At 73.1% G+C, this 55,691-nt stretch carries 48 protein-coding genes and 1 pseudogene; 23 read left to right on the top strand and 26 right to left on the bottom strand.

What is annotated here, in order from left to right; all coding sequences use genetic code 11:
- Positions 1-249: 249 nt before the first annotated feature.
- A complete protein-coding gene (ybiA, locus tag AC3EQ1_RS08900; RefSeq protein ID WP_432093749.1) occupies positions 250-876 on the top strand; it encodes a riboflavin biosynthesis intermediates N-glycosidase in 627 nt (208 codons plus the stop codon).
- A gap of 189 nt (positions 877-1,065) precedes the next feature.
- Here the strand turns inward: ybiA and AC3EQ1_RS08895 are convergent, their stop codons facing one another.
- The 3 genes from AC3EQ1_RS08895 to AC3EQ1_RS08885 form a co-directional block, all read right to left on the bottom strand.
- Entirely contained in the window at positions 1,066-3,213 is a 2,148-nt protein-coding gene (locus AC3EQ1_RS08895) for an ABC1 kinase family protein (protein ID WP_432093748.1), read from the bottom strand.
- Positions 3,214-4,109: 896 nt separating this feature from the next.
- Entirely contained in the window at positions 4,110-4,973 is an 864-nt protein-coding gene (locus AC3EQ1_RS08890) for an alpha/beta fold hydrolase (protein ID WP_432093815.1), read from the bottom strand.
- Between the two features lie 992 nt (positions 4,974-5,965).
- Complete coding sequence (locus tag AC3EQ1_RS08885) at positions 5,966-6,658, bottom strand: iron-dependent transcriptional repressor DtxR (RefSeq protein WP_432093747.1); 693 nt, start codon at positions 6,656-6,658, stop codon at positions 5,966-5,968.
- A gap of 175 nt (positions 6,659-6,833) precedes the next feature.
- Between AC3EQ1_RS08885 and AC3EQ1_RS08880 the strand changes: the two genes are divergently transcribed.
- Positions 6,834-7,610 (top strand): SIS domain-containing protein, encoded by a 777-nt coding sequence (locus AC3EQ1_RS08880; RefSeq protein ID WP_432093746.1) that lies wholly within the window; start codon positions 6,834-6,836, stop codon positions 7,608-7,610.
- Between the two features lie 184 nt (positions 7,611-7,794).
- Here the strand turns inward: AC3EQ1_RS08880 and AC3EQ1_RS08875 are convergent, their stop codons facing one another.
- Together AC3EQ1_RS08875 and pdxH are read right to left on the bottom strand one after the other, a co-directional pair.
- Positions 7,795-9,351 (bottom strand): PAS domain-containing protein, encoded by a 1,557-nt coding sequence (locus AC3EQ1_RS08875; protein ID WP_432093745.1) that lies wholly within the window; start codon positions 9,349-9,351, stop codon positions 7,795-7,797.
- A gap of 499 nt (positions 9,352-9,850) precedes the next feature.
- Positions 9,851-10,477 carry a pyridoxamine 5'-phosphate oxidase gene (pdxH, locus tag AC3EQ1_RS08870; RefSeq protein ID WP_432093814.1) on the bottom strand — a complete coding sequence of 209 codons (627 nt, stop codon included), beginning with the start codon at positions 10,475-10,477 and terminating at the stop codon, positions 9,851-9,853.
- A 519-nt stretch (positions 10,478-10,996) separates the two neighbouring features.
- On the opposite strand from pdxH, the gene AC3EQ1_RS08865 reads away from it, so the two are divergent.
- On the top strand, positions 10,997-12,097 hold the full coding sequence (locus tag AC3EQ1_RS08865) for a citrate synthase 2 (protein ID WP_432093744.1): 1,101 nt from the start codon (positions 10,997-10,999) through the stop codon (positions 12,095-12,097).
- Between the two features lie 232 nt (positions 12,098-12,329).
- Here the strand turns inward: AC3EQ1_RS08865 and AC3EQ1_RS08860 are convergent, their stop codons facing one another.
- The 9 genes and pseudogenes from AC3EQ1_RS08860 to AC3EQ1_RS08820 form a co-directional block, all read right to left on the bottom strand.
- Positions 12,330-12,887, bottom strand: coding sequence for a TetR/AcrR family transcriptional regulator (locus tag AC3EQ1_RS08860; RefSeq protein ID WP_432093813.1), 558 nt, complete (start codon positions 12,885-12,887; stop codon positions 12,330-12,332).
- A 431-nt stretch (positions 12,888-13,318) separates the two neighbouring features.
- Complete coding sequence (locus AC3EQ1_RS08855; protein ID WP_432093743.1) at positions 13,319-14,299, bottom strand: enoyl-CoA hydratase family protein; 981 nt, start codon at positions 14,297-14,299, stop codon at positions 13,319-13,321.
- Positions 14,296-15,894 carry a 4-coumarate--CoA ligase family protein gene (locus tag AC3EQ1_RS08850; protein ID WP_432093742.1) on the bottom strand — a complete coding sequence of 533 codons (1,599 nt, stop codon included), beginning with the start codon at positions 15,892-15,894 and terminating at the stop codon, positions 14,296-14,298. The genes AC3EQ1_RS08855 and AC3EQ1_RS08850 overlap by 4 nt, the downstream gene beginning before the upstream one ends.
- Before the next feature lie 285 nt (positions 15,895-16,179).
- Positions 16,180-17,433 carry an acyl-CoA dehydrogenase family protein gene (locus AC3EQ1_RS08845; protein ID WP_432093741.1) on the bottom strand — a complete coding sequence of 418 codons (1,254 nt, stop codon included), beginning with the start codon at positions 17,431-17,433 and terminating at the stop codon, positions 16,180-16,182.
- Positions 17,434-17,760: 327 nt separating this feature from the next.
- On the bottom strand, positions 17,761-19,824 hold the full coding sequence (locus tag AC3EQ1_RS08840) for an acetyl/propionyl/methylcrotonyl-CoA carboxylase subunit alpha (protein WP_432093740.1): 2,064 nt from the start codon (positions 19,822-19,824) through the stop codon (positions 17,761-17,763).
- 8 nt (positions 19,825-19,832) lie between these two features.
- The gene (locus tag AC3EQ1_RS08835) at positions 19,833-21,428 is read right to left on the bottom strand and encodes an acyl-CoA carboxylase subunit beta (RefSeq protein ID WP_432093739.1); all 1,596 of its coding nucleotides are present in this window, start codon (positions 21,426-21,428) and stop codon (positions 19,833-19,835) included.
- Complete coding sequence (locus AC3EQ1_RS08830) at positions 21,425-23,104, bottom strand: acyclic terpene utilization AtuA family protein (protein WP_432093738.1); 1,680 nt, start codon at positions 23,102-23,104, stop codon at positions 21,425-21,427. The genes AC3EQ1_RS08835 and AC3EQ1_RS08830 overlap by 4 nt, the downstream gene beginning before the upstream one ends.
- On the bottom strand, positions 23,101-23,895 hold the full coding sequence (locus AC3EQ1_RS08825; protein WP_432093737.1) for a TIGR03084 family metal-binding protein: 795 nt from the start codon (positions 23,893-23,895) through the stop codon (positions 23,101-23,103). The genes AC3EQ1_RS08830 and AC3EQ1_RS08825 overlap by 4 nt, the downstream gene beginning before the upstream one ends.
- A gap of 389 nt (positions 23,896-24,284) precedes the next feature.
- Positions 24,285-25,172: pseudogene (locus AC3EQ1_RS08820) on the bottom strand (EamA family transporter); the annotation flags it as partial.
- Positions 25,173-25,301: 129 nt separating this feature from the next.
- On the opposite strand from AC3EQ1_RS08820, the gene AC3EQ1_RS08815 reads away from it, so the two are divergent.
- On the top strand, positions 25,302-26,165 hold the full coding sequence (locus AC3EQ1_RS08815; RefSeq protein WP_432093736.1) for a LysR family transcriptional regulator: 864 nt from the start codon (positions 25,302-25,304) through the stop codon (positions 26,163-26,165).
- Positions 26,166-26,249: 84 nt separating this feature from the next.
- Here AC3EQ1_RS08815 and AC3EQ1_RS08810 read toward each other — a convergent pair whose 3' ends face one another.
- Both AC3EQ1_RS08810 and AC3EQ1_RS08805 read right to left on the bottom strand, forming a co-directional pair.
- Entirely contained in the window at positions 26,250-26,441 is a 192-nt protein-coding gene (locus AC3EQ1_RS08810) for a hypothetical protein (protein WP_432093735.1), read from the bottom strand.
- Positions 26,438-26,809, bottom strand: a complete 372-nt coding sequence (locus AC3EQ1_RS08805) for a DUF6415 family natural product biosynthesis protein (RefSeq protein ID WP_432093734.1) — start codon at positions 26,807-26,809, stop codon at positions 26,438-26,440. The genes AC3EQ1_RS08810 and AC3EQ1_RS08805 overlap by 4 nt, the downstream gene beginning before the upstream one ends.
- Before the next feature lie 133 nt (positions 26,810-26,942).
- On the opposite strand from AC3EQ1_RS08805, the gene AC3EQ1_RS08800 reads away from it, so the two are divergent.
- Positions 26,943-27,689, top strand: coding sequence for a GntR family transcriptional regulator (locus AC3EQ1_RS08800; RefSeq protein ID WP_432093733.1), 747 nt, complete (start codon positions 26,943-26,945; stop codon positions 27,687-27,689).
- A 273-nt stretch (positions 27,690-27,962) separates the two neighbouring features.
- Here AC3EQ1_RS08800 and AC3EQ1_RS08795 read toward each other — a convergent pair whose 3' ends face one another.
- Positions 27,963-28,475: a stress protein gene (locus AC3EQ1_RS08795; RefSeq protein WP_432093732.1), complete on the bottom strand. Its 513-nt coding sequence runs from the start codon at positions 28,473-28,475 to the stop codon at positions 27,963-27,965.
- 365 nt (positions 28,476-28,840) lie between these two features.
- On the opposite strand from AC3EQ1_RS08795, the gene AC3EQ1_RS08790 reads away from it, so the two are divergent.
- Positions 28,841-30,709, top strand: coding sequence for an AfsR/SARP family transcriptional regulator (locus AC3EQ1_RS08790; RefSeq protein WP_432093731.1), 1,869 nt, complete (start codon positions 28,841-28,843; stop codon positions 30,707-30,709).
- Positions 30,710-30,808: 99 nt separating this feature from the next.
- Here the strand turns inward: AC3EQ1_RS08790 and AC3EQ1_RS08785 are convergent, their stop codons facing one another.
- Together AC3EQ1_RS08785 and AC3EQ1_RS08780 are read right to left on the bottom strand one after the other, a co-directional pair.
- Positions 30,809-31,726, bottom strand: coding sequence for a S1 family peptidase (locus AC3EQ1_RS08785; RefSeq protein ID WP_432093730.1), 918 nt, complete (start codon positions 31,724-31,726; stop codon positions 30,809-30,811).
- 606 nt (positions 31,727-32,332) lie between these two features.
- On the bottom strand, positions 32,333-35,194 hold the full coding sequence (locus AC3EQ1_RS08780; protein WP_432093729.1) for an FAD-binding and (Fe-S)-binding domain-containing protein: 2,862 nt from the start codon (positions 35,192-35,194) through the stop codon (positions 32,333-32,335).
- Positions 35,195-35,574: 380 nt separating this feature from the next.
- Between AC3EQ1_RS08780 and serC the strand changes: the two genes are divergently transcribed.
- Positions 35,575-36,693 carry a phosphoserine transaminase gene (gene serC / locus AC3EQ1_RS08775; RefSeq protein WP_432093728.1) on the top strand — a complete coding sequence of 373 codons (1,119 nt, stop codon included), beginning with the start codon at positions 35,575-35,577 and terminating at the stop codon, positions 36,691-36,693.
- 137 nt (positions 36,694-36,830) lie between these two features.
- Here the strand turns inward: serC and AC3EQ1_RS08770 are convergent, their stop codons facing one another.
- Entirely contained in the window at positions 36,831-37,373 is a 543-nt protein-coding gene (locus AC3EQ1_RS08770) for a DUF4232 domain-containing protein (RefSeq protein WP_432093727.1), read from the bottom strand.
- Positions 37,374-37,714: 341 nt separating this feature from the next.
- Here AC3EQ1_RS08770 and AC3EQ1_RS08765 point away from each other — a divergent pair, with 341 nt between their 5' ends.
- The 4 genes from AC3EQ1_RS08765 (at position 37,715) to AC3EQ1_RS08750 (ending at position 41,027) form a co-directional block, all read left to right on the top strand.
- A complete protein-coding gene (locus tag AC3EQ1_RS08765; protein WP_432093726.1) occupies positions 37,715-38,119 on the top strand; it encodes a PPOX class F420-dependent oxidoreductase in 405 nt (134 codons plus the stop codon).
- Between the two features lie 291 nt (positions 38,120-38,410).
- Complete coding sequence (locus tag AC3EQ1_RS08760; RefSeq protein WP_432093725.1) at positions 38,411-39,076, top strand: hypothetical protein; 666 nt, start codon at positions 38,411-38,413, stop codon at positions 39,074-39,076.
- A gap of 65 nt (positions 39,077-39,141) precedes the next feature.
- A complete protein-coding gene (locus AC3EQ1_RS08755) occupies positions 39,142-40,113 on the top strand; it encodes a hypothetical protein (protein ID WP_432093724.1) in 972 nt (323 codons plus the stop codon).
- Positions 40,114-40,364: 251 nt separating this feature from the next.
- Positions 40,365-41,027: a DUF2238 domain-containing protein gene (locus tag AC3EQ1_RS08750; protein ID WP_432093723.1), complete on the top strand. Its 663-nt coding sequence runs from the start codon at positions 40,365-40,367 to the stop codon at positions 41,025-41,027.
- A gap of 169 nt (positions 41,028-41,196) precedes the next feature.
- Here the strand turns inward: AC3EQ1_RS08750 and AC3EQ1_RS08745 are convergent, their stop codons facing one another.
- Positions 41,197-42,204 (bottom strand): hypothetical protein, encoded by a 1,008-nt coding sequence (locus AC3EQ1_RS08745; protein WP_432093722.1) that lies wholly within the window; start codon positions 42,202-42,204, stop codon positions 41,197-41,199.
- Between the two features lie 90 nt (positions 42,205-42,294).
- Between AC3EQ1_RS08745 and AC3EQ1_RS08740 the strand changes: the two genes are divergently transcribed.
- The 6 genes from AC3EQ1_RS08740 to AC3EQ1_RS08715 all read left to right on the top strand — a co-directional run bounded on the left by AC3EQ1_RS08740 (position 42,295) and on the right by AC3EQ1_RS08715 (position 45,806).
- Positions 42,295-43,482 carry a helix-turn-helix domain-containing protein gene (locus AC3EQ1_RS08740; protein WP_432093721.1) on the top strand — a complete coding sequence of 396 codons (1,188 nt, stop codon included), beginning with the start codon at positions 42,295-42,297 and terminating at the stop codon, positions 43,480-43,482.
- Positions 43,483-43,559: 77 nt separating this feature from the next.
- On the top strand, positions 43,560-43,937 hold the full coding sequence (locus AC3EQ1_RS08735) for a DUF6415 family natural product biosynthesis protein (protein ID WP_432093720.1): 378 nt from the start codon (positions 43,560-43,562) through the stop codon (positions 43,935-43,937).
- A complete protein-coding gene (locus tag AC3EQ1_RS08730; protein ID WP_432093719.1) occupies positions 43,934-44,122 on the top strand; it encodes a hypothetical protein in 189 nt (62 codons plus the stop codon). Before AC3EQ1_RS08735 ends, AC3EQ1_RS08730 begins: the two co-directional genes overlap by 4 nt.
- A gap of 167 nt (positions 44,123-44,289) precedes the next feature.
- Entirely contained in the window at positions 44,290-44,412 is a 123-nt protein-coding gene (locus tag AC3EQ1_RS08725; RefSeq protein WP_432093718.1) for a hypothetical protein, read from the top strand.
- Positions 44,413-44,493: 81 nt separating this feature from the next.
- Entirely contained in the window at positions 44,494-44,964 is a 471-nt protein-coding gene (locus tag AC3EQ1_RS08720) for a hypothetical protein (protein ID WP_432093717.1), read from the top strand.
- 158 nt (positions 44,965-45,122) lie between these two features.
- Positions 45,123-45,806, top strand: coding sequence for a GDSL-type esterase/lipase family protein (locus tag AC3EQ1_RS08715; protein WP_432093716.1), 684 nt, complete (start codon positions 45,123-45,125; stop codon positions 45,804-45,806).
- 162 nt (positions 45,807-45,968) lie between these two features.
- On the opposite strand, the gene AC3EQ1_RS08710 is transcribed toward AC3EQ1_RS08715, so the two are convergent.
- Positions 45,969-46,547, bottom strand: coding sequence for a GlcG/HbpS family heme-binding protein (locus AC3EQ1_RS08710; protein ID WP_432093715.1), 579 nt, complete (start codon positions 46,545-46,547; stop codon positions 45,969-45,971).
- A gap of 356 nt (positions 46,548-46,903) precedes the next feature.
- On the opposite strand from AC3EQ1_RS08710, the gene AC3EQ1_RS08705 reads away from it, so the two are divergent.
- From AC3EQ1_RS08705 to AC3EQ1_RS08695, 3 genes are all read left to right on the top strand, one after another.
- Positions 46,904-48,112 (top strand): sensor histidine kinase, encoded by a 1,209-nt coding sequence (locus tag AC3EQ1_RS08705; protein WP_432093714.1) that lies wholly within the window; start codon positions 46,904-46,906, stop codon positions 48,110-48,112.
- Complete coding sequence (locus AC3EQ1_RS08700) at positions 48,109-48,750, top strand: response regulator (RefSeq protein ID WP_432093713.1); 642 nt, start codon at positions 48,109-48,111, stop codon at positions 48,748-48,750. The genes AC3EQ1_RS08705 and AC3EQ1_RS08700 overlap by 4 nt, the downstream gene beginning before the upstream one ends.
- Before the next feature lie 172 nt (positions 48,751-48,922).
- A complete protein-coding gene (locus AC3EQ1_RS08695) occupies positions 48,923-49,915 on the top strand; it encodes an aldo/keto reductase (protein WP_432093712.1) in 993 nt (330 codons plus the stop codon).
- Positions 49,916-50,364: 449 nt separating this feature from the next.
- Here the strand turns inward: AC3EQ1_RS08695 and thpR are convergent, their stop codons facing one another.
- Positions 50,365-50,928, bottom strand: coding sequence for an RNA 2',3'-cyclic phosphodiesterase (gene thpR / locus AC3EQ1_RS08690; RefSeq protein ID WP_432093711.1), 564 nt, complete (start codon positions 50,926-50,928; stop codon positions 50,365-50,367).
- A gap of 132 nt (positions 50,929-51,060) precedes the next feature.
- On the opposite strand from thpR, the gene AC3EQ1_RS08685 reads away from it, so the two are divergent.
- Both AC3EQ1_RS08685 and AC3EQ1_RS08680 read left to right on the top strand, forming a co-directional pair.
- The gene (locus AC3EQ1_RS08685) at positions 51,061-51,312 is read left to right on the top strand and encodes a ribbon-helix-helix protein, CopG family (protein WP_432093710.1); all 252 of its coding nucleotides are present in this window, start codon (positions 51,061-51,063) and stop codon (positions 51,310-51,312) included.
- Positions 51,309-51,680: a fic family toxin-antitoxin system, toxin component gene (locus AC3EQ1_RS08680; RefSeq protein WP_432093709.1), complete on the top strand. Its 372-nt coding sequence runs from the start codon at positions 51,309-51,311 to the stop codon at positions 51,678-51,680. Before AC3EQ1_RS08685 ends, AC3EQ1_RS08680 begins: the two co-directional genes overlap by 4 nt.
- A 134-nt stretch (positions 51,681-51,814) precedes the next feature.
- On the opposite strand, the gene AC3EQ1_RS08675 is transcribed toward AC3EQ1_RS08680, so the two are convergent.
- Positions 51,815-53,179, bottom strand: a complete 1,365-nt coding sequence (locus tag AC3EQ1_RS08675) for an MFS transporter (RefSeq protein ID WP_432093708.1) — start codon at positions 53,177-53,179, stop codon at positions 51,815-51,817.
- An 83-nt stretch (positions 53,180-53,262) separates the two neighbouring features.
- The gene (locus AC3EQ1_RS08670) at positions 53,263-53,736 is read right to left on the bottom strand and encodes a MarR family winged helix-turn-helix transcriptional regulator (protein ID WP_351513287.1); all 474 of its coding nucleotides are present in this window, start codon (positions 53,734-53,736) and stop codon (positions 53,263-53,265) included.
- 133 nt (positions 53,737-53,869) lie between these two features.
- On the opposite strand from AC3EQ1_RS08670, the gene AC3EQ1_RS08665 reads away from it, so the two are divergent.
- Positions 53,870-54,172 carry a hypothetical protein gene (locus tag AC3EQ1_RS08665; RefSeq protein ID WP_432093707.1) on the top strand — a complete coding sequence of 101 codons (303 nt, stop codon included), beginning with the start codon at positions 53,870-53,872 and terminating at the stop codon, positions 54,170-54,172.
- On the opposite strand, the gene AC3EQ1_RS08660 is transcribed toward AC3EQ1_RS08665, so the two are convergent.
- On the bottom strand, positions 54,127-55,596 hold the full coding sequence (locus AC3EQ1_RS08660) for an NCS2 family permease (protein ID WP_432093706.1): 1,470 nt from the start codon (positions 55,594-55,596) through the stop codon (positions 54,127-54,129). The genes AC3EQ1_RS08665 and AC3EQ1_RS08660 overlap by 46 nt on opposite strands.
- Positions 55,597-55,691 lie beyond the last annotated feature (95 nt).

Below are 55,691 nucleotides of genomic sequence, written 5' to 3'. Positions count from 1 at the left end.
TCCGCGGAGCCCTGCCGTAACGCCGAGCCTGCCGTAGAGCGGAACCCTGCCGTAATCCGAGACCTGCCGTCAGTCGGAGTCCCCCGCCGTAAAGCAGTGGACCGCCGGCCCCGGAGTGACCGTTAATGATCGACGGACGGCTGCCTGCGCCCGCCCCGGTCACGGCCGGCGGACGACGGGCGGCGGCACGCCGTCGGTGATGCGCGTCGGCGCGGTGGGGGACGGCGTTCCCAGGGAGGCAGGCAGTCCATGGCGGGCAGACCCCGTTCGGTGGCCGAGGTGGTGGAGGCCGCCCGGCTCGGTCCTCGGCTGAAGTGCGTGTACTTCTGGGGGCACCACCCCCGGCGCGACGGGACCGTCGGTTCAAGTTGTCTCAGCCAGTGGTGGCATGCGCCGTTCACGGTGGACGGCGTGCGCTACCCCACCGCCGAGCACTGGATGATGGCCGGCAAGGCGCGGCTGTTCGGTGACGACGCGGCGCTGGAACGCGTCCTGCTGGCCGGCCATCCCCACGAGGCCAAGGCCGTCGGACGCTCGGTGCGCGGCTTCGACGAGGAGCACTGGCGGGAGCACCGGTACGAACTGGTCGTGCGGGGCAGCATCGCCAAGTTCGCGCACCGTCCGGACCTGCGGACCTTTCTGCTCGGGACGCAGCATCGCATCCTGGTCGAGGCCAGCCCGGTGGACGCGGTGTGGGGCATCGGCCTGGCGGCCGACGACGAGCGCGCACAGGACCCGGCCCGGTGGCGCGGTCTGAACCTGCTCGGCTTCGCACTGATGGACGCCCGGGATGCGCTCGCCGCGGAAGGAGCCGCCGAAGGGGCTGTGGAGGGGGCCGCGGAAGGGGCTGCGGAGGGGGCCGCGGAGGGAGCCTGAGCGGTGCCCGGATCGGGAGCCGAATGCCCCACCTGGGCAGAGCAGCCGGGCCCGGCCGAGCCACCGGGCCCGGCGGAGCGGCCAGCCCTGGCGAAGCGGCGATCCCCGGCGCAGCGCCCGGCGCCGGCCCAGCGGTCGCCCTCGGCCCGGCGACCGTCCCGGGCCGAACCACCGCCGCCCACCGGCCCGTTACGGCGCCCGGCGCATCGCCGCGTAGAGCACGCGCAGCGTGAGGACCGCGCTCACCGCGAGCAGGTTGTAGCCGAGCAGCGGGTAGAGCTCCAAGTGCTCGGTGACGCGCGGCCCTTCGCCCGTGCCCAGGACCAGCATCAGCACGGCCATCAGGCCGGTGCCCGCCGCGAGCAGGGTGATCAGGAGCTGGTGGACCAGGCCGGAGACGAAGCGCCGGTCGCGTTCGTCGGCCAGCAGCCGTACGCGCGCGGAGAGCCGGCCCTGTTCCAGCGAGGCGCTGACGCGTTCCGCGCGGCGCGGCAGCCGGCGGAGCATCGGGAGCAGGGGCAGCAGCTCCTGGGCGACGGTACGGGCCAGGGCCGCGCCGTCGACGGGATCGGCGCCCGCCGGGTCCGCGGAGCCGTGCTCCGAGGAGCCGGCCCAGCGGGCGTAGCTGCGGCCGGCGTGCGCCGCGAGACGGCCCGCCGGTCCGACGGTCAGCCGGTCGGTGACCAGCGCCGTGGCCACCCGCCGGGCCTCCTCGACCAGTTCGAACCCCGGTGAGAGCCGGCTGAGCGTGCCCTCCAGGGTGGCCAGGGCGCGGAAGACGGCCGCGACCTCCGGCGGCACGGTCAGGCCGAAGCGGGTGAGCAGCTGGAACAGCGCGGTGAACATCTCCGCGTCCGGCCGGCTCGACGGGCCGAGATGGCGGGCCATGAACCGGCCCAGCTCCCGCTCCAGCACCAGGGCGTCGAGGGCGGGCGCGTCATGGGTGTCGGGGCGCGGGCCGAGGAGTTCCAGCAGCGCGTCGCACATGCCGGCCGGGTCGCCCCGGTCGACCGCCAGCAGCAGGTACTGGATCGCGTCCCGCACCGTGGCGTCGATCCTGCCCACCGAGCCGAAGTCGAGCAGCCCGATCCGGCCCTTCCCGATGCCGCCGTCGGCGAGCAGCAGCATGTTTCCGGGGTGCGGGTCCGCGTGGAACACGCCGTCGCGCATGATCTGCCGCAGCATGGCGGCCAGCACGGTGCGGGCGAGCGCGTCCCGGTCCAGGCCGCGGGCGTCGGCGTCCGCGCCGGCCCGGTCCAGCGTCACCCCGTCCAGCCACTCCTGCACCATCACCCGCGCCGTGGACAGCTCGTGGTGCACCGCCGGCACCCGGACGGGGGCGTCCGGGTCGCGTCCGTCGCAGGCCGCGGCGACCGCGTCGGCGTTGCGGGCCTCGGTGCGGAAGTCCAGTTCCTCGCGGACGGCGACGGCGAACCCGTCCGCCAGGTCCCGCAGACCGAGCCCCTGTACGGCGCGGGCCCGGACGTGCAGGCCCTGCGCCATGGCGAGCACGATGTCGAGGTCGCGTTCGACGGACTCGCGGATGCCGGGCCGCTGCACCTTGACCACCACCGTGGAGCCGTCGCGGAGGGTGGCCCGGTGCACCTGGGCGATGGACGCGGCGGCGAGCGGCTCGTGATCGAAGTCGGCGAAGACCTCGTCCACCGAGGCGCCGAGCTCCTCCCGCAGAACGGTCTCCACCTCGCGCCAGGGCGCCGGCGGCACATCGCTCTGCAGCCGGCTGAGCTCGTCGACGATGTGCGGGGGCAGCAAGTCGCGGCGGGTGGAGAGGACTTGGCCGAGCTTGATGAACGTCCCGCCGCACTCCTCCAGCGCGAGGCGGAGGGAACGGGCCGCCTCCCGGCCCGCCTCGTCGGCGTGGGCGGCCCGGTCGACGCTGGCCCGCCCGCGGACGTACCGGCCCAGGCCGTGGCGCATGAAGATGCGGCTGATCTGCGAGTAGCGGCGGGCGCGGGAGAGCCGGCGGCGCACGGCGCGCGCCCACTGCACGGGTCGCGGCCAGCTCCCCGAGGGGACCGCGATCTCGACCACGACCAGGAAGGCCATCGCGGCCAGCAGGGAGACGGTGACCGAGACGGTGGAGAGGGCGGCGCGGCTGTCGGTGTCGGCGAGGGAGCGGTTGAACAGCTGGAAGGTGGTCATGCCCACGGCGCAGGCCATGAGCGTGCGCAGGGCGCCGATGCGGATGCCGATCAGGCGCCGGGCGCCGACGGAGATCCCGGTACAGAACACACCGACGGTGACGACGACCAGCAGCGTGGTGAAGATCCAGTGGGTGGCCTGGTCTACGGCGCCGGCGGCCAGTGTCGGCAGCATGTGCGGGGTCCCTCCCGGCGGGAAGCGGCTTCGGTCGGTGAGGGCGACCGGGCGGGTCGGTGCGGAGTACGCGGCGCGGGCCGGTGCGGCCGTGCGGCGCCCACGGGGTTACGGCGTGTGCCGGCCGACGCCCGCCCCCTCGCGCCGTCCGAGTGTCACGGAGCCTATGGCATCACACGGCCCGGGCAGCGAACCAGGCTGGCTGCGCGCGGTCGCCGGCAGGACCCGGGGACGGTGGCCGGTACGGGCCCGGGGAAGGTGGCGGGTACGGGCCCGGGGACGGTGGCCGGTACGGGCCCGGGGAAGGTGGCGGGTACGGGCCCGGGGACGGTGGCCCGCACGGCCCGGGGACAGTGGCCCGCACGGCCCGGGGACGGGGACCGCACGGCCCCGGGACGGGGACCGCACGGCCCGGGGCGATTGCCGGAGACGATGGCGGTACGGCCCGAGCGGGGTACGGGCGGGCCTCATGGGGACGGAGCCGGGGCCCGGAGGGGCCCGGAACGGGGCCTCCTGAGCCAGCGGGGGCGGCACGGGCCGGAAGAGCGGACGGCCTGGGCGGGCGGACGGGGACTGCTCGGGCAGCGCCACCAGCCACGGACGGTAGGGGGAACAGCACGGAAACCGCGTGCGCCGAGGCGCCACCGGAAACCGCGGGCCTTTGTCCACGGACTGAGATCCGGAACTGAACGGGGAGCGGGAAGCGGGAAGCAGGAAGCGGGGGCAGCGTCACCGGGTGACCGGCAACCGGGGACAGGGCCGGGAGCGGGAAGCGGGGGCCAGCGTCACCGGATGGCCGGCAACCGGGGACAGGGCCGGGAGCGGGAAGCGGGGGCCAGCGTCACCGGATGGCCGGCAACCGGGGACAGGCCGAGGCCCGGCCGGCCGGGCCTCGGCTACGCCGGGAGGGCCGTCTCCAGGAATGGCTCGATCGCGGCGCGCCAGTCGTCGGGCCGGTCGTAGTGGACCAGGTGACCGGCGTCCGGGACCTCGGCGTACTCCCCGCGCGGCAGCACCCGGACCATCTCCTGGGCCTCCGCGCGCCCCAGCTCGCCGTCGACCCCGCGCACGACCAGCGCGGGGCACTGGACGAGGGCCAGCTCCTCCCAGTGGGCGTCGTACACCCAGGTCTCACGGGACATCAGCATCTGCCGCCGGGAGAACACCGGGCGCCAGCCGTCGGCCCGTTCGGCCATCACCTCGGCGTAGAACTCGCCGCGGGACGGGCGCGGCCGCTCCAGCGTGGGGTCGTCCTCGCCGAACCACCGGCGGACGTCGCGGAGCGTCGCGAACGGCAGCGGCCAGGTCTTGAACCACTCCTCCCACTCCCGCTGCGACTGGGCCCCGAGCGCCGAGGCCCGCATGTCGCAGACGACCAGCGCCCGCACCAGGTCGGGGCGGCGAGCGGCCAGCTGCCAGGCCGTCAGGGCGCCCATGGAGTGACCGATCAGCGTGACGGGGGCGAGGTCCAGCTGCTCGATGGCGGCCGCGGCGTCGGCCACATACGCCTCGCGGGTGTACGGCCCGTCGGCGGGCTTCTCACTGCGCCCGTGACCCCGCTGGTCGAGACCGATCGCCCGGTACCGGCCGGAGAGCCACCGGGCGGTGCCGGCCCAGTGCGCGGCCCGGCCCATCAGTCCGTGCAGTAAAAGGATTCCGGGGGCCTTCGCGTCGTCCCGGCCACCCTTCGGCGGATCGCCGTACTCCCAGGCGGCGAGCCGCACGCCGTCGGCTCCGGTCACATCGATGCGCCGCACCATGTGTCCTGGCACCCCCAATCCTTCCGGCCGCTCCGCGTCGTCAGCTGCTGAGTCCTCACATACGTACCCGAGTGCGGGGTGGAACACGGCCACATTATCGAACCCCCATTCGATTGGGTGGTTCTGGAACGCAACACCCCACTTTTGAGTGACTGCACTCAAGGGTTGGCGCTCCACGCCGAGGGGAGACAGCTACCGGGAGGCGGACCCTTCGGGGAAGGGGGTCCGCGGGGAACGACCCTGAGAGCTCGGGGCTCCGGGTCGCCACGGGGGGACATGGGGAGGCAGGGCCCCGGTTGCACAGTGCACCGGGGCCCTCGCTCCCGAATCTTCCGCCCCCGCTCCGTACGGCCATCGCAGCCCCCTCCCCTGCCTGCCGGCCGCCCCGTCGGACAGCCGTGAAAGCCCCCGTGCCATATGCCTCAGCGACAGCGTCGCACGAGCCGGAGCGGATCGCTGCCATTCCGGAGCCATCTTCCGGGAAACCGGAGAAGTCCGGCCGACCGCACTCCCCGCCGCACGCCCGACATGCCGCCCGTACCAACCGCGCCCGAGGGAGCGGGAGTCGGAGCGAGGGCGGCCCCACGGCACCCCGCTCTGCCGGATGCCCGGGACACGGCGGAACTCACGGTGCGGGGGCGGAACCGACGGACGGGAGGCGCCCCTGTCGCAGGGCAGCCGAGCCGGGGCCGGCGGTACTGGGCTGGTGGAACTGGATGGGCGGTACTGGCTGGTGGAACTGGGCGGGCGGTACTGGCTGGTGGTACTGGGCAACTGACGCAGGGCAGTTGGTGCAGGGCAACGCCTCGGCCAGGGCCCGACGCCCAGCGGGAACCGGGGCCCAGCGGCAAAGGAGCCCAGCGGGAAGCGAGGCCGGGCGGCGCCCGGAACGCGAAAAGCCGCCCGAGGGGCGGCAGTTCGCGGCGTCGTGTCGGCACACGACTCCGGTATGTGATCCCGGCACCGGCGGGCGATCCCGCGGGCGGGCGGCGTCAGCGCTTGGCGACGAAGACGTGCGAGGCGATGTCCGAGTGCAGCTCCGCGGCCTCACCGCTGCTGCCGACCAGGACTCCGCCCGCCGCCTCCGTCACACTCACCACCGCGCCCGGCTGCACACCGGCCCGGCGGAGCGTGTACATCAGCTGCGCGTCCGTCTGGATGGGCTCGCCGATCCGGCGCACCACCGCGGTGGTGCCGTCCGTCCCGGGGTCGAGGTCCATCAGGCTGACCATGCTCTCGTCGAGGAACGGGTCGGCCTCGGCCTTCTCCCCCAGCTCCTCCAGGCCCGGGATCGGGTTCCCGTACGGCGACTCGGTGGGGTGCCGGAGCAGCTCGAGCACGCGGCGCTCCACCGCCTCGCTCATCACGTGCTCCCAGCGGCAGGCCTCGGCGTGCACCTGCTCCCACTCCAGGCCGATCACGTCGACGAGCAGACACTCGGCGAGCCGGTGCTTGCGCATCACGCGGGTCGCCAGCCGGCGGCCCTCGTCGGTCAGCTCCAGGTGGCGGTCCCCGGCCACGGTGACCAGGCCGTCACGCTCCATGCGTGCCACGGTCTGGCTGACCGTCGGGCCGCTCTGGTCGAGCCGCTCGGCGATCCGGGCGCGCATGGGGACCACGCCTTCTTCTTCCAGCTCCAGAATGGTGCGGAGATACATCTCCGTGGTGTCGATGAGTCCCGACATGCGTGCCCCTCGATCTCTACGTGCGTGGCCCTGACTTCAATTCTGACGCATCCCACCGACAACCGGGGCACGTCCGCCCCTCGCCGTATTGACAGTCGGCCGCCGTGGGCCCCAACGTGATCCGCGCCACCGGGTACGGACCTGTGGAATTCCTACGGAAAGGACCTGAGCGGCCATGAACGACAAGGCGGCGGACACCGGCACGGACCTCGCCGGCCGGTTCCTCGACGCCGCCGCCGACCTGCTGCGACGGGTGCGGGACGAGGAGACCGGGGCCATCGCGGCGGCCGGTTCCGCGATCGCCGGCACCGTCGCCGCCGGCGGCCGGCTCTTCGTCTTCGGCGCCGGGCACTCCTCGCTGCCCGCGCAGGACGTGGTCTACCGGGCGGGCGGGCTCGCGCTGATGAATCTGCTCTCCGTGCCCGGCGTGGTGGGGGTCGACGTCGTTCCGGCCACGCTCGGCAGCGCGCTGGAGCGCGTGGACGGCCTCGCCGCCGCGGTCCTGGACACCAGTCCCGCCCGGGCCGGGGATCTGCTGGTGATCATCTCGCTGTCGGGGCGGAACCCGCTGCCCGTCGAGATGGCGATCAACGCCCGCGCCCTCGGGCTCACCGTGATCGGCGTGACGTCGGTGGCCTACGCGGACGGCACCCGGTCCCGGCACTCCTCCGGCGCCCACCTGCGGGACCACTGCGATCTCGTCCTGGACAGCAAGATCGCGGTCGGGGACGCGGAGCTGACGGCCGACGGCATCGACGCACCCTTCGCCCCGGCCTCCACCGTGGTGACGAGCGCGATGCTGCAGGCCGTGATGGCCGCGGCCGCGGGTGAGCTGGCGGCCCGCGGGATCACTCCGCCCCTGCTGCGCTCGGGCAATGTGGACGGCGGGCACGAGTGGAACGGGCGGGTGCTGGCCGAGTTCGCGGACCGGATCTTCTTCCGGCACTCGTAGGGCCGGTCGTTCGGATCGGGCCGGGTCGGCCGACGCGGATCGGACCGGGTCGGACCGGATCGGGTCGGATCGGGTCGGACCGGATCGGGCGCGGACCGACGCGGATCAGGACAAGCCGCCGCGGATCAGCGCGGGCCGGTCCGGCTCGGCGCGGGCCGGTCCGGCTCGGCGCGGGCCGTCCGGCTCAGCCCCGGCCCCGGCGGCCCAGCTGTTCGGCCAGATCCAGGGCTCCCCCCACCCGGTACGCCACGTCCTCCGCGTACGAGGCGTCCGTGCGGTCGAAGGCGTTCCGGCCGCCCGCGCGCAGGAACGTCGCCACGCCCAGCGTCCGGCCGCGGCTGCGCAGCACGGCGCAGAGCGCGTGCACCGTGTCCTCCGGCCACTGCCGCGCCGCGGCCCACTGCCGCGCCTGGTCGCCGGCCCCGGCCGCGGGTTCGGCGCTCGCGGCGCCGACCCCGGCCGCCGTCGGGCCGGCCGGTCCACGGTCCGTACCGCTCCCCGTCGCGCCCCGCGGGGGCTGCCCGGCGCGGTTCCGCCAGCTGGCCCGGACCGACCCGGCGCGCTCGACCGCCAGGAGGGCGGGGTGGCCCTCGATGTACCGCAGCGGGATGCCGCCGGGCACGACCGGTGAGCAGGGGCCGCCGGAGCCGGCGGGGGTGGCGGCGGCCCGGACCAGGCGGACCGGTTCGCCGTCCGACGTCAGGTCCAGCAGCGCGTGGTCGGCGAAGCCGGCGAGGGCGAAGTCCAGGAAGACGGTCGCCGCCTCCAGGGGGTCCTCGCACTCGGCGGCCGTCCGGGCCGCCCGGTGCAGCTGATTGCCGCGGAAGCGCAGCAGCGAACTCTCCCGTTCGGCCTGCCGGACGTCGGTGACGTCGTGGAAGAACCAGCCGACGCCCAGCGGGACCGGCTCCTCCGCCAGGGGTGACGCCAGCCGCAGGAAACCGCACCGCCAGCAGCGCCGTTCCTCCGCGCCGCCCGCACCGGCCCGGAGCGTCACCCACACGTCGGCCGGAGCGGGCGGCGCCCCCTCGGCCAGGACGTGCTGGAGGGCGCTCTCCAGCTCCTCGACGCCCTGGGAGAGCAGCTCGCCCAGGGGCCGGCCGAGGAGGGCGGCGCGGTCGGTGCGCAGGGCCCGTGCGGCCTGTTCGTTGGCGACGGCCGGGCGCAGATCGGCGTCGACCAGCACCAGCCCCCAGGCCGCGTCCTCGAAGAGCGCCTCGCTCAGGGCGATGGACCGCTCCAGGTCGATCTGGGCGTGCACCTCGCTGAACGCGCAGTACACCCCGGCGGGGCGGCCGTCGGCGCCGCGCACGCCCGCCGACTGGGTACGGACGAGCACCCGGCCGCCGGCCTTGGTGACGAGGGCGAACTCGTGGACCTGCCGGCCCTCGGCCGCCATGACGCCGAGCAGCCGGCCCTGGACCTCGTCGGCGTCCGCCTCGCGGACCGCCCAGCCCGCGAGGCCGTGCCGGCCCACGGCCTCCTCCGCGCTCCAGCCGAGAATGCGCTGGGCCTCGCGGTTCCAGTGGGTGACGACCCCGTCCGCGTCGAACGCGCAGAGGGCGGCGTCCATCCCCTCCAGGAGGGCGGCGAGCAGGTCGGAGTCGTCGCAGTCGGCGGGCGGGGGGAGGCCGTCCCGCGCGGCGGTGCCCTCCTCGCTCGGGGTGTCCGCGGCGCCTTCCGGGCGCTCCGGGCCCGGGCGCGCCGGCCGGGTGGGGCCGGAAGGCCGGGAAGCAGTCACCTGGCACCTCCTGCTGGACGTGGCTGCATGTGCTGCACGCCCGATCATTCAACTGGAACGTGACGCAACCCACAGCGTGTTCCCGGAAATCGGTGCGCACTGCCCACCGGCCGGATCCGGTGACCGCGCTCCGCACCGGGGACCGGTTCCGTGACCGCCGCGGCACACGGTGAAGTCACACGGCGAAGTCACCGGAGGCGCCCGCGGAAAATGGGTTGTAGGGCTCCCGGGCGGTGCCTAGCGTGTGGGGTACACGAGAAGGGAGGTGGTTCGGCAGATGTATGCAATCCGGACGCGTGAGGTGACTGCGGGCTAGCAGTCCGTCGTCGCGCTCTGCGCATCGCCGGACGCGCGCACGCACAGCGTGTCGCAGCCGGCCTATTCCCAAGCAGTCACCCGACCCGCGAGCCGCCGGTACGTCCGACCGGCCCCCGAGCGCCCCTGGGCGCCGGGGAACAGGCTCGCGGGTCGTCTGCGTTCCGGCCCGGCCGCCCCGCCGCTACGGGCAGAGGCGGTCCACCTGCCAGCCGGACCCGGCCCGGACGTAGCGCAGCCGGTCGTGGAGACGGTTCTCCCGGCCCTGCCAGAACTCGACCGTCTCCGGCCGCACCCGGTAGCCGCCCCACTCCGGCGGGACCGGCACCTGCTCCTCGGGCGGGTAGCGGTCCGCCAGCTCCCCGTACAGCCGGTCGAGCTCGGCGCGGGAGGCGACGGTCGAGGACTGCTCGCTCGCCCAGGCGCCCAGCTGGGAGCCGTGCGGCCGGGTCCGGAAGTACGCGGCCGTCTCGTCGCGGCCGGTCCGCTCCGCCACCCCGCCGACGATCACCTGCCGGGCGATCGGGTGCCAGGGGAAGAGCAGCGAGATGGACGGATTGCCGGTCAGCTCGCGGCCCTTGCGGGAGCCGTAGTTCGTGTAGAAGACGAAGCCCCGCTCGTCGTACTGCTTCAGCAGGACGGTGCGGGAGCTGGGCCGGCCGGTGTCCGGGTCGGCGGTGGAGACGATCATGGCGTTGGGTTCGAAGATTCCGCTCGCGGCGGCCTGCTCGAACCACCGGGCGAACTGTTCCATCGGCTCGTCGGCCAGCTCGGCCTCGGCCAGGCCTTCGGCCCGGTAGTGCTCGCGCATGGCGGCCGGGTCGAGGGCGCGCCTGGTCGGTGGGACTACCGGTTGCTGCGGATCGATGTCGGGCACCCGCTCATCTTGACGCATGCGCCGTCCGGCCCGATCGGCCACCCGAGTTTGCCCAGCGCACAGCCTTCGTAACCGCGATCCGCCGAACCCGGCACTGTGCCGGATCTCACGCTTCCCCCGCACCTGCCGGACCCGCGAAAATCATCCGCTGGGCCCCTGTGGCGTCCGGACACCGAGAACCGTCTGTCCGGCCCGCACTGCCCGCAGAACCGTAGTGACCTGCAACGACCGGTGAATCACCCTCGGCGCTCGCGGCCTGACCGACCGCAGGGCCCGCTTCCGTCGGGCCGGCTTTCCGCCGCGACCGGGGTGACCGGCGCCCGCGCGGGGCATCACCGGGGTGACGGAACGGACGCGAGTCGCAGTGTCGCGGCAGCGTGCAGTCTCGGCACCGTACAGAAGTGACATTGAGGTCACAAGCCGCATGTCGACCGTATCTTGAGGAGCCGCCTGATGTCCGACTTCGTCCCCGGACTCGAAGGAGTCGTCGCGTTCGAAACGGAGATCGCCGAACCCGACAAGGAAGGCGGCGCGCTGCGCTACCGAGGGGTCGACATCGAAGACCTGGTCGGCCATGTCTCCTTCGGCCATGTCTGGGGTCTGCTGGTCGACGGCGCGTTCAACCCCGGTCTGCCGCCCGCCGAGCCGTTCCCGATCCCGGTGCACTCCGGCGACATCCGCGTGGACGTGCAGTCCGCGCTCGCCATGCTCGCGCCGGTCTGGGGCCTCAAACCACTGCTGGACATCGACGAGGCGCAGGCCCGTGACGACCTGGCCCGGGCCGCCGTCATGGCCCTCTCCTACGTCGCGCAGTCCGCGCGCGGCCAGGGCCTGCCGATGGTGCCGCAGAAGGAGATCGACAAGGCGGAGACCGTCGTCGAGCGCTTCATGAAGCGCTGGCGGGGCGAGCCCGACCCGAAGCACGTCAAGGCCGTCGACGCGTACTGGACCTCGGCCGCCGAGCACGGGCTCAACGCCTCCACCTTCACCGCCCGGGTGATCGCCTCCACCGGCGCCGACGTGGCCGCGGCCCTGTCGGGCGCGGTCGGCGCCATGTCCGGACCGCTGCACGGCGGCGCGCCCTCCCGCGTGCTCGGCATGATCGAGGAGATCGAGCGCACCGGCGACGCCACGGCCTACGTCAAGCAGGCCCTGGACAAGGGCGAGCGGCTGATGGGCTTCGGGCACCGCGTCTACCGCGCCGAGGACCCGCGGGCGCGGGTGCTGCGCCGTACGGCCAAGGAGCTCGCCGCCCCGCGCTTCGAGATCGCCGAGGCGCTGGAGAAGGCGGCGCTGGAGGAGCTGCACAACCGGCGTCCGGACCGGGTGCTGGCCACCAACGTCGAGTTCTGGGCGGCGATCGTGCTGGACTTCGCGGAGGTCCCGGCGCACATGTTCACCTCGATGTTCACCTGCGCCCGCACCGCCGGGTGGAGCGCGCACATCCTGGAGCAGAAGCGGACGGGCCGGCTCGTCCGGCCGTCGGCCCGCTACATCGGCCCCGAGGCCCGCAACCCGCGCGAGGTCTCCGGCTACGGGGACATCGCGCACTGACGCGAGCAGCGGCGCGGCGCACATGGGTCCGGGCGCGCCGGCGGCTGCGGCCACGCCGCACGGACTCCGCCTCGGGCGCCCGACGGTTCGACCGTCGGGCGCCCGAGGGCGTTCAGCGGGTACGGGCGCCGGGACGGCCCCTGCGGGGAGATGGGCCGGGGCCTGGGGCGTACGTGCTGGTGGGCGCGGGGTACGTGCTGGTGGGCGCGGGCCCACGCCTCGTACGCCCGCCCTACGCCTCGGGGGCCAGCACCTCGTCCAGGACGCGGGCCCACTGCTCCACCACCCGGTCGCGCCGGGGCTTGTCGTCGGTGAGCAGGTTGGCCAGCCCCAGGCCGCGGGCCATGTCGAGCAGCCCCTGGACGGTCTCCCGGACGCCGGGGCGGCCCTCGTCCGCGCCCAGCAGCTCCACCGCCATGCGGTGGGTCTCCCGGCCCACCCGGGCCTCGATCGCCACCACCCGGCGGCGGAGCTCCTCCTCGTTCGAGGCGGCCACCCAGAGCTGGAGCGCCGCGCGGAACAGCGGACCGGTGTAGAGGTCGACCAGTTCCTCGACGACCGCCCAGGTGCGGGCGACCGAGCCCGGCGGCGGCAGGCTCCGGGTGACCGCGCGCAGCGCCCCCGACCGCTTCTCCGCGACGTGCTCGACCGCCGCGGTGAACAGGTCCTCGCGGGTGGGGAAGTGGTGCTGGGCGGCGCCGCGGGAGACGCCGGCCCGCTCGGCGACCACCGTGACCGTGCTGCCGCTCCAGCCGTGCTCGGCCAGGCAGGCCACGGCGGCCTCCAGCAGCCGGAGGCGGGTGGCGCGGCTGCGGTCCTGCTGGGGGCCGCGCTCCTGGCGTCCGTGGCCGGGGCGTTCCCGGCCCGGCCGGCCGCGGGAGGTGGTGCGGGACGTGGTGCGGACGCCGGGCTCCCGCTCCGGGTCCCGGCGCCCCGCCGCGCCGTGGTTCCCTTCCGGGCCCTGGTCCGCATCCGGGCCCTGGCCCCCTTCCGGACCATGTTCGGCTTCCGGACCGTGCTCCTCCGCTCCGGGGGCGCTCGTCGGACCGCCGCCGGGGCCGTCCGCCCGGGGTTCCGTGCCGCGGGCCGGGCCCCCTTCCCGGGGTTCCGTGCCAGGAGCCGGGCCCCCCGCCCGGAGTTCCGGGCCAGGAGCCGGACCTGCCGGGCCTGGGGCCGGGCCCGTAGCGCGAGGAGCCGGGCCCCGGCCCGCGCCGGACGACGTCACCGCGCCCACGCCGGGTCCCGCCGCTCCAGGAACGCCGTCATGCCCTCCCGCGCCTCGTCGGAGGCGAACAGCCGGGCCGACTGCTCGGCCAGGGCGTCGGTGTCCCGGTCGAACCCGCGCAGCACCTCGGCGGTGACCAGCCGCTTGGACTCCGCCAGCCCCTGCGGGGAGGCCCGCCGCAGGCCGTCGAGGACCGGGGCCAGCGCCTCGTCGACCTCGCGGTCGCTCCCGGCGGCCACCGTCACCAAGCCGATCCGGGCCGCCTCCACGGCGTCGAACCGCTCCCCGGTCAGGTAGTAGCGGGACGCGGCCCGCGGGTCGAGGCGCGGCAGCAGCGGCATCGAGATCACCGCCGGGGCCAGGCCGAGCCGCGCCTCGGTGAAGGCGAAGCTCGCGCCGGGCCCGGCCACCGCGATGTCGCACGCGCCCAGCAGGCCGAGCCCGCCGGCCCGGACATGGCCGGTCACCCGGGCGACGACGGGCTTCGGCAGCTCGACGATGGTCCGCAGCAGCCGCGCCAGGCCCAGCGGGGCCGACGCCCCGGAGCCTCCCGGACTCTTCGGACCGCCCGGTGCCGCCTCCCCCGTCGGGGACTGCGAGGCCGAGGAATGGGATGCAGGGGACTGCGAGGCCTGGGACTGGGATGCCGGGGACTGGGACGGGGACTGCGGCGTCGTGTCTTCCGAAGCCGCCGGGCCCGAAGCGGCCGGACCGGATCCCGCGGACCCCGGGGCCGGTGCGGCCGGGGGCGCTGCGGCGGTCGCCTCGCCGAGGTCCGCGCCCGCGCAGAACGTGCCGCCCGTGTGGGTCAGCACGACGGCCCGGATCTCCGGGTCCTTCGCCGCGGCGTCCAGAGCGTCGTACAACTCCTGCACGAGCCGCACCGACAGGGCGTTGCGGTTGTGGGGCGAGTCGAGGGTGAGGGTGGTGACGCCGCGCTCGGAAGCGCGGCGCACCAGCCGTTCGGCAGCTGTCATGAGGGTGCTGAACTCCTTTCCCGGTCCCGCAGTTCACGCCGGAGGATCTTGCCGCTGGCGGCGCGGGGCACGGTCTCCAGGAACGCCACCCGGCGCACCTTCTTGTACGGGGCGACCCGCCCGGCAACGTACGTCATGACCTCCTCCTCGGTGATCTCCGCCCCCGGCTGCGGGACGACGAACGCCTTGGGGATCTCATTGCCGTTCCCGTCGGTGACCCCGATGACCGCGGCGTCGGCGATCCGCTCGTGGGAGAGCAGCACCGCCTCCAGATCCGCGGGAGCCACCTGGTAACCCTTGTATTTGATCAACTCCTTGACCCGGTCGACCACATACAGCCAGCCGTCCGCGTCGACGCGGCCGATGTCGCCGGTGTGCACCCAGCCGTCCGCGTCGACCATCTCGGCGGTCGCCTCCGGTCTGCCGAGGTACCCCTTCATGCGCTGCGGGCCGCGGATGACGATCTCGCCCTCCTCGCCCGCCCCGAGATCCTTCGCCGGGTCGTCGAGGCTCACGATCCGCATCTCGGTGCTGGGCAGCAGCTTGCCGACGGTGCCCGGCGGCGGGGCCGGGGCGCCCTCGACGGGACGCGGCACCGCGTGCGTCCCCGGGGAGAGTTCCGTCATGCCGTAGCCCTGCATGACGGGCGGCACCCCGAGGCGGCGGGAGCACGCCTCGGCCAGGTCCTCGTCGAGCGGGGCCGCCGCGCTCACGATGAACTGCAGGGACGACAGGTCGTGCGACGCCACCGCCGGGTGCTTGGCCAGCGCCAGCACGATCGGCGGCGCCACGTAGAGGGCGGTGACCCGGTGCTTCTCGATCGTCGCCAGGAACTGTTCGAGGTCGAAGCGCGGCAGCACGACCACCGTCGACCCGTTGCGCAGCGGGGCGTTCATCAGGGCGGCGAGACCGTAGATGTGGAAGAAGGGCAGCACCGCCAGCACCCGGTCCGCCGGGCCGCTCTCGACGAGGGCGTGCAGCTGCGACAGGTTGGTGGCCATGCTGCGGTGGGTCAGCATGACCCCCTTGGGGGTGCCGGTCGTCCCGGAGGAGTACGGCAGCGCGGCCACGTCCTCGGCGGGATCGAAGGCCACCACGGGCTCGGGAGCGGTGGAACCCAGCAGGTCCAGCACGGAACGGTGGCCCTCCGCGCGGTCGCAGACGAAGATCTCCGCGATCGCGCCGCCGCCCGCCGCCTCGGCCGCGGCACGGGCGGTGTCCAGCAGCGGGGAGACGGTGACGATCCATCGCGCCCCGCAGTCCCGGAGCTGCCGGCCGAACTCCTCCGCGGTGGCGAGCGGGTGGATGGTGGTGACGGTCGCGCCGGCGCGGGTCGCGGCGTAGAAGACGACGGGGTAGGCGAGCGTGTTGGGGCTGTGCAGGGCCAGCACGTCCCCCTTGCGGACGCCCGCCTCGGCCAGGCCGGCCGCCACGCGGCGGTGAAAGCTGTCCAGCTGGGCGTAGCTGAGGGTGGTGCCGTCGACGCCGTCGATCAGCGCGGGCAGTTCGCCGAACTCGGCGGCCCGGCCGAGGACGACGTCGTGGATGGGCCGGTCGACGACGGGGATGTCCGCGTACTCACTGTGGAACACCATGGCGGTCCCTTCTGGGGCTGTCGTTCCTCCATCGCTGTGGCCCGGGGGCGCGGCGGGGCCTGCGGACGGCTCTGGGCCGGCCGTCCCGAGCGGTTCCGGGCGGTCCGGCCGGTCGGGCCGGTCGGGCCGGTCGGGCCGAGCCGGTCGGACCGGTCGGTCTCACGGGCCCTGCCGGCCGGTCCGGGCGGTCCGGTCCGGCTGTCCGGTGCGCAGGTCCCGGCGTCCGGCCGGTCCGTCCCGCAGGGCCCGCCGCGTGGTGGGCACAGCCCTTCAGGGTCGCGTGTTTCAGTACGACTTGGGGAGACCCAGGGACTGATGGGACACGAAGTTGAGGATCATCTCCCGGCTGACCGGCGCGATCCTCGCCACCCGGGACGCCGTGATCATCGATGCGAGGCCGTACTCCCGGGTGAGGCCGTTGCCCCCGAGTGTGTGGACGGCCTGGTCGACGGCGTGTGCCGCGGCCTCGGCGGCGGCGTACTTCGCCATGTTCGCCGCCTCCCCCGCCGCCATGTCGTCGCCCGCGTCGTAGAGGTGGGCGGCCTTCTGCGTCATCAGCCGGGCCAGTTCGATCTCGATGTGGACCTGGGCGAGCGGGTGCGCGATGGCCTGGTGGGCACCGATCGGGGCCTTCCACACCGTGCGGGTCCGGGCGTAGTCGACGGCCTTGGCGAGCGCGTACCGTCCCATGCCCAGCGCGAAGGCGGCCGTCATGATCCGCTCGGGGTTCAGGCCGGCGAAGAGTTGGAGCAGACCCGCGTCCTCTCCGCCTCCGGCGTGGGAGGGGCCGCCGCCGACCAGCGCGTCGGCCGGGAGCCGCACGTCGTCGAGCACGAGTTCGAACTGCTTCTCCGGGGCGGCGAGTTCCATGTCGATCCGATTGCGCGAGAAGCCGGGGGTGTCCCGGGGGACGATGAACAGGCAGGCCTTGAGCCTGCCGGTCCGGGCGTCCTCCGTGCGGCCGACGATCAGTGTGGCGTCGGCGATGTCCACCCCGGAGACGAACACCTTCCGGCCGGTCAGCAGCCAGTCGCCGGTCGCCGGGTCGCGGCGGGCCGTGGTGGTGATCCGGTGCGAGTTGGAGCCGGCGTCGGGCTCGGTGATCCCGAACGCCATCTTCCGGCTGCCGTCCGCGAGGCCCGGCAGCCACTGCTGCTTCTGCTCGGTGGTGCCGAAGCGGGCGATGACAGTGCCGCAGATGGCGGGCGAGACGACCATCATGAGGAGCGGGCAGCCGGCGGCGCCCAGCTCTTCGAGCACGATGGAGAGTTCGGTGATGCCGCAGCCCCCGCCGCCGTACTCGGTGGGGAGGTTCACCCCGAGGTAGCCGAGCTTGGCCGCCTCGGTCCAGAGCTCGTCGGTCTGCTGTCCGTCGCGGGCGACGGCGGCGAAGTACTCGCGGCCGTAGCGGGCGCCCAGGGCGGAGACGGCTGCGCGGAGGTCGCGGTGGTCCTGGGGCTCGATGACGGGGGGTTCGCTGGGGGCGTTGGGGGTGGGGGCGTTGGGGGCGGCGTTGGGGGCGTCGGGGGCGTCGGGCATGGCGGGGCCTCCTCGGGCGGGGTGTACGGGGTTGGTGCGGGGCGGGTCCTGTTCTTCGGGGTTGGGTGGGGGCGGGGTCCGCTGGATGCGGGGTCCGCTGGATGCGGGGTCCGCTGGATGCGGGTTCCGGTTCTGCGGGGTTCGGGGTGTTGCCGAGGTGTGGGGTGCGCTGGCGTCGGTGCCGTTCTCCGCTGGTGCGGCTGGGTGGGGCGGGTGCGGCTCGCCCGTGGGTGCGGGGGCGAGGCTTCCGGGGTGGGGGGTTCCGGAACGTATATTTACGTGCCTGGCGGCCCACAAATACACGGAAGCTTCCGGAACCCCCCACCCCTACAGCCCCGCCCCCTCCCGCCGGTGGCCCGCCTCGGGATCCCCGCGGTCGGTGGCGCCATTCCGGTGAGCCGCCTCGGGATCCCCCTGGTCGGTGTCGGGTTGCCGGTGGCCCGCCTCGGGGTCCTCGTGGTCGGTTTCGGGTTGCCGGGGCGCCGCCTCGGGATTCCGCTGGTCGGCGTCCTCGGTCACGACCGCCAGGAGGGTGCCCAGTTCGACCTGGGTGCCTTGGGTGGCGTGGAGTTCGGTGAGGGTTCCTGCGGTGGGGGCGGAGATGCGGTGTTCCATCTTCATCGCCTCCAGCCAGAGGAGCGGCTGGTCCGCCGTGACCCGGTCGCCGATCGTCAGGTCGGCGACGCGGATCACCGTGCCCGGCATCGGGGCCAGGAGGGAGCCCGGTTCGGTGTGGGCCGTGGGGTCGGGGAAGCGGGGCAGGGCGGTGAAGGTGTGGGCGCCCAGCGGTGAGTCGACGTGGATGCGGCTGCCGTAGGCGGCGATCTCGAAGGTACGGCGGATGCCGTCCAGTTCGAGGACCACCTGATCTGCGGTTGTCCGGAGGACGCGGATGCCGCCGTCCTCCGGGACCGGGCCGCCGCGGGTGTGGCGGTAGCGGATCTCGTGTTCGGTGCCGTCCGGTTCCGAGCGGTAGGTCTTGGTGTGCGGCTGGGACGGTACGTTGCGCCAGCCGCCGAAGCGGGACCGGCCCGAGGAGTCGGCGAGGGCCACGGCGAGGGCCGAGATCTTGCTGTGTTCGTCGGTGGGTGCGGTCAGGTCGGGGAGGTGGCGGTCGTAGAAGCCGGTGTCCAGGCGGGCCGCGGTGAAGTCCGGGTGCCGGAGCGAGCGCACGAGCAGGTCGCGGTTGGTGACCGGGCCGTGGATCCGGGCCCGTTCGAGGGCGCGGGCCAGCTTGCGGACGGCTTCGGCGCGGGTCGGCGCGTGGGTGATGACCTTGGCGAGCATCGGGTCGTAGTGGACGCCGATGTCCATCCCGTCGGCCACTCCGGAGTCCAGCCGGGCACCCGGGATGTCCAGGCGGTGCAGGGTTCCGGTCTGGGGCTGCCAGCCGCGGGAAGGGTCCTCGGCGTAGAGGCGGGCCTCGACGGCGTGGCCGGAGGGTTCGGGGAGGTTCGTCAGTTCGTCGCCCTCGGCGATGCGGATCTGGAGGGCCACCAGGTCGATGCCGTAGACGGCTTCGGTGACCGGGTGTTCGACCTGGAGGCGGGTGTTCATCTCCAGGAAGTACGGGCGCCCGTCGGCCGAGACCAGGAACTCGACGGTGCCCGCGCCGGTGTAGCCGACGGCGCGGGCCGCGTCGGTGGCGGCGTTGTGGAGGGTGCGGCGCAGTTCGTCGTCCAGGCCGGGGGCCGGGGCCTCCTCGATGACCTTCTGGTGCCGGCGCTGGAGGGAGCAGTCGCGGGTGCCGAGGGCCCATACGGTGCCGTGGTGGTCGGCGAGGATCTGGACCTCGACGTGCCGGCCGCATTCCACGTAGGGCTCGGCGAAAACCTCGCCGTCGCCGAACGCGGAGGCCGCCTCGGTGCTCGCGGCCGCCCAGGCGTCCGGGAGCTCGGCGAGGTCGCGGACCAGGCGCATGCCGCGGCCCCCGCCGCCCGCCGCCGCCTTGATCAGCAGGGGCAGGTCCGCGCTGGTGGCCTGGTCGGGGTCGACGGGGGCGAGGAGCGGCACCCCGGAGGAGGCCATGAGGTCCTTGGCGCGGGTCTTCGACGCCATGGCCTCGATGACCTCTGGCGGCGGCCCGACCCACAGCAGCCCGGCGTCGAGGACCGCGCGGGCGAACTCGGCGTTCTCGGAGAGGAAGCCGTAGCCGGGGTGCACGGCGTCCGCGCCGGAGGCCAGGGCCGCCTTCACGATGAGGTCGCCGCGCAGGTAGGTGTCGGCCGGTGCGTTGCCGGGGAGCCGTACGGCCGCGTCGGCCTCCCGGGTGTGCGGGGCGTCCGCGTCGGCGTCGGAGTGCACGGCGACGGTGGCGATGCCCAGCTCGCGGCAGGTGCGGAACACGCGGCGGGCGATCTCTCCGCGGTTGGCGACCAGGAGCGATTCCATGTTCGTCCTCACATCCGGAAGATGCCGAAGCTGCGGGTTCCCTCGACCGGGGCGGTGTGGATCGCCGACAGGCAGAGGCCCAGCACGGTGCGGGTGTCGCGGGGGTCGATGACGCCGTCGTCGTAGAGCCGGCCCGACAGGAACGCGGGCACCGACTCGGACTCGATCTGCTGCTCCACCATGGCGCGCAGTGCGGCGTCCGACTCCTCGTCGTACGGCTTGCCCTTGGCCGCGGCCGAGGAGCGGGCGACCAGGGAGAGGACGCCGGCGAGCTGCTGCGGCCCCATGACGGCCGATTTGGCGCTGGGCCAGGCGAAGAGGAACCGCGGGTCGTACGCCCGGCCGCACATGCCGTAGTGGCCCGCCCCGTAGGAGGCGCCCATGAGGACGGAGAGGTGCGGGACGGTCGAGTTGGAGACCGCGTTGATCATCATGGCGCCGTGTTTGATGATGCCGCCCTGCTCGTACTCCTTGCCGACCATGTAGCCGGTGGTGTTGTGGAGGAAGAGGAGGGGGATGTCCCGCTGGTTGGCGAGCTGGATGAACTGGGCGGCCTTCTGCGACTCGGGGCTGAAGAGGACGCCCTGGGCGTTGGCGAGGATGCCGACCGGGTAGCCGTGCAGGGTCGCCCAGCCGGTGGCCAGGCTGGGGCCGTAGAGCGGTTTGAACTCGTCGAAGTCGGAGCCGTCGACGATCCGGGCGATGACCTCGCGCGGGTCGAACGGCACCTTGAGGTCGCCGGGGACGATGCCGAGGAGCTCCTCCGCGTCGTACTTCGGCGGCTCGGCCGGTGCCGGGTCGGGGTGCGCCTTGCGCCAGTTGAGGCGGGCGACCACCCGGCGGGCGAGGCGCAGGGCGTCCGGCTCGTCGGCGGCGAAGTAGTCGGCGAGACCGGAGGTGCGGGCGTGCATCCCGGCGCCGCCGAGGGATTCGTCGTCGCTCTCCTCCCCGGTGGCCATCTTGACCAGGGGCGGGCCGCCGAGGAAGACCTTGGAGCGCTCCTTGACCATGATCACGTGGTCGGACATGCCGGGGACGTACGCCCCGCCGGCCGTGGAGTTGCCGAACACCACGGCGAGCGTGGGGATTCCGGCGGCCGAGAGCCGGGTCAGGTCCCGGAAGATCGCCCCGCCCGGGATGAAGATCTCCTTCTGGCTGGGCAGGTCGGCCCCGCCCGACTCCACCAGGCTGACCAGCGGCAGCCGGTTGGCGAACGCGATCTCGTGGGCGCGCAGCGCCTTCTTGAGGGTCCACGGGTTGCTGGCCCCGCCGCGCACGGTCGGGTCGTTGGCCGTGATGAGGCATTCGACGCCCTCGATGACGCCGATCCCGGTGACCATGGACGCCCCGACGGGGTAGTCGCTGCCCCAGGCGGCGAGGGGGGACAGCTCCAGGAACGGGGTGTCGGGGTCGACCAGCAGCTCGATGCGTTCCCGGGCGAGGAGCTTGCCGCGGTCGCGGTGGCGGGCGACGTACTTCTCGCCGCCTCCCGCCGTCGCCTTGGCGTGCTCGGCATCCAGGTCGGTGAGTCGCGCGAGCATCGCCGTGCGGTGGGCCGTGTGGTCGGGGCTCGTGGGGTCGAGGGCGGACGCGAGCACGGTCACAGCAGCATCTCCGGAATCTCCAGGTGACGGGAGCGCAGCCACTCCCCCAGGGCCTTGGCCTGCGGGTCGAAGCGGGCCTGTGCGCCGACGCCCTCGCCGAGCAGGCCGTCGACGGTGAAGTTCAGCGCGCGGAGGTTGGGCAGGACGTGACGGGTGACGGTCAGCGGACGGGTCTCCGGGAGGAGTTCCTGGAAGCGGCGGACGGTGAGGGTGTGCGCCAGCCAGCGCCAGGCGTCCTCACTGCGGGCCCAGAGGCCGACGTTGGCGCTGCCGCCCTTGTCGCCGCTGCGCGCCCCGGCGACCATGCCCAGCGGCACGCGGCGGGTGGGCCCCGGCGGCAGCGGCTCGGGCAGCGGGGGTTCGGGCAGTTCGGCGAGTTCCGCGGTCCGTGCCGGGGGCGGGACGGGGATCCGGCGGCCGTCGTCCAGCACCGCCGTGTGCGGCACGCTCCCCGCGGCGACGTACGCCGCCTCGAACACCCCGTACGGGGCGCCCTTGCCGGGCGGCGCGGTGAGATGGAAGCCGGGGTAGCCGGCGAGGCCGAGCTCCACCGCCGCGCTGCTGACCGCCCGGCCGACGGTCTCCGGGTCCGGGTCGCGCACCACCAGTCGCAGCAGGGCGCTCGCCTCCTCCTCCACCGCAGCGTCGGCGCGGTCGGTCCGGGCGAGGGTCCACCGGACCTCGGCGGGGCGGGTTTTCGCGAGCGCCCGTTCCATCTGCTCCCGGACCAGCGCCGCCTTGGCCTCGATGTTCAGCCCGGTGAGGACGAAGACCACCTCGTTGCGGTGGCCGCCGAGCCGGTTCAGCCCCACCTTGAGGGTGGGCGGCGGCGCCTCGCCGCGCACCCCGTCGATCCGCACCCGGTCCCGGTCGAGCCGGGTGAGCCGGGCGGTGTCCAGGCGGGCGGTGACGTCCGGGCCCGCGTACCGTCCGCCGGCCGTCTCGTACAGCAGTTGCGCGGTCACCGTCCCGACCGTCACCGCGCCGCCGGTGCCGGAGTGTTTGGAGATCACCGAGGAGCCGTCGGCGTGGATCTCCGCGACCGGGAAGCCCGGATGGACGATGTCGTGCTCGGTGAAGAAGGAGTAGTTGCCGCCGGTGGCCTGGGTGCCGCACTCCAGGACGTGCCCGGCGACGACCGCCCCGGCGAGCGCGTCCCGGTCCTCGGCGGTCCAGCCGAAGTGGGCGACGGCCGGGCCGGTGACCAGCGCGGCGTCGGTGACCCGGCCCGCCACCACCACGTCGGCACCGGAGCGCAGGCACTCGGCGATGCCGGCGCCGCCGAGGTAGGCGTGGGCGGCCACCACGCCCGGGCCCCAGCCGCGGTCCAGCAGGTCGTCGCCCTCGACGTGCGCCACCCGGACGGGGACGCCGACCCGGTCCGACAGCTCCCGCACGGCGTCGGCGAGCGCGGCCGGGTTGAGGCCGCCCGCGTTGGTGACGATCCGCACCCCGCGCTCGGCCGCCAGTCCGAGGCCCTCCTCCAGCTGGCGGAGGAAGGTGCGGGCGTAGCCGAGCCTCGGGTCCCGGGCCCGGTCCCGGGCCAGGATGAGCATGGTCAGTTCGGCGAGGTAGTCCCCGGTGAGGACGTCGAGGGGGCCGCCGGTGAGCATCTCCCGGACGGCGTCGAACCGGTCGCCGTAGAAGCCGGAGGCGTTGCCGATGCGCAGGGTCACGCCGCACCTCCCGAGGGCGCCCGGCCGGGTCCGGGCGGGCCGGCGAAGGACTGGGCGATATCCAGCCAGCGGTCCGCGTCCGGCCCCTCGGCGCGTACGGCGAGGTCGCCGCGGTGGGCGCGCTGGGTGACCAGCAGACAGAAGTCGAGGGCGGGGCCGGTGACGCGCTGCGCGGCGTCCGCCGGGCCGAACTCCCACATCTCCCCGTCCGGGCCGGTGAGTTCGACCCGGAACTCCTCGCCCGGTGACGGCAGTCCGCGGGCCAGGTAGGCGAAGTCCCGGGCGCGCACCCCGATCCGGGCCACATGCCGGAGCCGGGCCGTCGGGGTGCGCTTCACCCCGAGCGCGTCGGCGACGTCCTGGCCGTGCGCCCAGGTCTCCATCAGCCGCCCGGTCGCCATCGAGGCGACGCTCATCGGCGGCCCGAACCAGGGCAGCCGCGCGCCCGCGGGCTGCCCGGCGAGGGCCCGCCGCACGGCCGCCCGGCCCTCCCGCCAGTGCTCCAGCAGTGCGGCGGGCGGGCGGGCCGCGCCGCGCTCGGCGGCGTCGTCGACGAAGGTGTCCGGGGCGCTGAGGGCCGTCGCGGCCTGCCGGGTGAAGGCCTCGGGGTCGGTGGCGGAGAGCACCGCCTGCTCGTCGGTCCAGGCCAGATGGGCGATCTGGTGGGCGATCGTCCAGCGCGGTGCGGGAGTCGGGGTCGCCCAGGCCTCCGGTGGGAGTCCGGCCACGAGCCCGTCGAGCTCCTCCCCCTCGCTCAGCAGGTCGTCGAGCACGGCACCGGGATCGGCCACGGTGCGCTCCCTTCATGGGTTGACGTGTCGTCAGCGCGTTCCGAGCCCTCCGAGCGTGGCAGCGGCCACAGAAACAATCAAGCGTGCCTGCATGATTTCTCGCCACGGTCCCGGGCGGCGGGGGCCCCAAGCTCGGGGGCCCCGTCCTCCGGGCTCGCGTTCTCGGGACTCACGTTCTCGGGACTCGCGTTCTCGGGACTCCCGCCCGCGGGGCTCGCGGCGAGGCCGCCGCGGTCCCGGCCGCTGTCGCTCTGGTGCCGACCGCTGTCGCCGTGGTCCCGACCGCTGCCGTCCTGCTCCCCGCCACTGCCGCTCTGCTCTCCGCCGCTGCCGCCGTGCTCCCCGCCGCAGCCGCGCAGCCGGCGGCGGAGACTGCCGCGCACCCGGTCACGCGCCCGGTCGCGCCGGTCCGGCATCCCGACCGCCCCGGCGCTCGCGGCCACGACCAGCGCGATGGCGAGCCCGTCGGTGAGGGTGAGCTCCTGGCCGAGGACCAGGTATCCGGCGAGGGCGGCGACGGCCGGCTCCAGGCTCAGCAGGACGGCGAAGGCGGCCTCGGGGAGGCTGCGCAGGGCGAGCAGTTCGAGGGTGTAGGGCAGCACCGAGGAGAGCAGGGCGACCGACGCGGCCAGGCCGAACAGCACGGGGTCGGTCAGCGCCACCCGGGCCTGCCCGGCACCGAACGGCAGGGCGAGCAGGGCCCCGACGGCCATGGCGATGGCGAGGCCGTCGGCGCGCGGGAAGCGGCGGCCGGTACGGGCGCCCAGCAGGATGTACCCGGCCCACAGCACGCCCGCGGCCAGCGCGAAGCCGACTCCGGCCGGATCCAGCCGGTCGAACCCGCCCCGGCCGAGCAGGAACACCCCGCACAGCGCCAGCGCCGCCCACAGCAGACTCGCCACCCGGCGGGAGGCGAGCACCGACAGGGCGAGCGGGCCGAGCACCTCCAGGGTGACCACGGTGCCCAGCGGCAGGCGGTCCAGCGCCTGGTAGAAGAGGGTGTTCAGGCCCGCCAGTGCGGCGCCGAAGCCGCACACCACGGCCCAGTCGGCACGGCTGTGACCGCGGATCCGGGGGCGGCACACCACCAGCAGGACGACGGCGGCGACGACGAGGCGCAGCGTGACCATTCCGAGCGGGCCGGTCCGCGGGAACAGCAGCGCAGCCACGGCGGAGCCGAGCTGGAGCGAGACCGCTCCGCCCGCCACCATCGCCACCCCGGCCGACCGGGGCAGCCGGGAGGCCGGCGCGGACGCCGGGCCGGACGCGGCATCCATGGGGGCGGACGCGGCGGACGGAGAGGGGGCGGGGGCAACGAGGGTGCTGTCTTCGCTCACCCCTGCACGCTAAGGAGGCGATCTTCGCCCCGTGAAATGCCGGATTCCCTGTTGTTATGCTTCGAACGCATGACCGTCGAGCTGCGTCATCTCCGCTGCTTCCTCGCCATCGCCGAGGAGGGGAGCATCACGCGCGCCGCCGCCCGGCTCCACCTCACCCAGCCCGCCGTCTCCCGCACCCTGAGCCGGCTGGAACTCGCGCTGGGCGTGCGTCTGGTGGACCGGTCGACCCACCATCTGGAGCTCACCACCGAGGGCCGGGCGTTCCGCGACAAGGCCGCGGCGGCCGTCGCCGCCTTCGACGAGGCGGTCCTCCCGGCCCGGCTGCGGCAGTGGCCGCTGCGGCTGGGGCACCCCTGGTCGGCGGCGGGCGAGTACACGACGCCGCTGCTGCGCCGGTGGAGCGAGGCGCACCCGGAGACCCCGCTGGAGCTGCTGCGCATCGACGACCGGACGGCCGGGCTGACCCGGGGCGCGGTCGACATCGCGGTGCTCCGCGGCCGGGTCGACGCCCCCGGTGTGATCACGGAGCAGCTGTACACCGAGCCGCGGGTGGCGACCGTGCCCTCCGACAGCCCGCTGGCCGCCCGGCCGGAGCTGACCCCGGCGGACATCGCCGGGGAGACGGTCGTCCTGAACAGCGTCTCCGGCCTCACCACACCGGACCTGTGGCCGGGCGGCCCGCGCCCGGCGGCGACCCTGACCGTGGCCAACACCGACGACTGGCTGGCGGCGATCGCGGCCGGCCGGGGCGTGGGCGTCACCGCGGCGGCCACCACCCGGATCCACGCGCACCCCGGGGTGACCTACGTCCCGGTCACCGGCGCGCCGGACGTCCCGGTGTTCCTGGCCTGGCGGGACACGGCGGGCCACCCGGCCATCCCGTCCCTGGTGGCCCTGGCCCGCGAGGTGGTGGCGGAGAGCGGGGGGTGAGGCCCCTTTACCCCGGGATTTCGCAGGGGCAGGGGGATGCAGCGGGCAGCCGACGGAGGGGGGACGTCCGCCGGCTGCCCTGTCTCAGGTACGGCGGCGCCCGTAAACGGGACAGCCGCTCAGGACGGGATCGAAGGGCCGGAGCCGGTAGATGCTCATGCACTCCGGACAGGCGTACTGGATCGCGCCGGGCCCGCTGCCGGTCTCGATGAGCGCAATCAGGGTGGGCCGGCCGGTGTAGCCCTGGTGCCAGGTGCACCACCGCACGGCGCTCATGCGCGCTCCCGGTGCTGGTGGTGGACCAGGAGCCACTGACAGTCGCTCGCCAGGGTCGAGACCTGGATGTGCGCGGAGAGCGGGCCGTCGCCCACCCCCTGCTTCACCTGGCGGTGGATGCCGTCGAGCTTGGCGCGGGCCGTGTACCACGTAAGGCTGCCGCGCCAGAGCCGGTCGACGGCGGCTTCGGCGTCGGGGAGCAGGAGCTGAATGTGCCCGAGGAGGAGTTCCTCGACGGCGGTCAGCTCATCCATGTCAAGACGGCCGGTTCCGGTCCGTAAGGCCCGTTCGATGGTCGCCTGGATGGTGACTTCGTCAATGGGAGCGGTGGCGTCCGGCGCGGACGTGCCCCCGGGTGGTTCGTTCATTGCGGCAGCACTCACAGTGCACGCCTCTCAACTAGGAGTAGTGAGCTGCCTCAAGGTTAGAGAGTGAGCTAGCGCAAGACAAGCCATTGGAGTGGACTAGCTCACACTCCAACTGGCGTGCGATGCTCCAGATATGACCAGTACTCAGCCCCGCATCCGAATCGCCGAGTTCTACCGGCAGCTCATCCGGGACGGGCATATCGTCCCCGGCGACCGACTGCCCACCGTTCGTGAAATGTCCGAGCAGCACAGCGCCGCCACCGCCACCGTGCGGGCCGCCATGGGATGGCTCCGCGTTGAGGGATGGATCGTCACCACCCAGCGCGGCTCATTCGTGGCCGAGCAGACCACCAACGCCGCCTCACCCCGGGACCGGCTCGACCGCGTCCGCCGCAGGGGCAGTGTCCTGGCCGATGGCGAGACCAAGCGGGTCGTCGGCGCGGACCTGATCGTGCCGCCGCTCTACGTCGCCGAACTGTTCGACCAGGACCCGGGCGCCCAGGTAGTGCGCCGCGAGTACGTCGTCGGCTCCGGCGCCCAGCGCCTGGCCCTTGAGGTGGACTGGTATCCGGCAGAGTTCGCCGAACTCGTCCCCGACCTTCTGGAGACGGTGCCGGGACAGAGGATCGGCGACCAGCCTGGCCGCGGTGACGACCTGCTGGCGCTGATCGAGGCAGCCACGGGCCGCACGGTGCGGCACGGCAGGGATGCCATGCACGGCCGGGCCGCGGACCAGCGCGAGGCCAACCACCTCGGCATCCCGACCGGGGCGCCGATCCTGGCGGGCACACACGAGTGGTCCGACGACGACGGGGTGATGGTGTACGGGGAGTGGTGCCTGCCGCAGCGGCTGACGATCGGGTACGAGTACCAGCTCTGACTCTGAACCCGCGAAGGTGCCCCCGCCGGCCGGAGCCGAACGGGGGCACTTTGCTGACCAAGGAGCGGCGTTGAGGGCGGCTGCGCGGGGGCAGCCGGCTACGCAGGAACCCGGAAGCCGGAAGCCCGGACCCGATCGGCACCCGGCCCACGCGCCCCGCCTTCCGTCTCCCGCCCTCTCGGAAAGGAACACGGAAAACGTGAAACGGCCCGCCGGAAATTCCGACGGGCCGTCACCACGGAAGCAATGGCCGAAATGTATCCGGCCGGCGCATCAGGCGTGGCGGAAGAACTTCACGTAACCGCCGTTGTCCGGGCGCTCCCACAGGCCCTTGAAGGCCCAGTTGATGTAACCGCCGTCGCCGGTGTTGGTGAATTCGCCGTCCTCGAAGACCCAGATGCCGTAGACGACACCGTCGTAGGTGGCCGAGCCGTAGCCCTGGACCCCGTTGAGGTGCTCCTCGTAGCCCTGGCTGAGGTTCATCACCATGACGTTGTACTTCTGGCCGCTGGCGTAGAACGCCGACTCCATGAGGTTCTTGACGAAGCCCTCACGGTTCTGGGCGGTCTTGATCGACGCCTCGATCTTGTTGGCGATGCCGAGGACGTCGACGTTCATGTTCAGGTTGGCGTTCGCGCCGACGCTGACCGGCGACTCGCCGGCCGCGGCGGCCGCCGCGGCCGGGGACGCCGAGGCGGTCGCCGGGAAGGCGACGGCGGTCGCGGTGAGCGCGGCACACAGCGTCACGGCGGCGAGGCTCTTCTTCACAATGCTGCGGGGGGACATGGTTCTCCTCGTTCTCTGCGGGACTGCGGAGCCATTTATCCGACTCACCGGTAACACAACTGGCGAGTAACGGAGATGGGTCCGGAATCGTGCGGGATTGGTCCGCTCGGTCCGAACGGGAACGATGCTTCGACGCCCCGCTCATGATCGGCTCACAGCCCGCTCACACCACCCCGAAAGCCCTTCTTCGGCGTTCCGCTTACGATGTCGTCCAGATGGCGAGATAACCGGGTACCCCGAAGCAACCCTGCTCTCTCCGGAACGTCTTTCGAGGCACAAGACCGTTTCGGCGCAAGCCTGTTCAGCAAGAGGGAACTCGAGGCACGATGGTTCAGTTTCGGCTACTGGGGCCGGTTGAAATCGAGATGAACAATGGCCGGCTGATCCCGCTGGGTTCGGGGCGGATCCGCACCGTGGCGGCGGTGCTGATGAGCGAGGTCAATCAGGTCGTCCCGGTGGGCCGGCTGATCGACCTCGCCTGGGACGCGGAGCCGCCGGCCCGGGCGCGGGGCGTCGTCCACAACCATGTGCACCGACTGCGGCAGTTGCTGGCCGGACACGCCGAACTCGTCACCCGGGGCACGGGATACGCACTGGCGGCCGACCCCGTCACGGTGGACGCCACCCGGTTCCGGCACCTGGTGGCCGCCGCGCGCGGCGCCGAGCCGCACCGGGCCGTGCCGGTGCTGCGCCAGGCCCTCGGGCTCTGGCGCGGGGACGCCCTGGCCGACGTCCCCGGCGAACGGGTGCGCCGGATGCTCGGCGTGGGGCTGACCCAGTCGCGGGTCGCGGCCCTCCAGGACCTCGGACGGCATCTGCTGCACCTCGGCCGGCACGGCGAGCTGATCACCGAACTCACCGCGGGAGTGGCGGAACACCCGCTGCACGAGGAGCTGACCGCGCTGCTCATCCGCGCCCTGCAGGCCGACGGACGGCAGGCCGAGGCACTCGACCAGTACTACCGCGCGAAGCGGCAGCTCAACGACGAACTCGGCATCGACCCCGGGCCCGCGCTGCACGGCGCTTATCTCGCGGTGCTCGGCGGGGAGACGGTGCCGGCGCGGCCGGTTCCCGCCCCCGGGCGCCGGGCACCGGTCCGCGCCGCGTCCGCCGGCCCGTTGACCGTACGCGGCGGGCCCGCGCCCGGCGGGCCCTGGCACGACCGGATCGCCGGCGTCCGCAGCGGGCCGGCCCCCGCCGACGACGTCTGGCGCCCGCCGGCATCCGTCGCCGCCGCCGCACCGATGCCCGGCCCCGTACCGGACTTCTGCGGCCGGGAGCGGGAACTCGCCGCCCTGGACCGGGCCGCCGCGCCGCCCGGCGCCGGGTGCGTGGTCCTGGCGGGCGGGGCCGGCACGGGCAAGACCACCCTGGCGGTGGAGTGGGCGCACCGGCGCCGGTCCGACTTCCCCGACGGTCAGTTCTTCCTCGGCCTGCGGGGACTCGGCCCGGAGCCCCGCGAGCCCGGGGCGGCCCTGTCCCTGCTGCTCACCGCCCTCGGCGTGCCGGAGGAATCGATTCCGCCCGCTGGGGAGGACCGTTCGGCGCTGTACCGGTCGCTGGTCGCCGGCCGCCGGATCCTGGTGGTCCTGGACGACGCGGGCACCGTCGGCCGGGTGCGCCCCCTGCTGCCCGCCGCCCCGGGCTGTCTGACGGTGGTCACCAGCCGCAGACGGCTGACCCCGCTGGCGGTCCGGGACGGCGCCACCCTGGTGACGGTGGGCCCGCTCGCCCCGGACGACGCGCTGGCGATGCTGGGCTCCGCGCTGGGCCCGCCGCGGATCGCCGCCGAGGTGGACGCGGCCCGGCGGGTCGTCGGCCTCTGCGACCGGCTGCCGCTGGCGCTGCGGATCTCCGCCGCCCGGCTCATGGCCCACCCCGACTGGAGCCTGGAGTGCTGGGGCCTGCGGCTGACGGACGAGCGGCGGCGGCTGACCGAACTGTCCGCGCCCGGCGAGGACTCGGCCATGGACGCCGCGCTCCGCCTCAGCCATGACGCGCTCTCGCCCGGCGCCGCGGGGCTGTTCCGCGTCCTCGGGCTGCTCCCCGGCCCCCGGATCGAGGTCTCCCGGGCCGCCGAACTCGCCGGGCAGGACCTGGACCGCACCCGCCGCGAACTCGCCGAGCTGTGCGACGCGCATCTGCTCCAGGAGCACGTCACGGGCCACTACCTCCGGTCCGACCTGGTCCGGATCTATGCGCGGCAGCTGGCTCTCCCCGGCCCGGCCGCATGAGGGCCGGGCCGGGGACGGAGCGTCAGGTGCCGCCGCGGCTGCGGTCGGCGAGAAGTCGGCGGCCGGGATGCGCGAACACCGGCCGCCCGCCCGAGCGGGTCAGCGGCCCAGGTTCTCCTTCACCCGCTTGCCCTCGGCGGACTCGCCCAGGGTCTTCCACAGCTTGGCGGAGCTGAGGGAGGTGTAGACGCCGGGGGCGCCCTGCGCCGCGCAGCCGTCGCCGTAGGAGACGATGCCGGTCTGGATGGGCTCCTCGCGGCCGGGCACCGTGCGGAAGATCGGGCCGCCGCTGTCGCCCTGGCAGGAGTCCTTGCCCTCCACGCCGGCGCAGAAGTTGACCTTGGAGTTGTACTCCTTGTAGCTCACCTGGCACTCGGCGTGCGAGAGCACCGGAACCTTCACCTCACGGAGCCGGTCCGGGGTGTGCGGGATATCCGTGTCGGTGTTGCCCCAGCCGATGACGGTGGCCTTGGCGCCCGGGCGGATCAGCGCGTCCGTGCCCGAGGTCGGCATCTTGGCGGGGGCGATGCCCTTGACCGGCTCGGCCAGTTCGATGAAGGCCATGTCGTAGGCCGCGTCGCCCTTGCTGTAGCGGGGGTGCACCACGAGACCGGAGTCGCCGGGACCCTCGGACTTCCGGACGTTCCGGACCTGGCCCTGCTCGGAGTCGGAGAGCACCGTGCGGCCGACGGCGACCTGGAGCTTCTTCGGATTCTCGCCCTCGACGCAGTGCGCCGCGGTCATGACGACGTTCGGCGCGATGAGGCTGCCGCCGCAGAACTGCCGCTTGAGGGCGTTCCCGGAGCCCTTGTGCAGCAGGGCGGCCATGAACGGGTACGCGTCGTTGGACGCGCCGCTGCCGCCGACGATCCGCGTGCTGGGGCGCGAGCGCTCGCCGGACGGGGCGTCGGCCTGGGCCGCCGGCGCGGCCGTCGCGACGAGGGCCGCAACCGCGGCGGACGCCATACCGGCGGCGGCTATTCTCCGGGCGTTGCGACGGGAGGAAGAAATGCGCATGGGGGGTCTCCTCTGTGCGTAACGAAACTCCGGCAAGCGGAAATGGGGGCTCGCGGAATCGAGCCCGACATGCTTGGGGAGAAGCGACGTTGAGCAACCCTAGAAGTCGCCCGGCGGTCGCGTCAAAGAATTCCCGGAGGAATTCCGGTTGTTCGGCACAGGGAATGCGATGGGAACGCGGCGGGCCATTCTTCACGCCGCTCACTCAGACGCGGAACCGGCTCCCGAGGTTGATCCGGAATCCGAAGTTCTTGGTACGGGACGGGCTTTGTGCGGGGCGGGCTTGTACGGGGCGGGCTTTGTACGGGTGGGCTTTGTACGGGTGGGCTTCGTACGGGGTGGGCTTCGTACGGGGCGGAGGCGGCCGGTGACCGGCAGGGCGCGGAGCGGGCGTGCGGGATTCCCCGGGGAGTTCGGCGGGAACCGCCCCGGGCGTTCGGCGGGAAGCCCCGGCCGTTCGGCGGGAACCGCCCCGGGCGTTCCGTGGGAAGCCGCCCCGGGGTCCGCGGGCGTCACCGGGCCGACGGCACGCGTGCCCCGGGCGTCCCGGCACCCGGCACCCGGCACCCGGCACCCGGCACCCGGCAGGAGGTTTCCCCCTGCCCCTCACAAGTGCTCCGCGAGCACCTCCGCGAGGTGCCGCCCGCGGCGGCCGGACAGCTGGTCGAGCTGGGTGCGGCAGGAGAAGCCGTCCGCGAGGATCTCCGTCCCGGCGGGCGCGGACCGCACCGACGGCAGCAGCTGTTCCTCCGCGCAGGCCACCGACACGTCGTAATGGCCGTGCTCGAAGCCGAAGTTGCCCGCCAGGCCGCAGCAGCCGCCGCTCAGCTCACCGGTCAGCCCGGCCCGTTCCCGCAGCCTCCGCTCCGCCGCGTCCCCGAGGACCGCGTGCTGGTGGCAGTGGGTCTGGCCGGCCACCGGGCGGTCCAGCCGCGGCGGCTCCCAGTCCGGCGCGTACTGGTCCAGGGCCTGCGCGAAGGTCCGCACGGACGAGGCGAGTTGCGCGGCGCGCGGATCGTCGTCCACCAGCTCCGGGAGGTCCGTCTGCAGGGCCGCCGCACAGCTCGGCTCCAGCACCACGAGCGGCAGCCCGGAGCCGAGCACCGGCGCCAGCGCGCCCAGGGTGCGCCGCATGACCTTCCGCGCCCGGTCGAGCTGCCCGGTCGACACCCAGGTCAGCCCGCAGCACAGCGCTCCGCGCCGGGGCGCGGGCGGCAGCACGACCCGCAGCCCGGCCGCCTCCAGCACGGCCACCGCCGACCGGCCGACCGACGGCGCGAGGTGCTCGGTGAAGGTGTCCGGCCACAGGACGACCGTCCGGCCCCGCTCCGCCCCGGCCTGCCCGCTGCCGGGCGGACCCTCCCGCTTCCGCCACCACCGGGTGAACGGCTCGGGCGCCAGCTCCGGAACGCTCCGCTCCGGCGCGATGCCGCCGAGCCGTTTGCCGATACCACCCAGCGGACCGCGCGCCGCCGCGTTGAGCAGCGGGGCCGACCGCAGTGCCGCCGCCGAGCGCAGCCACACCGGCAGCCACCCCATCGCGTAGTGGGCCGCCGGGCGTACCCGCCCCTCGTAGTGGTGGTGCAGGAACTCCGCCTTGTAGGTGGCCATGTCCACCCCGACCGGGCAGTCGCTGCGGCACCCCTTGCAGCTCAGACAGAGGTCCAGGGCGTCCCGCACCTCCGTGGAGCGCCAGCCGTCGGTGACGACCTCGCCCGCGAGCATCTCGTGCAGCAGCCGCGCCCGGCCCCGGGTGGAGTGCTGCTCCTCGCCCGTCGCCCGGAACGACGGGCACATCACCCCGGCCCCGGAGACCGCGGTGGTACGGCACTTGGCGACGCCCACGCACCGGCGCACCGCCGCGGAGAAGTCGCCGCTGTCGTGCGGGTAGCCGAACTCCACGTCGACCGGCTTCCGGGGCAGCGACGCGAAGCGCAGGTTCTCGTCGAGCCGGTCCGGCCGGGCCAGGATGCCCGGGTTGAGCCCGCCCGCCGGGTCCCACAGGTCCTTGAACTCCTCGAACGCGCCGACCAGTTCGGTCCCGTACATCCGCGGCAGCAGCTCCGCCCGCGCCTGCCCGTCACCGTGCTCCCCGGAGAGCGAACCCCCGTGCTCCACCACCAGGTCGGCGAGGTCCTCGGAGAAGTGCCGGAAGCGCCGCACGCCGTCCCGGGTCAGCAGGTCGAAGTCGATCCGGACGTGGATGCAGCCGTCGCCGAAGTGCCCGTACGGCGTGCCGCGCAGCCCGTGCTCGGCCATCAGAGCGCGGAAGTCCCGCAGATAGCCGCCGAGCCGGGCGGGCGGCACCGCGCAGTCCTCCCAGCCCGGCCAGGCCTCGCTGCCGTCGGGCATCCGGGTCGCGGTCCCCGAGGCGTCCTCGCGGATCCGCCACAGGGCGCGCTGCCGGGCCGCGTCGGTGACCACGTCGTGGTCGGTGGTGCCGTCCGCGGCGGCCCGGCACAGTGCGTCGGCCCGCGCCCGCGCCTCCGCCGCGTCGGCGCCGCCGACCTCGACGAACAGCCAGGCGCCGCCCTTGGGCAGCCGGGCCGCCGCGGCGCCGGGCACCAGGTCGGAGGCCATGCCCTCGACGGTCAGCGGCCCGTGCGGCAGCAGGGTGTGCGCGGCGTCGGCGGCCGCGCCCTCGTCCTCGTAGCCCAGCACCGCCAGGACCCGCGCGCCGGGCGCCTCGACGAGCCGGACGCTCGCCTCGGTGAGCACCCCGAGCGTGCCCTCGCTGCCGGTGAAGGCCCGCGCCCAGTCGGCCCCCTTCTCCGGCAGCAGCTCGTCCAGGGCGTAGCCGGAGATCCGGCGGGGCAGCTCGGGGAAGCCGGTGCGCAGCAGCGCGAGGCGCGCGGCGACCAGGGCCTCGGTGCCGTCCCGCAGCCGTGCCGGGAGCCCCGCGGTCCGCTCGCCGCGGCCCAGCCGGACGCGCTCGCCGCCGTGGGTCAGGACGTCCAGCTCGTGCACGCTGTCGGCGGTGGTGCCCCAGGCGACGGAGTGCGAGCCGCAGGAGTTGTTGCCGATCATCCCGCCGAGGGTGCAGCGGGCGTGGGTGGACGGGTCGGCGCCGAAGGTGAGCCCGTGCGCGCCCGCCGCCCGGCGCAGCTCGTCGAGGATCACCCCGGGCTGGACGACGGCGGTCCGGTTGTCCGGGTCGACGGACACGATGCGGTTCATGTGCCGGGTGAAGTCCAGCACCACGCCCACCCCGGTGGCCTGCCCGGCGATCGACGTCCCGCCGCCGCGGGGGACGACCGGCAGCCGGTGCTCGCGGCAGACGGCGAGCGCGGCGGCGACGTCGTCGGCGTCCCGCGGCGCGACGACGGCGTCCGGGACCCGCCGGTAGTTCGACGCGTCCATGGTCATCAGTGCCCGGCTCGTGGAGTCGAAGGAGACCTCGCCACGGACCGCTGTCCGCAGCGCCCGCGCCGCGTCCGGGGAGAGCTCGCTGTCCCTGCGCCTGTCCATGGGCCCAGCCTGCCCGAAACCCGGCCGCCTTCACCTGTGCGGACGGTGAAGGATCCGTAGGGCGGACGGGTGACGGGGCCATTGTGGGGACGGCGGAGGGGCCGTCGTACGGACGGTGACGGGGCCGCCGGGGCCGCCGGAGGGGAGACGGTGAAGGGGCCGCCGGAGCCCGCCGTGGGGACGGTGAAGGGCCTGTCGGCGCCGCACCACGTTCAGCCACCCGGGGCCCCGGCCTGCGCATCCCTCGCCGGCGCCGGCCCCGGACCCGCGCCCTCCGCACGGCGCCGCGCCCCCGGCGGCCCCCTCGCAAAGCGGAACGGTATGTCTCATCCGCTGGACTCGGCCCTGCCACCCCGCCCGGACGGACTAGGCTGCCCACCGTGGCTGAGATCCAGATTCCCGCTGACATCAAGCCCGCCGACGGTCGTTTCGGCTCGGGCCCGTCCAAGGTGCGTACGGAGGCGCTCAGCGCCCTGGCGGCCACCGGAGACTCCCTCCTCGGCACGTCCCACCGCCAGGCCCCGGTGAAGAACCTGGTCGGCCGGGTGCGCGACGGCGTCCGCTCCCTGTTCTCCCTGCCCGAGGGCTACGAGGTGGTGCTCGGCAACGGCGGCTCCACCGCCTTCTGGGACATCGCGACCCACGGACTGATCGAGAACAAGTCCCAGCACCTGTCCTTCGGCGAGTTCTCCTCCAAGTTCGCCAAGGCCGCGGGGCTCGCCCCCTGGCTGGCGGACCCCACCGTCATCGCCTCCGACCCCGGCACCCACCCCGAGCCGCGGGCCGAGGCCGGTGTCGACGTCTACGGCCTCACCCACAACGAGACCTCCACCGGTGTCGCCGCCCCCATCAAGCGGGTCGCGGGCGCCGACGAGGGCTCCCTGGTCCTGGCGGACGCCACCTCCGGCGCCGGCGGCCTGCCCGTCGACATCACCGAGACCGACGTCTACTACTTCGCACCGCAGAAGTCCTTCGCCGCGGACGGCGGTCTCTGGCTCGCCGCCTTCTCCCCCGCCGCCCTGGAGCGCGCCGCCCGGATCCACGCCTCCGGCCGCCACATCCCCGAGTTCTTCTCGCTGCCCACCGCGATCGACAACTCGCTGAAGAACCAGACGTACAACACCCCGGCCCTGGCCACGCTCTTCCTCCTCGCCGACCAGCTGGACTGGATGAACGGCAACGGCGGCCTGGACTGGGCCGTCGAGCGCACCGCCGACTCCTCCTCCCGCCTCTACGGCTGGGCCGAGAAGTCCCCGCACGCCACCCCGTTCGTCACCGACCCGGCCAAGCGCTCCCAGGTCGTCGGCACCATCGACTTCAACGACGACATCGACGCCGCCGCCATCGCCAAGGTGCTGCGCGCGAACGGCATCGTGGACACCGACCCCTACCGCAAGCTGGGCCGCAACCAGCTCCGGGTCGCCATGTTCCCCGCCGTCACCCCCGCCGACGTCGAGGCCCTGACCGCCTGCATCGACTACGTCATCGACAAGCTCTGAGGCGTCACCGCACCTCGTTCTCCGTCGCACGGGCCCCGGAATCCGCGTTCACCGCGGATTCCGGGGCCCGTACGCGTGCGCGGCCACGCCGCACGGCTACCCCGGCTCGCAGGGAAGCTCAGCGGCTGTCCCGTCGGTCACAGCCCGACCGGGTTGAGGTAGGTGGCCGGGTGGGTGGCGCCGTCCTGCTTGAGGATCTGGCCGCCGAACGGCCACTTCAGGGTGAAGTGCTCCGTCTCGTTCGGCGGGGTGACCAGGAACTTCGCCGGAACGAACTTCTCCTTCTGCGGCGTGGACCCGGCCACCGGGAGCAGGGTGATGCTGAAGTCCACCGTGTCCCCCTTCTCCAGGGTCATCTTCTCGGGCCGCTTGGAGGAGCGCGCCAGCGACCAGGTGCCGTCGGTCCCCTGAGCGCCGACCATGTCGACACCGGCGAAGCCGGACAGGGTGCAGGTGCGGTTGCTCCGGTTGCTGAACCAGATGTGGGCCTGGGTCTGCTTCTCGGTCTGCTCCATCTCCGGCCTCGCGTCCTCCCCCATGGCGAAGCCGGCCTTCAGGTCGGCGGTGTGGCAACGGGTCGGCTGGGCCTTGGCCGGGGCGGCCGCGGCCGGGACGGCGGTAGCGGCGGTGCCGGCGACGACGACGGCCGCAAGGGCCACGGCGGTCAGCTTGCTCTTCATGTCGGGTTCCCCTCCGATACGAATCGGCGCACGAGGTCATTGCGCGCCGTACGCACCTGAAGATGCGCAAGGCCCGGGGGAGGTTCGGTGCGCCGAGGAACCTTTTCAGGACAAACCGGGGAACCTTTTCACGACAAAAGGGGGCGCGGCTCACGACGCATGGGGGCGCGCGGCCCGTTGTGGCGCCGCGGGGAGGACACCGCGATCACTTGCCATCCCGGGCACGCCGACCCGGTTCACCCCAGACTGGGCGACCTACGCTGCGGTGAAGGCGCAGCGGCGCACGGGGCTGCGCCGACCCTCCGGATGACGTCCGCACCGCTCTGTGCCTCCATGGAGGCATGGCCACACCAGGACTCGCACCGTTCGTGCGGCAGGGCTGCGTCCTGCTGACCACGCACAAGCGGGACGGCACGTCCGTGGGGACGCCCGTCCACATCGCCGTCGAGGGCGACCACGCCTACATCCGCACCTTCGGCAAGGCCGGCAAGGTCAAGCGGATGCGCAACTTCCCCGAGGTGGAGATCGCCCCGTGCACCCGCTTCGGCAAACCGACCGGCCGCACCCGCCGCGCCCGGGTCCGCCTGCTCGACGCCGGAGGCGGCGAGAACGCCCACGCCGGCGCCCTGATCGAACGCAAGTACCCGGTGGTGCAGCGCTACCTCGTCCCGGCGGCCCACCGCATCCAGCGCGACCGGACGCTCCACTACGAGCTGCGGCTGGTGGAGGGCGAATCGGCATCCTGACCCGCGGCCGTGCACACCAGCGAGCGCCGGCTCAGCTCCGTCGGCCCGGTGTCGTCTGCGTTCTTACGGGGCGCATCTCGGCAGTCGGCAAGCCCAGCACCACATCCCCCGTGTACTGGACAGCCATAGTCATCGACCCACCACGCAGGAACGTCACTGTCGGTATATCCCGGTGACGGCGGACCCCGTCCTCTCAAGTCATCACCCTGCGCGGTGAATCCATGACGGATTGGTGCACACCGCTGTAGCGTCCAGACGTACATGACAACTTCACCATCCAGGGAGCACACCGTGCGCCGTCGCACCACGTCCGCCCTCTCCGTGGCGGCCGCAGCCTTCCTTCTCGCCGCCTGCGGCGGCGGGACGGAAAAGAAGAGCGACGAGATCTCCGGCGCGAACAAGGGCCAACCCTCGGCTTCATCGAGCACCTCAACGGCCGACGACCACGTCAAGCGACCGAAGATGCCATTCCCCGGCGACTACAAGTCGATTGCCGACTGGAAGGCGCCGACGGATTCTCAACAGGCAGCCGCGCTGAAAGACGCCCTGAACTTTTCAGTGGCCATCCGTCACGGCGTCATCGAGCAGGATGCGAATGATCCGGCATACCTCTTCTATGCAGCCCCCGGAAGCGCGAAAGAATACGCCAAGGATCAAATTCAGAAGCACATCGACGGGGGCTGGACGCTGACCGGCACCGAGCGCTGGAGCCGACCCGAAGTCAGAGTTTCCCCGGACGGCAAAAGGGCAGCCGTAAGCTTCTGCCATGACCAGTCGAAACTGTACGGCAGGGAAGTAAAGACCAAGAAGGTTCTCCGGACGAAGGAGAGCGACAAGGACTACTCCGTCTTCGAGCTGGTGATGGAGCGCGCCCCCGAGGAAAATCTTTGGCGGGCCAAGTCGATTGAGGTCAAGGGGGAGGCCACACAGTGCAAGGACGTTTCGCAACAAGACTGACCGTCTCCGGACTACTGGCTGTCTCGTTAGCCTGCCCGGCAGCCCCGGCGTTCGCCGGGGACCCGGTGGACATCACCACCCCCGCCAAGGGAGGGCGGAAGGACGACACACTCTACGCCCAGGCCGCGAAGATCTCCTACGACACCTCGAAGAACGGATCGGGGCGTTCGACGGGCGGCCTGACCGTGTCCGGAAGCAATTGGACTCCGCCTCCCTGCTGGTACGCACCGTTATGGAACCCCAAGGAATTCGCGAAGAAGACCGAGAAGGAGTACAAGGAAACCCTCAACTACCCCGGACAGGCGAACTACGCGAAACGGGCCGTTGACGAGTATCGCCGGGAGTACAAGGACGGCAAGTACAAGAACTACAACAAGGACAAGCAAGGAAAGGGCATGTGGTGGGCCGCGGTGGAGAACCCCGCGGAGCCGGATGTCCTCAAAAGGGGATCCTGTGACCGGCTGCCATTCTGGGCAGACAACGGTAAGACCCCGAACGTCGAGAACGCAATCGATCCGGAAATCCTTGCCGGGCTGGCATACCAGCAGATCAAGGTCCCCGAAAGCAGAATCGAGCTCAATCCGGACGACCGTCAGACGGTCAACCTCGCGACCTGGGCCTGGCTGGACAGAGCCACCTTCAAGCCAATTTCGGTCACGGCCTCTGTCACCGGGGGACTCAACATTCAGGCGACCACCACCGCAACGCCGGTCGCACTCAAGCTGGATGCGGGAACCAAGGACGTCGAATTGCACCCGTCATCCGGCGAATGCCCGATCGGCAAGGACGGCAGCATCGGCCGGCCCTACTCCAAGGGAAACGCCGAACGGACTCCCCCGTGCGGACTGACCTATCTGCGAGCCACATCGGGCACCGCGCCGTACAAGCTCAGAGCGACCATTTCCTGGAAGGTCGAGTGGAAGGGGACCGGGGGCACGGGCGAACGGCTGCCGGACGGAGCCTTCGGCACCGACCAGGAAGTCACCGTGCAGGAAGCCCAGGCCGTCGTCGGCTCACGCAGCGGCACCGGTTCATGACCTCTGCACCAGCGGCCTGAACAGGGTCCGCGCCGCGGGGCAGGCCAGTCGCAGACCGGTGGGTGCCGGGCCGTCCGCCCGAGGCCCGGTACCCACGGTGTGAGGCCGCCAATCTGGGGTCCCGTACTCATGACAGCGCCCCGGCCCGCCCCTGATGCTGGCCTGGCCCGGCGCTCCTCGCGCCGGTCCGTACCGATGTCTCATCCGTACCGATGTCTCCGTCCGTACCGATGTCTACGAGGGCTGATCGAATGGGTGCCGTGTCCGTCCCCCGAGCGCTGCCCCCGGCGCTGGCCGCCGGCGTGCTCTGCGCGCTGGTCCTCTCCGGGCTCCAGCCGCACGACCGGCTGACCTGGGTCCTGGAGACGTTCTGGGTGATCGTCGGCCTGCCACTGCTGGTGCTGCTGTGGAGGCGGTTCCCGCTCACCCCGCTGCTGTGCTGTCTGCTCGCCGCGCACGCGCTGGTCCTGATCGTCGGCGGGCACTACACCTACGCCGAGGTCCCGTTCGGGCACTGGCTGCAGGACACCCTCGGCCTGGAGCGCAACCCCTACGACCGGATCGGCCACCTCACGCAGGGCTTCGTGCCCGCGATCCTCGTCCGCGAACTGCTGGTCCGCACCTCGCCGCTGCGCGGCAGCGCCTGGCTGGCGCCGCTCACGGTCTGCGGCTGCCTGGCGTTCAGCGCTTTCTTCGAGATGATCGAGTGGTGGGCGGCGCTGGCGGGCGGCGCGTCGGCCGACGCCTTCCTCGCTACCCAGGGGGACGAGTGGGACACCCAGTGGGACATGGCCTGTGCGCTGATCGGGGCAGTGCTCGCGCTGACCCTTCTCAGCCGGTTCCATGACCGCCAATTGGCCCGCCTCACGGCCCCGGCCGACGCCCCGGCTGCCCCGCCCGCGGTCCCGGCCTGATCCCGCTGCGGCCGGCCGCACCACAGGCCCACCGGCGCACCACAGCCCCATCGCCGCACCACGAGGCCGGGCGCCGCGCCCCGAAGCCTGGCACCGCACCACGACGCCTGGAACCGACCACGAGCCCGGCCGCCTGGGCTGCGGTGCCGCCGGGGCTGCGGCGCGGCCGTCACCGTCGGCGGAAGATCCGGCCCAGCCCCAGCAGCAGCACGGCCACCCCGGCCACCAACAGCGCGCCCACCACCAGATTGAGGTCGGATTCGAGACTGCTGTCGCTGTCGTTCCGGTCCCGCGCGCCGGAGGAGCCCTTGCCGTCCTCGGACTCCTCCTGCTCCGCCGAGTCGGGCAGCAGCTCGCTCCGCAGATCCACCCGCGTCACCCGGGACCGGGCGCCCTCCGTGCCGTACATCAGCGCCCGGCCGTCGGGCGTGAAGGTCACCGACTCGCCCTGCCGCTGTATCGGCAGGCTGGGCTGCCCGAGACGCTCCGGGGCGCCGTCCTTCCAGCGGTACTCCAGCGCCGAGAAGTAGCTGCGGACGGCGAGCCGGCTGCCGTCGGGCGAGAAAGCGGCGTCGGTGGCCCACAGGTCGATGTCGGCGATTCGCTCGAAGGTGTTCACCCCGGACGCCGACATCCGCTTCGGCCCCGCGAACAGCCCGCCGCCGTCCTCGTGCTTGCTGATGATGTAGACCCGGCCGGTCTTCGGGTGGACCAGCAGCGACTCCGCGTCGCGCGGCCCCCCGTCGTAGCGGACGGTGTAGCGCACCGGGGTGACCGTGGTGTCCCGCAGCTCCTTCGGCTCCTGGAACTGGTAGATCCACACCTCGGGCCAGCCACCGCCCAGGTTGTCGCCGATGTCCCCCACGTAGACCCGGCCGCCGGGCCCGACGGAGATCGCCTCGACGTCCCGGGTGTCGATGCCGCTGAGCGTGACGGTGGCGACGGTGCGGCCCGTGGCGCTGTCGACCGCGTAGACGTACGGGCCGTCGTCGCTGTCGTTGTGCGTCCAGTAGATCCCGGGGTGCTCGCGGCTGGCGGCCAGCCCGCTGGACTCGGTGATCCGTTGGTCCTCGATGCTGAACGAGGACGGGCCGTCGGGATCGGCGGCCGCCGCGGGCACGGCGGCCGGAACCACAACCAGGGCAGCGGCGCCGAGGGCGCACAGAAGCGAACGCATCCCTCAAGATTGCCACCTGCCGGACATCCGCGGTGCCACGCGAACCGGCCGGGAGTACCGTTCTGATGTCGAGTCAGAACGGAGTTCAGTATGCCCGAGCACACTGACATGCACATCGGCACTCGTCTTCGCGAGGTGCGCAAGCGCCGCGGGATGACCCAACGGGACCTCGCCGGAGCCTCGAAGGTCTCCCTCTCCCTGATCCGGAAGCTGGAGCAGGGAGAGGTGTCCGACACGCGGATGGAGACCGCGCGCCGTCTCGCTGCCGCCCTTCGCATCCCCACCACAACCCTGCTCACCCGCGACGCTGCCCCGGCAGCCCGCGGCGTCGCCGACCAGTGGGCTCCCGTGCGCGCCGCACTGGGCGCGCCTCACACCTGGACCGGACCGGACGATGAGCCGACGGTAGCCGGAGTCTCCGACGCGCTCACCGCCGCTCTCCCGCTCTTCTCCGGCGACAAGTTCGCCGAACTGGCTGTCGTTCTCCCTGCCTTGCTGCGCGACGCGGATGCCGTGGCGGAGACCGATCCCGAGGGGCGAGCGGTCCGCGTCCGGCTCCTCCAGCTCACGGGCTGGCTCCTCACCCAGACACGGCAGTACGACACGGCGAGCGAGGCCCTGGCTCGCTCACTCGATGACGCCGGCGACCGGCTGCAAGGAGCCGCGTCGGTCAACACTTTGTGCTGGCTACTACTCCGCCAGGGAAAAGTCGCCGAGGCCCGGGAGCTGGCGACTCGATGGGCGGACGACACCGAGCCGCGCCTCTCCCGGGCGACGCCGGCTGAACTGAGCGCGTGGGGCTGGATGCTGCTCCGCATTTCGGCGTCCGCGGTCCGGGACAACCGTGAGGGGGAGGCCTCAGACGCGCTCCGACTCGCCCGCTCGGCGGCCGTCGCGCTCGGCCGTGAGTATGCGCCCCGCCACGACTTCCTCCGCACCTTCGGCCCGGTGACGGTGGCCATGAAGCGGACGGAGAACGCCGCCGTCAAGGACCGCCCCGACCGTGTGCTGAGCCTCGCGTCGACGCTGCCCACAGACCGCCTGCACCCCACGTCGAGCAACCGGAACAGGCACCGCCTCGATGTCGCGAGCGCGCACACCTCGATGCGTCAGTACGCCGAGGCCGTCGGCGTCCTGGCCGAGATCCGGGAGGAGTCGCCGGAATGGCTGCCGCAGCAGCAGTACGCGCGGGACATCCTCAGCCGGATCGTGGCGCGTCGGCGGACGCTGACGCCTGAGATGCGGTCACTCGCGGACGCAGTCGCGTTGCCGCTGTAACTCCCCTGGGTACTTCCGGGCCTGACACCGCGTGAGTGCCATGGTGACCCCCGCCACACCGCCCGTACCGTAACGGCATGAACACAGACCGTGTCTGCGGGCGAGGTGACGGGGACGCAGTCATGTCCTCGCCATCCGTCGACGAGGCCGCGATCCAGGACACCGTGGTCCGGTCCTTACGAACCGCCACCGGCCGGATCGACATGGACGAGCTGCGCCGCCTCGAACAGCAGCTCCTCGCCCACATCGCGCTGCTCTACCCCGCCGCCGACGCCGCGACCGACAGGCTCTGGCGCGGCAGCATCGGCTGGTACACCCGACGCGCCACCCTCGACGGCATACGACGACAGGCCGAACAGGGCCTCGGGGACGGCCCCCTCGCCGCACACATCCAGGTCTCCGCCCTGGCCCGCGACTGCCAATGGCTCCTCACCCAGCACCGGGAGGGCCGATGACGCGCCAGGTGTGCCACTGGCACCAGGGCCACACGGACCGGCCCACCCTCATCGCCCTCATCGAGACCGGCAGCGGTCCCGGCGCGATCCTCTACGCCTGCCCCGACTGCATGCACGTCCACCAGCTCCTGCCCTTCGCCCCGGCCGCGAGCGGCGCGCCCGTCTGCCCCCGGCGCCCCACCTGAGACAGGGCCGTCGGCGGCCGGTTCCCCCTCGCCGCCGACGGCCCGTACGACCCCCGTCCCGGTCTCCGGGATCCGTGGACAGGTCAAGAGAGCAGGGCGGGGCGCAAGTGCACGACGTCGCGAGGACGGTCCTCACGGCGGAACCGCACACGAAGGGATCACCGACCATGAACCCGGAGAAGCTGGCCGTCCTGTACGGCGACGAGGAGAACTCCCAGGGGGAGACCGGCGCTGGCTCGGACGGCCAGGAAGGCAACCCGAACCAGGGCTGCGGCGACAGCAATCGCTGACCGGCTGGATATCTGAACCGGGGCGCCCCGCTCGTGGAAGAGTGAGCGGGGCCCCCACCCACCCCCGCGGAGGACAGGACCATGGCTCGACGAATCACCGGCATCAGCCGCGTCATCATCGCTCCCTTCACCGTGCAGTGGCCCAGCGGCCGGTGCCTCCTGGCGTACGCGCGCGAGGGCGAAATGGCAGTCGTCGCAACGGTCCCCTCTCCCGAGCACGAGCACGGCGACACGTCGCTGTGGGACGTCGCGGCCCGGCACCTTCCGACGAATGTCCTCGACCAGAACGAGGGTTACACCAAATGGCTGATGAATCACGGGTGGGGCATGTCGGTCACCCCGCCGACCGGAAGCCGGGGCCTGGATGTGAATGGTTCGCCCTGGACGGTCGAGGTCTACAAGTCTCACGTCCTCAAGAGCCCGTGCTATTCGTCGGACGGCGCGCATATCGGGCGACTCACGTTCGAGGATCAGGCGTTAATGCAGAACGCTCGGGCCCTGCTGGATGTGCCGACGCGGTACGACGGGGTTCGACTGGGGCAAGTTGCCTGAGCTGAGGGACCGCTCAAGCCGCCCCCGCTGCCCCGTGACGGACAGCTGGCGCCCGAACCCGCCATCATCGCCCCGCCGCCCCGCCCCCGTAACCGGAACACCCCCGCGTGGCCATCGTCACGTCGCAGGCCGGGGCCGCCATCCGGGATGATGGTCCGATGCGAATCATGCCGGTCGGCGACTCCATGACGATCGGAAGCGCCGGCGAGCACACCTGGCGCTATCGGATGTGGCAGCACCTCAACCGGGAGTTCGGCGGCCCGTACCGCATCGTCGGGCCGCGCACCGGGCTGCACGACCCGTACTCCGGCGCCGCCGACTCCCAGGCCTACGCCGACCCGGACTTCCCCGAGCGCGCCCGGTGCCATCTCGCGGGCTGGGGCGAGGGCTGGCTGCACATGGCGCCGCTGATCCGGGAGACGGTCGCCGAGCACCGCGCCGATCTGCTGCTGGTCTCCCTCGGCCTGATCGACCTCGGCTTCTACACCGACGCGGAGCAGACCGCGGCCAACGTCCGTGTCTTCGTCGCGGAGGCCCGCGAGGCCAACTCCCGCATCCGCATGGTGCTGTTGCCGGTGATACCCAACATCCGCGCGGAGTCCGACCCGCCGTTCGCCGAGCAGTGCCGCCGCTTCAACGAGTTGCTGGCGAAGACCGTCGCCGACCTGGACTCGCCCACGTCCCCGCTGCTGCTGGCGTCCCGCCCGGAGGGCTACGACACCCAGCGCGACACCTACGACGGGACGCACCCCAACGCCTCCGGCGAACACCGGCTGGCCGCGGCCTACGCCGACGCGATGTACCAGGCGTGGGACCTCGGCGGCCCGTACGAGCCCCGGTAGAACCTGGCCGGGCGATCATGTCGCCGTTCCCGAGCCGGTCGACGGCAGCCCTCGTCACCTGCCTCCGACGCGGCCCGGGATCTGGCTACGGACATCACCCCGGCACGTCCTGGCCGGACGGCCACCGCGTCCGCTCCCGTCCGCGCGAACGCCGGATCCGTCCTAGCCGGCCACCGCGTCCGCTCCCGCCTGCGCGAACTTCTCGTCCAGCGCCCCGGACGGAGCGCCTGCGACGCCGATGCCGGCGATCGGCGCCTTCTCGGCGGTGACGGGGACACCGCCCGCCAGGAACAGGGTGCCGGGGATGTCCTTCAGGTTCGGGGCCTGCTGGAGACGCTCGGCCAGCTGGGAGGTGGGGGCGTTCCAAGCGGCCGCGGTGAACGCCTTGCGCTCGGCGGACTCGTAGGACTGCGGTCCTGCGCCGTCGCCGCGCAGGGTGACGATCGTGTTGCCGTTGCGGTCGACGACGGCGACCGTGACCCGCTGGTTCTCCTTCTCCGCGGCGTCGAGCGCGGCCTGCGCGGCCTTGGTGGCGGCGTCGATCGTCAGATGGGTGGACGTGGTGGTGGCCCGGTCCGGGACGGCGGCCGGGGCGGCGGTGGCGGACGTCGCGGCGGGTGCGGAGGCGTTCGCGGACACCGCGCCGAAGCCCGACAGGGCGACGACGGTGAGCACGGCACCGCCGGTGGCGAAGCGGGCACGGCGGGAGAACTTCTGGTGCACGGGGTTCGTGGCCTTCATGATCGGTCGACTCCTCAGGTGGGCGGGCGCCAGGTCGGCGGGCGCCAGGTCGGCGGGCGTCAGGCGGGCGGGCGGCCCGGTTGCCGCCCCTGCTTCGTCCGCTCTCCACCCTCGGCCCGGAACCCGGCCCGGGCGGTCGGCGTTCCGGCTGCCCCGCCGCTGCGGAACGGACGACACCGGGGTCATCCGATCGGTTGACGGCCCGGCCCCCGCGCACGCTCACAATGGAGATGTTTGCCCAGTTCGACGCCGCTCGGACCCGTGCCGACGATCCGCCACGCCGGTCCGGACGACGGGGCCGCAGGTCGCAGGTCGGTCGGGCACATCGACGCAAGCGTGAAGGGAGGAGGATCCGGATGCGGAACCGGCGTGACGAACCGAGCGCCGTGGACACCCGGTGGCTCGGCGCCGTGCTGCACGCGGCGTTCTTCCTGCTGCTCGGCGGAGCGCTCGCCCGGTTCCTGCTGCGCCATCCGGGCGAGCCGCGCACCCCGTGGATCATCGCGCTGTGCGTCGTGCTCGCCGTCCTGCACCTGCTGGGCCCCGGGATGGGCGACGCGGGCCGGCGGCCCACCCGGCGGCGCTCGGCCTGGCTGGCCCTGGTCGTCGTGGTGTGGATGGTGCTGGTCGTGCTCGCGCCCAGCTTCGCCTGGTGCGCGGTGCCCCTCTTCTACACCGGCCTGCGCACGCTGCCGGCCCGCGCGGCCCTCATTCTCGTGGCGGTCCTGACGGCGCTCGTCGTCGCCGCGCAGGTACAGCTCGCCGGGCGCTTCGACCCGAACCTGGTGCTCGCGCCGCCCGCCGTCGCCGCCCTCGCCACCGCCGTCTTCCTGCAAATGGAACGGCACACCGCCCGCCAGCGCGTGCTGATCGACGACCTGATCCGCACCCGCCGCGAACTCGCCGCCGCGGAGCGCCGCGAGGGCACCCTCGCCGAACGCCAGCGGCTCTCCATGGAGATCCACGACACGCTCGCCCAGGGCCTGTCCAGCCAGCGGATGCTGCTCCAGGCGGCGGACCGGGTGTGGGACACCGAACCGGACAAGGCCCGCGCCCACGTGCACACCGCCGCGTCCGTCGCCGAGCACAACCTCACCGAGGCCCGCCGCTTCGTGCACGACCTGGCCCCCACCGACCTCGCCCGTGGCGGCGGCCTCGATCAGGCGCTGCGCGCCCTGGCCGCGCGGGAGTCCGGGACGCACCTCACCGTGCGCGTCCACGTCGACGACGACGGCCGGCTCTCCCGGCTGCCCGAGCGCGTCCAGTCCGCCCTGCTGCGCATCGCTCAGGGCGCCCTGGCCAACGTCCGCGAGCACGCCGCCGCCGACAGTGCCACGCTCACCCTCACCCTCCTCGACGACGAGGTCGTCCTGGACGTCTCCGACGACGGCCACGGCTTCGACCCCGCCGCGCTGCCCGACCTCCCCGGCAGCGGACGCGGGCACGGGCTGCCCGCCGTACGGGCCCGGCTGCGCGCGCTCGGTGGCACCCTGACCGTCGAGTCCGCGCCCGGCGAGGGCACCGTCCTGTCCGCCGCCGTCCCCCTGGAGATGCCGCCCCGATGACCCCCGACCGCGCTCCCGTGCGCATCCTGGTCTGCGACGATCACGCCGTCGTACGGGCCGGGCTGCTCGCCCTGCTCGACAGCGCCCCGGACATCGAGGTCGTCGGTGAGGCCGGCACCGGCGAGGAGGCGCTCGCGCTGGCCGCGCGGCTCGCTCCGGACGTGGTGCTGATGGATCTGCAACTGGGTGCGGGCATCGACGGCGTGGAGACCACCCGCCGCCTCACCGACGTCCCCGGATCCTCCTCCCACGTCCTGGTCCTCACCACCTACGACACCGACGCCGACATCACCCGCGCCATCGAGGCGGGCGCCACCGGCTACCTGCTCAAGGCCGAGCGCCCCGATGAGCTCTTCGCCGCGATCCACGCCGCCGCCGAGGGACGTACCGCCCTGTCCCCGCCGGTGGCCGGCCGCGTCATGGCCAACCTGCGCCGGCCCCGGCCCACCCTCACCGACCGCGAACGCGACATCCTGGCCCAGCTCGCCCGCGGTCTCGGCAACCGGGACATCGCCCGCGCCCTGTACATCAGCGAGGCCACGGTCAAGACCCACCTGCGCCGCATCTACGACAAGCTCGGCGTGGAGACCCGCGCGGGCGCCGTGGCGGTCGCGAAGGAGCGGCGACTGGTGCCGTGACGGCGGCCCGGCGCAACCGGCGGTGGCCCTTACACGGGCCGGGTGAGCAGGGCGGACATCTGCCCGCCCGACTGCCGCACCCCGCCGCGCGCCCCTCCGTGGCCCGCCGGAGGGAGCGCCCCGCGCGAGGGGCCTTGCTTCGAGCGCGCTCCAGGGCGTTGGCTGGTGAACCATGAAGTACACGCAGCTCGGACGCACCGGACTCAAGGTCAGCCGACTGGTCCTCGGCACGATGAACTTCGGACCCGTCACCGACGAGGCCGACTCGCACGCCATCATGGACGCCGCGCTCGGCGCGGGCGTCAACTTCGTCGACACCGCCAACGTCTACGGCTGGGGCGAGAACAAGGGCCGTACCGAGGAGATCCTCGGCTCGTGGTTCGCCAAGGGCGGCGACCGCCGCGACAAGGTCGTCCTCGCCACCAAGCTGTACGGCCACATGGGCGCCGGCGAGCCCTGGCCCAACGACGACAAGCTGTCGGCCCTCAACATCCGCCGCGCCGTCGACGCCAGCCTGAAGCGGCTGGGCACCGACCACATCGACCTGTACCAGTTCCACCACGTCGACCGCTCCACCCCCTGGGACGAGATCTGGCAGGCGATGGACGTCCTCGTCCAGCAGGGCAAGATCCTCTACGTCGGGTCGAGCAACTTCGCGGGCTGGAACATCGCCCAGGCCAACGAGGCCGCGCGGCGCCGCCACTCCTACGGCCTGGTGAGCGAGCAGTGTCTGTTCAACCTCGTCGAGCGCCGCGCGGAGATGGAGGTCGTCCCGGCCGCGCAGGAGTACGGCCTGGGTGTCATCGCCTGGTCGCCGCTGCACGGCGGTCTGCTCGGCGGGGCGATCCGCAAGGAGCGGGAGGGCGGCGCGCGGCGCGGCGCCACGGGCCGGTCCGCCGACGCGCTGGCCAACACCCGGCAGCGCGAGCAGATCCAGGCCTACGAGGACCTGCTCGACAAGCACGGTCTGGAGCCCGGCGAGACGGCACTCGCCTGGCTGCTGACCAGGCCGGGCGTCACCGGCCCGATCGTCGGCCCCCGCACCGTCGACCAGCTGGCGTCCGAGCTGCGCGCGACGGAGCTGGAGCTGTCGGAGGAGCTGCTCTCCTCGCTCGAAGAGATCTTCCCGGGGCCGGGCCCCGCGCCGGAGGCCTTCGCCTGGTGACGGGCCGACGGAGGCCTTCGCCCGGTGATGCACGGCGGAGGCCTTCGCCCGGTGCTGCCGAGCGGAGGCCTTCCTCCCGTCATGCCCGGCGGTGGCCTCCGCCCGGGGCGGAGCGGCGGGAACGCGAGAACGGCGGCCGTGCTCAGCCGAGCGCGGCCGCCACGGCGACGACGACGAGTATCAGCACGAGCGCGCCGCTGACGATCCGGGTTCTAATCTTCGGGTCCACGCTTCGAGGTTAGCGGGGCCGGAGCCCGCGGCTCCGACCACCCCTCGCCCACTCGTCGCCCACTCCTCGCCCACCTCACGCGCCGCCGTCGCTCCGGCCGCTCCCCCCACCGGTCCGGCCCCACCCCGGTGACCGCTCCCGCCGACCGGCCGCGCTCCGGTCACTCCCCGACCGGTTACCCCCCGACCGGTTACCCCCCGACCGGTCACTCCCCGAGCGGTCACTCCCCGAGCGGCCACGCCCCGACCGTCTCGTACCGGGGCTGCTGCCCCGCGACCCCCGCCACCGGCGGATGGCTGCGGACCAGGCACAGCTCCCGGACGGTCCACGGGCTGCCGACGAACTCCGCCAGCTCCTCCACGTACGGGCGCAGGTCCGCGTCCCGGCGGTTGCGGGCGATGGTGAGGTGCGGGGTGAAGTGCCGGTGGTCGTCGAAGCGGACCCCGGCCCGGCGGCCGGCCGCGGAGACGGTGTCGGCCAGGTGCCGCATGGCCTCGCGGTCGCCGTCGGCGCCCGCCCAGAGCGCGCGGGCGCCGAACCGTCCGCCGCCCGCGAGCCGCAGCTCGTACGGGCCGTGCCGGTGTGCGGCGCGGGCCAGCCGCTCGCGGAGCTCCGGCACCACGTCCTCCGGCACCTCCCCGTAGAAGGCGAGGGTGAAGTGCCAGCTCTCGTGGCCCGTCCAGCGCAGCTCACCGGCGGTGGGCAGCGCGTGCAGGGTGCGGATCTCGTCGGCGAGTTCCGCGACGGCCTCCTGGGGCGGCAGCACAGCGGCGAAGAGTCTCATCCGGTCAGTCTCGCGCATGGGAACGACACCGGTGAGCGGTTCGCGGACAGCTTCCGAGCGACTCCGATCACTGGCCGATTCTGCCCTCATCCACCTTTTCACCTGCGCAGACACTGTGCCAGCATGATGCCCATGGCTACCCGGATGCTCAGCGTGCGCATAGACAGCGAAACCCTCGCCTCGGTCAAGGAGCGGGCCCACGCCCTGGACATGACCGTGCAGGAGTACGTCGTCAGAACCCTGCAGCGGGACGAGTTCACGGACCGGTTCATGACAGCGGCGAACGCGGCGATCGACGTCTACTACGACGCCCTGGCCGAGGTGGACACCGGCCCCGAGGCGGGGGCGGCGCGCGGCACGACCGACGAGACGGAGCCCGTGTGATCCACGATCTCGACCTCGGCAACCTCCTCCAGCTCGCCGAGCGGATCCCCGGAGACCCTCAGGTCGACGACTACGGGGCCCTGGTCTGCGCCGCCAAGCGGCCGTCGGCCGCCGTCGGTGACATCGAGTGCTACCAGACCCTGACGGGCAAGGCCGCCTCGCTCCTGCACTCGCTGGCGCTCCTCCAGCCGCTGGAGCACTCCAACAACCGGTTCGCGCTGATCGCCGCGCTGTCCTGGCTGGAGGCCAACGGCGTCCGGATGAAGCCCGACCCCAAGCAGGCCGAGGCCGTGCTGTCGGCCGTGCGGCCCGGCATGGCCGGGGTGCGGGCCGTCGCCCGGGGCCTGCGGGAGTGGGCCGACGGCTGACCGGGCCGCCGCCGCACCGGCGACCAGCAGGCCGGCCACCTCCGCACCAGCGGGACCGAGCGTCACCGGGCCGCCATATGAACGGCGACCGGCCCCAACCCCCGCACCGGCGGGGCTCTCCCGGCCCCACCCGCTCAGGCAGCAGTCGCCAGCTTCTCCTCCGGCGACGGCGCGCGGGCCACGAACTCCAGATGCCGGTGTCCGCGCCGCAGGTCGACCTTGAGGCGCAGCCCGCCGACCCGGGCCAGGATCAGGCCGACCCCGACCGCCGCGGCCAGCGACACCAGTCCGCCGGCGACGAAGCCGACCCGGGCCCCGTAGACGTCCGTGAGCCAGCCGACGATCGGCGCGCCCACCGGCGTACCGCCCATGAAGACCATCATGAACAGGCTCATCACCCGGCCGCGCATGGCCGGATCGGTGGCGAGCTGCACGCTGCTGTTCGCGGTGACGTTGATCGTCAGGCCGAAGGCGCCGATCGGCACCAGCAGCGCGGCGAAGACCCAGAAGGTGGGTGCCAGGGCCGCGGTGATCTCCAGCAGGCCGAAGAGCACCGCCGCTCCCACGAGCAGCCGCAGCCGTGAGGTGCCGCGGCGGGCCGCGAGGAGGGCGCCGATCAGCGAACCGGCCGCCATCAGGGTGTTGAGCAGGCCGTAGGTGCCCGCTCCGGCGTGGAAGATGTCGTCGACGAAGGCGGTCAGCCAGATCGGGAAGTTGAAGCCGAAGGTGCCGATGAAGCCGACCAGGACGATCGGCCAGATCAGGTCGGGGCGGGCCGCGACGTAGCGCAGGCCCTCCCTCAGCTGCCCCTTGCCGCGCGGCGCGGTGTCGACCCGGTGCAGTTCGGCGGCGCGCATCAGCAGCAGGCCGGCGATGGGCACGATGAAGGACAGCCCGTTGAGCAGGAACGCCCAGCCGCTGCCCACGGCGGTGATGAGGACACCGGCGACGGCGGGGCCCACCAGCCGGGCGGACTGGAAGTTGGCGGAGTTCAGGCTGACGGCGTTGCGCAGTTCGGCCGGTCCGACCATCTCGGCGACGAAGGCCTGCCGGGCCGGGTTGTCGACCACGGTGACCACACCGAGGAGGGTGGCCATCAGATAGACGTGCCAGACCTGGACCTGCCCGCTGAGGGTGAGGACGGCGAGCGCGAGGCCGGTGAGGCCCATCGCGGTCTGGGTGATGAGGAGCAGCTGCCGCTTGGGGAACCGGTCGGCGATCACACCGCCGTAGAGCCCGAGGAGCAGCATGGGCAGGAACTGCAGGGCCGTGGTGATGCCCACGGCGGCCGAGGATCCGGTGAGGCTGAGCACCAGCCAGTCCTGGGCGATGCGCTGCATCCAGGTACCGGTGTTGGAGACCACCTGTCCGGTGGCGAAGAGCCGGTAGTTACGGATCTTCAGGGAGCTGAAGGTGGAGCCGCGCGGCTTCGCGGTGATGGTGTCGTCGTCGGGGGTGTTCGGTGCGGGTGCGGAGTCTGCTCCGGGTCCCGTACTCAACGTGGGGTCGCCTCCTCGTCGTGCGTGCGGTCGTGGTCTCAACCCGTGCACGGCCTGCGGACGCGCGTCTCCGCGCCGCGCTGCTACAGGTGCGCGAGTTTCTCCAGAACGGGCGCTGCGGCACGCAGCGCGGCCCATTCCTCATCGTCGAGCCGCCCCGCCAGCTCCGCGAGCCAGGCATTGCGCTTCCGGCGGCTCTCTTCGAGCATGCTTTCGGCCCGCTCCGTCTGGGTGACCACCTTCTGGCGGCGGTCCTCCGGGTGCGGCTCCAGCCGGACCAGCCCCTTGGCCTCCAGCATCGCCACGATGCGGGTCATCGACGGCGGCTGGACGTGCTCCTTGCGCGCCAGCTCGCCCGGTGTCGCGGAGCCGCAGCGGGCGAGGGTGCCCAGCACCGACATCTCCGTCGGGCTCAGCGACTCGTCGACCCGCTGGTGCTTCAGCCTGCGGGACAGACGCATCACGGCGGACCGCAGCGCGTTCACGGCTTGGGCGTCGGCTGCGGCGACGTCCGGGGCTCCCCCCGCCGGAGGAAGGGGGTGAGCGGGTTCCGACATGTCTTTAGCCTAACTCATTACCCATGCTAAGGACCAAGCGGATTCGGTGTGACTCCAGCCGCACTCACCCGAACGAGTGACATGGGGCCGGAAACCGGCCCCACTCCGCCCCGGCCGTCGGGACCGTACGGAGATGGGATCAGAGGTGCTCAGCCTGCGACTGGACGGTGAGCTGCTCGACCGGATCCGGGAGCACGCCGCGAAACGCGGCATGAGCGTCCAGGACTACGTGGTCCGGACGCTCATGCGCGACGACTTCGACGAGCGATTCAGAACGGCGGTCGACGCCACCGCCCGCTTCTACGGCGGGGAGACCGCCCCCACGGGCCGGATACCGCCGCCCGCGGAGGGGACCGACGGACAGCCGGCGTCACGTGATCGGCGGAGGGATCACGAGACGCCGAGGGCGTCCTCGATCGGGCCGAGCAGGAAGTAGACGAGGAAGCAGAACCCGACCGCGTTCAGCAGCCACGGCACCGTACGGAACCGGCCCGTGGCCGCGCGGAAGAGGATGAACGACAGCACGCCGATGCCGATGCCGTTGGTGATGCTGTAGGTGAACGGCATCGAGATCATCGTCAGGAAGGCCGGGGCCGCGACGGTGTAGTCGCTCCAGTCGATCTCCCGCACATTGGCGGCCATGATCAGGAAGCCGACCACGAGCAGCGCCGGTGTCGCCGCCTGCGACGGGACGACCGTCGCCAGCGGGGTGAAGACCAGGGCCAGCAGGAAGAGCCCGCCGGTGACCACATTGGCCAGACCGGTTCGCGCCCCCTCGCCGACGCCCGCCGTGGACTCCACGAAGCAGGTCGTCGCCGAGGCGGAGCCGAGACCGCCCGCCGCGACCGCGGCCGAGTCCACCATCAGGACCTTGCCCATGCCCGGCATCTGGCCGTTCTCGTCGGTCAGCCCGGCCTCCTCGCCGACGCCGATGATGGTGCCCATCGCGTCGAAGAACGCCGACAGCAGCACGGTGAAGACGAACAGGCAGCCGGTGATGACGCCGACCTCGTGGAAGCCGCCGAAGAGACTGACGTCGCCGATCAGCCCGAAGTCCGGGGTGTCCACGATCTTGCTGGGCACCTCGGGGATGGTGAGGCCCCACGCCTTGCCGGGGATGTCCTCGACGGCGTTGACCACGATCGCAACGACCGTCATCGTCACGATGCCGATGAGGATGGCGCCCTTGGCCTTCCGGATCACCAGCACGAAGGTGAACGCCAGCCCGATCACGAAGATCAGGACCGGCCAGCCCTCCAGCCGGCCGCCGGTGCCCAGGCCGAGCGGGACGGTGGTGTGCGCGGCGTCCGGGTTGCGGGTCACGAAGCCGGCGTCGACCAGCCCGATCAGCGCGATGAACAGGCCGATGCCGATGGCGATCGCCCGCCGCAGCCCGGCCGGGATGGCGTCCAGGACGCGCTGCCGCAGCCCCGAGGCGACCAGGATCATCAGCACCAGACCGGCCAGGACGACCATGCCCATCGCGTCCGGCCAGCTCATCTTGGGGGCGAGCTGGAGCGAGACGACGGCGTTGATGCCGAGGCCCGCGGCGAGCGCGATCGGGACGTTGCCGATGATGCCCATGAGGACGGTCGTCAGACCGGCCAGCAGCGCGGTCGCGGTGACCAGCTGCGCCGTGTCCAGGTGGTGGCCGTACTTGTCCACGCCCGAGCCGAGAATGATCGGGTTCAGCACGATGATGTAGGCCATCGCGAAGAACGTGGCCAGCCCGCCGCGGATCTCCCGGGAGATCGTCGAGCCCCGCTCGGAGATCTTGAAGAACCGGTCCAGGGGATTCTCCGGCGACGGGTGGTGGTGCGGGGGCGGGGAGTCGACCGGGGTCGAGGCCGAGGAGGGCATACGGGACCTCAGTGGTACGGGCCGGGAGGCGGGGAGTCGGCCGAAGAGGCCGGGAGCACGACCGGGCGCGATTTGGATGAACGAACGAACAAATC

This window comes from Streptomyces sp. bgisy100 (assembly GCF_057709105.1).
The sequence above is the reverse complement of the archived record's forward strand: the minus strand, read 5'-3'. Positions and strand labels throughout refer to the sequence as shown.

What these genes read in the sequence shown, in the direction of transcription:
- thpR (WP_432093711.1), bottom strand. Translation starts at nt 50,928, where the DNA reads ATGAGACTCTTCGCCGCTGTGCTGCCGCCCCAGGAGGCCGTCGCGGAA.
- AC3EQ1_RS08880 (WP_432093746.1), top strand. Translation starts at nt 6,834, where the DNA reads ATGAACGACAAGGCGGCGGACACCGGCACGGACCTCGCCGGCCGGTTC.
- AC3EQ1_RS08710 (WP_432093715.1), bottom strand. Translation starts at nt 46,547, where the DNA reads ATGAAGGCCACGAACCCCGTGCACCAGAAGTTCTCCCGCCGTGCCCGC.
- AC3EQ1_RS08725 (WP_432093718.1), top strand. Translation starts at nt 44,290, where the DNA reads ATGAACCCGGAGAAGCTGGCCGTCCTGTACGGCGACGAGGAGAACTCC.
- AC3EQ1_RS08840 (WP_432093740.1), bottom strand. Translation starts at nt 19,824, where the DNA reads ATGGAATCGCTCCTGGTCGCCAACCGCGGAGAGATCGCCCGCCGCGTG.
- AC3EQ1_RS08855 (WP_432093743.1), bottom strand. Translation starts at nt 14,299, where the DNA reads ATGACAGCTGCCGAACGGCTGGTGCGCCGCGCTTCCGAGCGCGGCGTC.
- AC3EQ1_RS08865 (WP_432093744.1), top strand. Translation starts at nt 10,997, where the DNA reads ATGTCCGACTTCGTCCCCGGACTCGAAGGAGTCGTCGCGTTCGAAACG.
- AC3EQ1_RS08730 (WP_432093719.1), top strand. Translation starts at nt 43,934, where the DNA reads ATGACGCGCCAGGTGTGCCACTGGCACCAGGGCCACACGGACCGGCCC.
- AC3EQ1_RS08885 (WP_432093747.1), bottom strand. Translation starts at nt 6,658, where the DNA reads ATGTCGGGACTCATCGACACCACGGAGATGTATCTCCGCACCATTCTG.
- AC3EQ1_RS08780 (WP_432093729.1), bottom strand. Translation starts at nt 35,194, where the DNA reads ATGGACAGGCGCAGGGACAGCGAGCTCTCCCCGGACGCGGCGCGGGCG.
- AC3EQ1_RS08705 (WP_432093714.1), top strand. Translation starts at nt 46,904, where the DNA reads ATGCGGAACCGGCGTGACGAACCGAGCGCCGTGGACACCCGGTGGCTC.
- AC3EQ1_RS08670 (WP_351513287.1), bottom strand. Translation starts at nt 53,736, where the DNA reads ATGTCGGAACCCGCTCACCCCCTTCCTCCGGCGGGGGGAGCCCCGGAC.
- AC3EQ1_RS08845 (WP_432093741.1), bottom strand. Translation starts at nt 17,433, where the DNA reads ATGCCCGACGCCCCCGACGCCCCCAACGCCGCCCCCAACGCCCCCACC.
- AC3EQ1_RS08685 (WP_432093710.1), top strand. Translation starts at nt 51,061, where the DNA reads ATGGCTACCCGGATGCTCAGCGTGCGCATAGACAGCGAAACCCTCGCC.
- AC3EQ1_RS08735 (WP_432093720.1), top strand. Translation starts at nt 43,560, where the DNA reads ATGAACACAGACCGTGTCTGCGGGCGAGGTGACGGGGACGCAGTCATG.
- AC3EQ1_RS08805 (WP_432093734.1), bottom strand. Translation starts at nt 26,809, where the DNA reads ATGAACGAACCACCCGGGGGCACGTCCGCGCCGGACGCCACCGCTCCC.
- AC3EQ1_RS08890 (WP_432093815.1), bottom strand. Translation starts at nt 4,973, where the DNA reads ATGGTGCGGCGCATCGATGTGACCGGAGCCGACGGCGTGCGGCTCGCC.
- AC3EQ1_RS08695 (WP_432093712.1), top strand. Translation starts at nt 48,923, where the DNA reads ATGAAGTACACGCAGCTCGGACGCACCGGACTCAAGGTCAGCCGACTG.
- ybiA (WP_432093749.1), top strand. Translation starts at nt 250, where the DNA reads ATGGCGGGCAGACCCCGTTCGGTGGCCGAGGTGGTGGAGGCCGCCCGG.
- AC3EQ1_RS08665 (WP_432093707.1), top strand. Translation starts at nt 53,870, where the DNA reads ATGGGATCAGAGGTGCTCAGCCTGCGACTGGACGGTGAGCTGCTCGAC.
- AC3EQ1_RS08660 (WP_432093706.1), bottom strand. Translation starts at nt 55,596, where the DNA reads ATGCCCTCCTCGGCCTCGACCCCGGTCGACTCCCCGCCCCCGCACCAC.
- AC3EQ1_RS08770 (WP_432093727.1), bottom strand. Translation starts at nt 37,373, where the DNA reads ATGAAGAGCAAGCTGACCGCCGTGGCCCTTGCGGCCGTCGTCGTCGCC.
- AC3EQ1_RS08700 (WP_432093713.1), top strand. Translation starts at nt 48,109, where the DNA reads ATGACCCCCGACCGCGCTCCCGTGCGCATCCTGGTCTGCGACGATCAC.
- AC3EQ1_RS08715 (WP_432093716.1), top strand. Translation starts at nt 45,123, where the DNA reads ATGCGAATCATGCCGGTCGGCGACTCCATGACGATCGGAAGCGCCGGC.
- AC3EQ1_RS08850 (WP_432093742.1), bottom strand. Translation starts at nt 15,894, where the DNA reads ATGGTGTTCCACAGTGAGTACGCGGACATCCCCGTCGTCGACCGGCCC.
- AC3EQ1_RS08895 (WP_432093748.1), bottom strand. Translation starts at nt 3,213, where the DNA reads ATGCTGCCGACACTGGCCGCCGGCGCCGTAGACCAGGCCACCCACTGG.
- AC3EQ1_RS08800 (WP_432093733.1), top strand. Translation starts at nt 26,943, where the DNA reads ATGACCAGTACTCAGCCCCGCATCCGAATCGCCGAGTTCTACCGGCAG.
- AC3EQ1_RS08810 (WP_432093735.1), bottom strand. Translation starts at nt 26,441, where the DNA reads ATGAGCGCCGTGCGGTGGTGCACCTGGCACCAGGGCTACACCGGCCGG.
- AC3EQ1_RS08785 (WP_432093730.1), bottom strand. Translation starts at nt 31,726, where the DNA reads ATGCGCATTTCTTCCTCCCGTCGCAACGCCCGGAGAATAGCCGCCGCC.
- AC3EQ1_RS08790 (WP_432093731.1), top strand. Translation starts at nt 28,841, where the DNA reads ATGAACAATGGCCGGCTGATCCCGCTGGGTTCGGGGCGGATCCGCACC.
- AC3EQ1_RS08740 (WP_432093721.1), top strand. Translation starts at nt 42,295, where the DNA reads ATGCCCGAGCACACTGACATGCACATCGGCACTCGTCTTCGCGAGGTG.
- AC3EQ1_RS08765 (WP_432093726.1), top strand. Translation starts at nt 37,715, where the DNA reads ATGGCCACACCAGGACTCGCACCGTTCGTGCGGCAGGGCTGCGTCCTG.
- AC3EQ1_RS08720 (WP_432093717.1), top strand. Translation starts at nt 44,494, where the DNA reads ATGGCTCGACGAATCACCGGCATCAGCCGCGTCATCATCGCTCCCTTC.
- pdxH (WP_432093814.1), bottom strand. Translation starts at nt 10,477, where the DNA reads ATGCGCGAGCACTACCGGGCCGAAGGCCTGGCCGAGGCCGAGCTGGCC.
- AC3EQ1_RS08745 (WP_432093722.1), bottom strand. Translation starts at nt 42,204, where the DNA reads ATGCGTTCGCTTCTGTGCGCCCTCGGCGCCGCTGCCCTGGTTGTGGTT.
- AC3EQ1_RS08815 (WP_432093736.1), top strand. Translation starts at nt 25,302, where the DNA reads ATGACCGTCGAGCTGCGTCATCTCCGCTGCTTCCTCGCCATCGCCGAG.
- AC3EQ1_RS08795 (WP_432093732.1), bottom strand. Translation starts at nt 28,475, where the DNA reads ATGTCCCCCCGCAGCATTGTGAAGAAGAGCCTCGCCGCCGTGACGCTG.
- AC3EQ1_RS08750 (WP_432093723.1), top strand. Translation starts at nt 40,365, where the DNA reads ATGGGTGCCGTGTCCGTCCCCCGAGCGCTGCCCCCGGCGCTGGCCGCC.